The 55,571-nt window shown below is 73.3% G+C and carries 51 protein-coding genes, 1 tRNA gene, 1 pseudogene and 1 riboswitch (1 of these 54 running past the window's edge); of the genes and pseudogenes, 38 read left to right on the forward strand and 15 right to left on the reverse strand.

All coding sequences use genetic code 11. From position 1 onward, the window contains the following. Positions 1–201: 201 nt before the first annotated feature. The 3 genes from ACWGJO_RS10765 to ACWGJO_RS10775 all read left to right on the forward strand — a co-directional run bounded on the left by ACWGJO_RS10765 (position 202) and on the right by ACWGJO_RS10775 (position 5,151). A complete protein-coding gene (locus ACWGJO_RS10765; protein ID WP_452183106.1) occupies positions 202–2,505 on the forward strand; it encodes a HelD family protein in 2,304 nt (767 codons plus the stop codon). A 380-nt stretch (positions 2,506–2,885) separates the two neighbouring features. Next, positions 2,886–4,358 carry a malic enzyme-like NAD(P)-binding protein gene (locus ACWGJO_RS10770; RefSeq protein ID WP_452183107.1) on the forward strand — a complete coding sequence of 491 codons (1,473 nt, stop codon included), beginning with the start codon at positions 2,886–2,888 and terminating at the stop codon, positions 4,356–4,358. A gap of 508 nt (positions 4,359–4,866) precedes the next feature. Beyond that, complete coding sequence (locus ACWGJO_RS10775; RefSeq protein WP_030242980.1) at positions 4,867–5,151, forward strand: HU family DNA-binding protein; 285 nt, start codon at positions 4,867–4,869, stop codon at positions 5,149–5,151. A gap of 73 nt (positions 5,152–5,224) precedes the next feature. On the opposite strand, the gene murA is transcribed toward ACWGJO_RS10775, so the two are convergent. Next, entirely contained in the window at positions 5,225–6,565 is a 1,341-nt protein-coding gene (murA, locus tag ACWGJO_RS10780) for a UDP-N-acetylglucosamine 1-carboxyvinyltransferase (RefSeq protein ID WP_452183108.1), read from the reverse strand. 300 nt (positions 6,566–6,865) lie between these two features. On the opposite strand from murA, the gene ACWGJO_RS10785 reads away from it, so the two are divergent. From ACWGJO_RS10785 to ACWGJO_RS10810, 6 genes and pseudogenes are all read left to right on the forward strand, one after another. Continuing rightward, positions 6,866–7,450 carry a YqgE/AlgH family protein gene (locus ACWGJO_RS10785; protein WP_452183109.1) on the forward strand — a complete coding sequence of 195 codons (585 nt, stop codon included), beginning with the start codon at positions 6,866–6,868 and terminating at the stop codon, positions 7,448–7,450. Between the two features lie 63 nt (positions 7,451–7,513). Continuing rightward, positions 7,514–7,792 carry a DUF3039 domain-containing protein gene (locus ACWGJO_RS10790; protein WP_359904233.1) on the forward strand — a complete coding sequence of 93 codons (279 nt, stop codon included), beginning with the start codon at positions 7,514–7,516 and terminating at the stop codon, positions 7,790–7,792. 88 nt (positions 7,793–7,880) lie between these two features. Further along, the gene (locus ACWGJO_RS10795) at positions 7,881–9,491 is read left to right on the forward strand and encodes a beta-N-acetylhexosaminidase (protein ID WP_452183110.1); all 1,611 of its coding nucleotides are present in this window, start codon (positions 7,881–7,883) and stop codon (positions 9,489–9,491) included. Positions 9,492–9,848: 357 nt separating this feature from the next. Next, positions 9,849–10,715 (forward strand): FAD binding domain-containing protein, encoded by an 867-nt coding sequence (locus ACWGJO_RS10800; protein WP_355265826.1) that lies wholly within the window; start codon positions 9,849–9,851, stop codon positions 10,713–10,715. A gap of 68 nt (positions 10,716–10,783) precedes the next feature. After that, positions 10,784–11,240: pseudogene (locus ACWGJO_RS10805) on the forward strand ((2Fe-2S)-binding protein); the annotation flags it as partial. A 775-nt stretch (positions 11,241–12,015) separates the two neighbouring features. After that, a complete protein-coding gene (locus ACWGJO_RS10810; RefSeq protein ID WP_452183111.1) occupies positions 12,016–14,343 on the forward strand; it encodes a xanthine dehydrogenase family protein molybdopterin-binding subunit in 2,328 nt (775 codons plus the stop codon). A gap of 106 nt (positions 14,344–14,449) precedes the next feature. Here the strand turns inward: ACWGJO_RS10810 and ACWGJO_RS10815 are convergent. Then, a tRNA-Cys gene (locus ACWGJO_RS10815) sits at positions 14,450–14,521 on the reverse strand. A gap of 85 nt (positions 14,522–14,606) precedes the next feature. Beyond that, positions 14,607–14,672: riboswitch (guanidine-III (ykkC-III) riboswitch) on the forward strand. Between the two features lie 44 nt (positions 14,673–14,716). On the opposite strand from ACWGJO_RS10815, the gene ACWGJO_RS10820 reads away from it, so the two are divergent. Continuing rightward, positions 14,717–15,031, forward strand: coding sequence for a DMT family transporter (locus ACWGJO_RS10820; RefSeq protein WP_380545568.1), 315 nt, complete (start codon positions 14,717–14,719; stop codon positions 15,029–15,031). 136 nt (positions 15,032–15,167) lie between these two features. Next, entirely contained in the window at positions 15,168–16,607 is a 1,440-nt protein-coding gene (locus ACWGJO_RS10825; protein WP_452183112.1) for an MFS transporter, read from the forward strand. Positions 16,608–16,610: 3 nt separating this feature from the next. Here ACWGJO_RS10825 and ACWGJO_RS10830 read toward each other — a convergent pair whose 3' ends face one another. Beyond that, positions 16,611–17,921, reverse strand: coding sequence for a hypothetical protein (locus tag ACWGJO_RS10830; protein WP_452183113.1), 1,311 nt, complete (start codon positions 17,919–17,921; stop codon positions 16,611–16,613). A 404-nt stretch (positions 17,922–18,325) separates the two neighbouring features. Between ACWGJO_RS10830 and ACWGJO_RS10835 the strand changes: the two genes are divergently transcribed. From ACWGJO_RS10835 to ACWGJO_RS10845, 3 genes are read left to right on the forward strand one after another with little or no spacing between them, the layout of a single operon-like run. After that, positions 18,326–18,967: a class F sortase gene (locus ACWGJO_RS10835; protein ID WP_380351913.1), complete on the forward strand. Its 642-nt coding sequence runs from the start codon at positions 18,326–18,328 to the stop codon at positions 18,965–18,967. Beyond that, a complete protein-coding gene (locus ACWGJO_RS10840) occupies positions 18,964–20,289 on the forward strand; it encodes an alpha/beta hydrolase (protein ID WP_452183114.1) in 1,326 nt (441 codons plus the stop codon). The genes ACWGJO_RS10835 and ACWGJO_RS10840 overlap by 4 nt, the downstream gene beginning before the upstream one ends. Next, positions 20,286–22,859 carry a rhomboid family intramembrane serine protease gene (locus ACWGJO_RS10845; RefSeq protein ID WP_452183115.1) on the forward strand — a complete coding sequence of 858 codons (2,574 nt, stop codon included), beginning with the start codon at positions 20,286–20,288 and terminating at the stop codon, positions 22,857–22,859. The genes ACWGJO_RS10840 and ACWGJO_RS10845 overlap by 4 nt, the downstream gene beginning before the upstream one ends. A 115-nt stretch (positions 22,860–22,974) precedes the next feature. On the opposite strand, the gene ACWGJO_RS10850 is transcribed toward ACWGJO_RS10845, so the two are convergent. Then, positions 22,975–23,400 carry an SsgA family sporulation/cell division regulator gene (locus ACWGJO_RS10850; protein ID WP_452183116.1) on the reverse strand — a complete coding sequence of 142 codons (426 nt, stop codon included), beginning with the start codon at positions 23,398–23,400 and terminating at the stop codon, positions 22,975–22,977. 312 nt (positions 23,401–23,712) lie between these two features. Between ACWGJO_RS10850 and ACWGJO_RS10855 the strand changes: the two genes are divergently transcribed. From ACWGJO_RS10855 to ACWGJO_RS10865, 3 genes are all read left to right on the forward strand, one after another. Further along, entirely contained in the window at positions 23,713–25,545 is a 1,833-nt protein-coding gene (locus ACWGJO_RS10855) for a DEAD/DEAH box helicase (RefSeq protein ID WP_387694897.1), read from the forward strand. Between the two features lie 352 nt (positions 25,546–25,897). After that, entirely contained in the window at positions 25,898–26,548 is a 651-nt protein-coding gene (locus ACWGJO_RS10860) for an IclR family transcriptional regulator (protein WP_049654777.1), read from the forward strand. Positions 26,549–26,587: 39 nt separating this feature from the next. After that, a complete protein-coding gene (locus ACWGJO_RS10865; protein ID WP_452183117.1) occupies positions 26,588–27,394 on the forward strand; it encodes a S16 family serine protease in 807 nt (268 codons plus the stop codon). Between the two features lie 44 nt (positions 27,395–27,438). On the opposite strand, the gene ACWGJO_RS10870 is transcribed toward ACWGJO_RS10865, so the two are convergent. Beyond that, entirely contained in the window at positions 27,439–28,209 is a 771-nt protein-coding gene (locus ACWGJO_RS10870; protein WP_380632211.1) for a helix-turn-helix domain-containing protein, read from the reverse strand. Positions 28,210–28,362: 153 nt separating this feature from the next. Continuing rightward, positions 28,363–28,941, reverse strand: a complete 579-nt coding sequence (locus tag ACWGJO_RS10875) for an Lrp/AsnC family transcriptional regulator (protein WP_452183118.1) — start codon at positions 28,939–28,941, stop codon at positions 28,363–28,365. A gap of 204 nt (positions 28,942–29,145) precedes the next feature. On the opposite strand from ACWGJO_RS10875, the gene ACWGJO_RS10880 reads away from it, so the two are divergent. After that, positions 29,146–29,688: a VOC family protein gene (locus ACWGJO_RS10880; RefSeq protein WP_452183119.1), complete on the forward strand. Its 543-nt coding sequence runs from the start codon at positions 29,146–29,148 to the stop codon at positions 29,686–29,688. A 138-nt stretch (positions 29,689–29,826) separates the two neighbouring features. Here ACWGJO_RS10880 and ACWGJO_RS10885 read toward each other — a convergent pair whose 3' ends face one another. After that, on the reverse strand, positions 29,827–30,372 hold the full coding sequence (locus ACWGJO_RS10885) for a hypothetical protein (RefSeq protein ID WP_452183121.1): 546 nt from the start codon (positions 30,370–30,372) through the stop codon (positions 29,827–29,829). A gap of 134 nt (positions 30,373–30,506) precedes the next feature. Here ACWGJO_RS10885 and ACWGJO_RS10890 point away from each other — a divergent pair, with 134 nt between their 5' ends. The 3 genes from ACWGJO_RS10890 to ACWGJO_RS10900 all read left to right on the forward strand — a co-directional run bounded on the left by ACWGJO_RS10890 (position 30,507) and on the right by ACWGJO_RS10900 (position 34,390). Next, complete coding sequence (locus ACWGJO_RS10890; RefSeq protein ID WP_452183123.1) at positions 30,507–31,211, forward strand: response regulator transcription factor; 705 nt, start codon at positions 30,507–30,509, stop codon at positions 31,209–31,211. Next, the gene (locus ACWGJO_RS10895; RefSeq protein ID WP_452183124.1) at positions 31,208–32,797 is read left to right on the forward strand and encodes a sensor histidine kinase; all 1,590 of its coding nucleotides are present in this window, start codon (positions 31,208–31,210) and stop codon (positions 32,795–32,797) included. The genes ACWGJO_RS10890 and ACWGJO_RS10895 overlap by 4 nt, the downstream gene beginning before the upstream one ends. A gap of 192 nt (positions 32,798–32,989) precedes the next feature. Further along, the gene (locus ACWGJO_RS10900) at positions 32,990–34,390 is read left to right on the forward strand and encodes a glycosyltransferase 87 family protein (protein WP_452183125.1); all 1,401 of its coding nucleotides are present in this window, start codon (positions 32,990–32,992) and stop codon (positions 34,388–34,390) included. 152 nt (positions 34,391–34,542) lie between these two features. Here the strand turns inward: ACWGJO_RS10900 and ACWGJO_RS10905 are convergent, their stop codons facing one another. Beyond that, positions 34,543–34,959 (reverse strand): SsgA family sporulation/cell division regulator, encoded by a 417-nt coding sequence (locus ACWGJO_RS10905; protein ID WP_097237712.1) that lies wholly within the window; start codon positions 34,957–34,959, stop codon positions 34,543–34,545. 405 nt (positions 34,960–35,364) lie between these two features. On the opposite strand from ACWGJO_RS10905, the gene ACWGJO_RS10910 reads away from it, so the two are divergent. After that, a complete protein-coding gene (locus tag ACWGJO_RS10910; RefSeq protein WP_452183126.1) occupies positions 35,365–37,014 on the forward strand; it encodes an RDD family protein in 1,650 nt (549 codons plus the stop codon). Between the two features lie 74 nt (positions 37,015–37,088). Continuing rightward, positions 37,089–37,829 (forward strand): RDD family protein, encoded by a 741-nt coding sequence (locus ACWGJO_RS10915; protein ID WP_452183127.1) that lies wholly within the window; start codon positions 37,089–37,091, stop codon positions 37,827–37,829. Positions 37,830–37,865: 36 nt separating this feature from the next. Here the strand turns inward: ACWGJO_RS10915 and ACWGJO_RS10920 are convergent, their stop codons facing one another. Beyond that, positions 37,866–38,183 carry a hypothetical protein gene (locus ACWGJO_RS10920; RefSeq protein ID WP_452183128.1) on the reverse strand — a complete coding sequence of 106 codons (318 nt, stop codon included), beginning with the start codon at positions 38,181–38,183 and terminating at the stop codon, positions 37,866–37,868. Between the two features lie 222 nt (positions 38,184–38,405). Between ACWGJO_RS10920 and ACWGJO_RS10925 the strand changes: the two genes are divergently transcribed. The 4 genes from ACWGJO_RS10925 to mycP all read left to right on the forward strand — a co-directional run bounded on the left by ACWGJO_RS10925 (position 38,406) and on the right by mycP (position 42,461). Continuing rightward, the gene (locus ACWGJO_RS10925) at positions 38,406–39,119 is read left to right on the forward strand and encodes an endonuclease V (RefSeq protein ID WP_452183129.1); all 714 of its coding nucleotides are present in this window, start codon (positions 38,406–38,408) and stop codon (positions 39,117–39,119) included. 97 nt (positions 39,120–39,216) lie between these two features. Further along, complete coding sequence (locus tag ACWGJO_RS10930) at positions 39,217–39,666, forward strand: hypothetical protein (protein ID WP_380545597.1); 450 nt, start codon at positions 39,217–39,219, stop codon at positions 39,664–39,666. A gap of 37 nt (positions 39,667–39,703) precedes the next feature. Then, positions 39,704–41,155: a PPE domain-containing protein gene (locus tag ACWGJO_RS10935; protein ID WP_452183130.1), complete on the forward strand. Its 1,452-nt coding sequence runs from the start codon at positions 39,704–39,706 to the stop codon at positions 41,153–41,155. Between the two features lie 166 nt (positions 41,156–41,321). Continuing rightward, positions 41,322–42,461, forward strand: a complete 1,140-nt coding sequence (gene mycP, locus ACWGJO_RS10940; protein ID WP_452183131.1) for a type VII secretion-associated serine protease mycosin — start codon at positions 41,322–41,324, stop codon at positions 42,459–42,461. On the opposite strand, the gene ACWGJO_RS10945 is transcribed toward mycP, so the two are convergent. Then, the gene (locus ACWGJO_RS10945; protein WP_452183132.1) at positions 42,455–43,036 is read right to left on the reverse strand and encodes a GNAT family N-acetyltransferase; all 582 of its coding nucleotides are present in this window, start codon (positions 43,034–43,036) and stop codon (positions 42,455–42,457) included. The two genes, mycP and ACWGJO_RS10945, sit on opposite strands and share 7 nt — an antisense overlap. A 206-nt stretch (positions 43,037–43,242) precedes the next feature. On the opposite strand from ACWGJO_RS10945, the gene ACWGJO_RS10950 reads away from it, so the two are divergent. Next, on the forward strand, positions 43,243–43,839 hold the full coding sequence (locus tag ACWGJO_RS10950; RefSeq protein WP_452183134.1) for a DinB family protein: 597 nt from the start codon (positions 43,243–43,245) through the stop codon (positions 43,837–43,839). 33 nt (positions 43,840–43,872) lie between these two features. Here the strand turns inward: ACWGJO_RS10950 and ACWGJO_RS10955 are convergent, their stop codons facing one another. Continuing rightward, entirely contained in the window at positions 43,873–44,313 is a 441-nt protein-coding gene (locus ACWGJO_RS10955; protein WP_452183135.1) for a hypothetical protein, read from the reverse strand. 666 nt (positions 44,314–44,979) lie between these two features. Further along, a complete protein-coding gene (locus ACWGJO_RS10960; RefSeq protein ID WP_452183136.1) occupies positions 44,980–45,699 on the reverse strand; it encodes a hypothetical protein in 720 nt (239 codons plus the stop codon). Positions 45,700–45,955: 256 nt separating this feature from the next. On the opposite strand from ACWGJO_RS10960, the gene ACWGJO_RS10965 reads away from it, so the two are divergent. Beyond that, a complete protein-coding gene (locus tag ACWGJO_RS10965) occupies positions 45,956–46,963 on the forward strand; it encodes a hypothetical protein (RefSeq protein WP_452183137.1) in 1,008 nt (335 codons plus the stop codon). A 16-nt stretch (positions 46,964–46,979) separates the two neighbouring features. Here ACWGJO_RS10965 and ACWGJO_RS10970 read toward each other — a convergent pair whose 3' ends face one another. Both ACWGJO_RS10970 and ACWGJO_RS10975 read right to left on the reverse strand, forming a co-directional pair. Further along, entirely contained in the window at positions 46,980–47,570 is a 591-nt protein-coding gene (locus ACWGJO_RS10970) for an isochorismatase family protein (RefSeq protein ID WP_452183138.1), read from the reverse strand. A gap of 214 nt (positions 47,571–47,784) precedes the next feature. Continuing rightward, positions 47,785–49,119, reverse strand: a complete 1,335-nt coding sequence (locus tag ACWGJO_RS10975) for a nicotinate phosphoribosyltransferase (RefSeq protein ID WP_452183139.1) — start codon at positions 49,117–49,119, stop codon at positions 47,785–47,787. 140 nt (positions 49,120–49,259) lie between these two features. Between ACWGJO_RS10975 and clpS the strand changes: the two genes are divergently transcribed. The 7 genes from clpS to ACWGJO_RS11010 all read left to right on the forward strand — a co-directional run bounded on the left by clpS (position 49,260) and on the right by ACWGJO_RS11010 (position 54,229). Beyond that, the gene (gene clpS / locus ACWGJO_RS10980; protein WP_452183140.1) at positions 49,260–49,553 is read left to right on the forward strand and encodes an ATP-dependent Clp protease adapter ClpS; all 294 of its coding nucleotides are present in this window, start codon (positions 49,260–49,262) and stop codon (positions 49,551–49,553) included. Between the two features lie 160 nt (positions 49,554–49,713). Then, positions 49,714–50,286, forward strand: a complete 573-nt coding sequence (locus tag ACWGJO_RS10985) for a DUF2017 domain-containing protein (protein ID WP_452183141.1) — start codon at positions 49,714–49,716, stop codon at positions 50,284–50,286. A 304-nt stretch (positions 50,287–50,590) separates the two neighbouring features. Further along, entirely contained in the window at positions 50,591–51,979 is a 1,389-nt protein-coding gene (locus tag ACWGJO_RS10990) for an amino acid permease (protein ID WP_452183166.1), read from the forward strand. A 122-nt stretch (positions 51,980–52,101) separates the two neighbouring features. Beyond that, a complete protein-coding gene (locus ACWGJO_RS10995; RefSeq protein WP_452183142.1) occupies positions 52,102–52,533 on the forward strand; it encodes a Mov34/MPN/PAD-1 family protein in 432 nt (143 codons plus the stop codon). Between the two features lie 139 nt (positions 52,534–52,672). Beyond that, entirely contained in the window at positions 52,673–52,792 is a 120-nt protein-coding gene (locus ACWGJO_RS11000) for a putative leader peptide (protein ID WP_387694855.1), read from the forward strand. A gap of 117 nt (positions 52,793–52,909) precedes the next feature. Continuing rightward, positions 52,910–53,188: a MoaD/ThiS family protein gene (locus ACWGJO_RS11005; protein WP_030242903.1), complete on the forward strand. Its 279-nt coding sequence runs from the start codon at positions 52,910–52,912 to the stop codon at positions 53,186–53,188. A gap of 72 nt (positions 53,189–53,260) precedes the next feature. Further along, a complete protein-coding gene (locus ACWGJO_RS11010; RefSeq protein ID WP_359904138.1) occupies positions 53,261–54,229 on the forward strand; it encodes a PLP-dependent cysteine synthase family protein in 969 nt (322 codons plus the stop codon). A gap of 110 nt (positions 54,230–54,339) precedes the next feature. On the opposite strand, the gene ACWGJO_RS11015 is transcribed toward ACWGJO_RS11010, so the two are convergent. Next, on the reverse strand, positions 54,340–54,798 hold the full coding sequence (locus ACWGJO_RS11015; RefSeq protein WP_452183143.1) for a type II toxin-antitoxin system PemK/MazF family toxin: 459 nt from the start codon (positions 54,796–54,798) through the stop codon (positions 54,340–54,342). Positions 54,799–54,996: 198 nt separating this feature from the next. On the opposite strand from ACWGJO_RS11015, the gene ACWGJO_RS11020 reads away from it, so the two are divergent. Beyond that, complete coding sequence (locus ACWGJO_RS11020; protein ID WP_387694854.1) at positions 54,997–55,188, forward strand: MarR family transcriptional regulator; 192 nt, start codon at positions 54,997–54,999, stop codon at positions 55,186–55,188. A 244-nt stretch (positions 55,189–55,432) separates the two neighbouring features. After that, positions 55,433–55,571, forward strand: the beginning of a protein-coding gene (locus ACWGJO_RS11025) for an MBL fold metallo-hydrolase (RefSeq protein WP_452183144.1). Its footprint extends 608 nt past the window's final position; only the first 139 of its 747 coding nucleotides appear in the window; its start codon is at positions 55,433–55,435; its stop codon lies beyond the right edge, outside the window.

Consider the following 55,571-nt stretch of genomic DNA (forward strand, 5'->3'; position numbering starts at 1 on the left):
CTTTAAAAAACACCCGGGCCCCGGGTTTCCATCCCCGCAAACACCCCCCCCCATTTTGCACCCCAGGCCCCGCCCTCCGCTCCGCGGAGGACGGCCCTTCGATTTTTGTACGTTCCGGAGCAGCGCGGCCCGGGGGTGGCGGCGTAGGATCATCCGTCCGCTCGTTTTCCGGAGCGGGATTCCGCCGCAACCACCGAGGCCATGCAGAGCAACACGCCCACCACCCCCGCCACCGACCACGAGACCGTCCGCGCGCGCGAGATCGCCGGTGAGCAGCAGCACCTCGACACCGTCTACCACCGGTTGGAGGAGAAGCTCGCCGAGGCCGAGTACATCCTGGAGGACGCCGCCAAGCGGGTCCAGGTCGGAACCCCCGGCGCGCTCGCCGAACGCGACGCCCAGGTCTACCGTGCCGGCGCCCACCTCCACCGACTGAACAGCGAGTTCGAGGACTTCCTGTTCGGCCGGATCGACCTCCAGCGGGCGGACGCCCCGGAGGAGCACGGGATCCCGTCGGACACCCCGCTCGACCCGGCCGACCCGGCCGTCGCCGAGACCCTCCACATCGGCCGACTGGGCGTGCTGGACGCCGAGTACGGCCCGCTGGTGATCGACTGGCGCGCGCCCGCCGCCGCCCCCTTCTACCGCGCCACCCCGGTCGAACCGGGCCGGGTGATCCGTCGCCGGGTGATCCGATCCAAGGGCCGCAAGGTGATCGGCGTCGAGGACGACCTGCTGCGTCCGGACCTCGCCCCGACCCTGGACGGCGAGGAGCTGGCCGTGGTCGGCGACGGTGCGCTGATGGCCTCGCTGGGCCGCGCCCGCAGCCACTCGATGCGCGACATCGTCTCCTCCATCCAGAAGGAGCAGGACGAGGTGATCCGTGCCGCCGCCGCGGGCGCCACCCTGGTCACCGGCGGCCCCGGCACCGGCAAGACCGCCGTCGCCCTGCACCGCGCCGCCTACCTGCTCTACCAGGACCGCCGCCGCTACGCCGGGGGCATCCTGGTGGTCTCGCCGACCCCGCTGCTGGTGTCCTACACCGAGGGCGTGCTGCCCGCGCTGGGCGAGGAGGGCCAGGTCGCCATCCGGGCGGTCGGCTCGCTGGTGGACGGCGTCGAGGCCGGCACCTACGACACTCCCGAGGCGGCCCGGGTCAAGGGCTCGGGCCGAATGGTGCAACTGCTGCGCCGGGCCGCCCGCGCGGCGCTGGAGCTGGGCGCGCCGCAGGAGCTGAAGGTCGTCGCCCGCGGCGAGGTGCTGAAGCTGGACGCCTCCCGGCTGAAGGCCGTGCGCGGCAACGTGGTGGGCTCCGGCGGCACCCCGCTGAACCTGCTGCGTCCGCGGGCCCGCCGGCTGCTGCTGGACGCCCTGTGGCAGCAGGCCACCAGGGACCTGCCGAAGCCCGCCGACCACTACGCCCGCGAGCAGCGCCAGGAGGAGAAGGAGTCCTTCGACGAGTACGTTTCGGACGAGGCGTCGTTCCTGGACTTCCTGGACGCCTGGTGGCCGGCGCTGAGCCCGCGCCGGGTGCTCGGCACGCTGCGGCAGCACCGGCACACCAACCGGATCGCCCGCCGCGCCGTCACCCCGGACGAGGCCAGGCTGCTGGCCGCCTCCTGGCGCCACCTGTCCGCGGAGGGTGCGGGCGCGCTGTCCGCGCACGACGTCGCGCTGATCGACGAGCTCCAGGTGCTGCTGGGCGAGCCGGCCCGCCCGAAGGTCCGCGAGGTGGACGCGGTGGACCTGCTGAGCGGCCTGGAGGAGGTCACCACCTTCGCCGACCGCTCCACCCGCCAGCGCGACCGCCAGCCGGTCGAGCGCAGGGAGTACGCGCACATCATCGTGGACGAGGCGCAGGACCTCACCCCGATGCAGTGGCGGATGATCGGCCGCCGGGCCCGGATGGCCACCTGGACGATCGTCGGCGACCCGGCGCAGTCCTCCTGGCCGTTCCCGCAGGAGGCCCAGGCCGCACTGGACGACGTGCTCTCCGGCAAGCCGCGCCGCCGCTTCACGCTGACCGTGAACTACCGCAACCCGGCCGAGATCGCCGAGGTCGCGGCGAAGGTGCTGGCGCTGGCCGCGCCGGGCACCCCGTCGCCGAGCGCGGTGCGCCGGGTCGGCGTGGAGCCGCGCTTCGCGGCCACCACCGACCCCTCGCCGGAGGCCTTCGGCAAGGCCGCCCGGGCCGAGCTGGAGCGGCTGCTGGCCGAGGTGGACGGCACCGTGGCGATCGTGGTGCCGATGGACCGCCGGGACGAGGCGGCCGGCTGGGCCGAGGGCCTGGGCGGGCGCGTGGTGGCGCTGGGCAGTCTGGAGGCCAAGGGCCTGGAGTACGACGCGACCGTGGTGGCCGACCCGACCGGCATCGCCGGCGAGTCGGAGGCCGGGCTGCGGGTGCTGTACGTGGCGCTGACCCGCGCGACCCAGCGGCTGACCGTGCTCTCCGGCCCGGACGACCTGCCGGACGCGGACGGCGTGCCCGCGCTGCTGCACGGCTGACGTCCCGTCGGGTCCCGGCGGTACTCGTCGGGACCCGACAGAAGAAGGCCCCTCACCGGACGGTGAGGGGCCTTCAGACGTTTACGACACCGACCCGCCATGCTCGCCTCGCGGCAAGTGGTCCCTCGAAGGGACGAAGGTTGGGCCCGGGGGCTTGGATCGAGCCGGTGTCCCGTCCAATGTAACGCATCGGCCGGGAGAGGCAAGGAGTGAGCGGCGGGGGACCGGCGGCCATTGGGTGGGATTGTCGGGTCCGCACACTCAATGAACGTTATTTCTGGCTACCCCTTGGAAGGTGCGACGATCGAGGTCTAGCATGCGCGGGCGATGCCTTCAACAAAATGTTGAGCCTGCGGGACAGACGGAAGAAGGAAGCGTCGATGTCGACGGTGCCCAGTGTCTCCAACTCGATCACGGTACGGCTGGAGGTCCCGGCCCGGGGCAACGCCGTCAGTGCGATCACCACCGCCGTGGAGTCCTCCGGCGGGTCGGTGACCGGTCTCGACGTCACCGCCTCCGGCCTGGAGGCGCTGCGGATCGACGTCACGGTGGCGGCCTCCTCGGTCGCGCACGGCGAGGAGATCGTCGAGAAGCTGCGCGCGATCGACGGCGTGTCGATCGGCAAGGTCTCGGACCGCACCTTCCTGATGCACCTCGGCGGCAAGATCGAGATGTCCTCGAAGCTGCCGATCCGCAACCGTGACGACCTCAGCATGATCTACACCCCCGGCGTCGCCCGGGTCTGCATGGCGATCGCGGAGAACCCCGAGGACGCGCGCCGCCTGACCATCAAGCGCAACAGCGTCGCCGTGGTCACCGACGGCTCGGCGGTGCTGGGCCTGGGCAACATCGGCCCCGAGGCCGCGCTGCCGGTCATGGAGGGCAAGGCGGCCCTGTTCAAGCGCTTCGCCGGCATCGACGCCTGGCCGATCTGCCTGGACACCCAGGACACCGACGAGATCGTCGCCATCGTCAGGGCGATCGCCCCGGGCTTCGCCGGGATCAACCTGGAGGACATCTCCGCGCCGCGCTGCTTCGAGATCGAGGCCCGGCTGCGCGAGGCCCTGGACATCCCGGTCTTCCACGACGACCAGCACGGCACCGCGATCGTGGTGCTGGCCGCCCTCACCAACGCGCTGAAGGTGGTCGGCAAGCGGATCTCCGACATCCGCGTGGTGATGTCGGGCGCCGGCGCCGCCGGCACCGCGATCCTCAAGCTGCTGATGGCGGCCGGCGTCGAGCACGCCACCGTGGCGGACGTGCAGGGCGTGGTCCACCTGGGCCGCGGGGACCTCAACGAGAACCTGCGCTGGATCGCCGAGCACACCAACCGCTCGGGCCGCACCGGCAGCCTCAAGGAGGCCGTGGCGGGCGCCGACGTCTTCATCGGCGTCTCGGCCCCGAACGTCCTGGACGGCGACGACCTGGCCACCATGGCGGAGGACTCGATCGTCTTCGCGCTGGCCAACCCGGACCCGGAGGTCGACCCGGCCATCGCCCGGCAGACCGCCGCCGTGGTCGCCACCGGCCGAAGCGACTTCCCGAACCAGATCAACAACGTGCTGGTCTTCCCGGGCGTCTTCCGCGGCCTGCTGGACGCCCAGAGCCGCACCGTCAACACCGAGATGATGATCGCCGCCGCCCGGGCGCTGGCCACCACCGTGGCCGACGACGAGCTGAACGCCAACTACATCATCCCGAGCGTGTTCCACAAGGACGTCGCCAAGACCGTCGCCTCCGCGGTGCGCGAGGCGGCCCTGGCGGGGGCCCAGGAGGACCCCGCGCCGGCCCGTCCGACCCCCGGCATCGTCGGCACCCTGGACACCGCCGCGTTCCCCGTCGTCAAGCTCTGACGACCGGGTCGGGCGACGTGTCACAGATCGCTCAAATGTACGAATAAGGACCATGTCCGCCCAGCCCGCCCCGAACCCTTGCGACACAAGGGCGAGGGGCGTGTTTGGGCTTGTCAGTCCTAGGGCGTACCGTAGCCCTGCACGGGGCAGGCGTGTCCGACAAGTACGGAACGTCCCCCTGGTCTTCCGGCGTGTCGTCCCGACCGCCGCCCGCGCCCGGTCCGCCGGAGCCGACGGAGCGTCACACCTCCAGCGAGCGGGCGACGTTCGAGTGGCCCACCCGGAGCCCGATTGGCTTTCTCGGGGCCGGTCGGGGCAGGATTCGTATCCAGGCGGGCGGGTGGGCCTTCGACGGCTCAGGCGCGCGGCATCGGGTACGGACCCGGCCTGCGACCACGCATTGCCTGCATGAGCACAGTGTGCGGACCTGCGGCCCATCCGGGTGCCCCCCGGTGGGAGTACCGATGGGCCCCCGTGCACCGCAAGCGAACAGACCACAGGAGTACACATGAACCGCAGTGAGCTGGTGGCCGCGCTGTCCGAGCGCGCCGAGGTGACCCGCAAGGACGCCGACGCCGTTCTGGCCGCCTTCGCCGAGATCGTCGGCGAGGTCGTCGCCAAGGGCGACGAGAAGGTCACCATCCCCGGTTTCCTGACCTTCGAGCGCACCCACCGCGCTGCCCGCACCGCCCGCAACCCGCAGACCGGCGAGCCGATCCAGATCGCCGCGGGCTACAGCGCCAAGGTGAGCGCCGGCTCCAAGCTGAAGGAAGCCGCCAAGGGCGCTGCCTGAGCCACCCCTTGAACGCCCGAGAGGCCGGGCTCCCCGCTGGGGAGCCCGGCCTCTCGCCGTTGGGACCGGACCGTCAGGCGTCGACCAGCTGCTCGCTGGGCAGCTCGACGTGGGCGCCCAGGTCGCGCAGCTTGTCCATGAAGTTCTCGTAGCCGCGGTTGATCAGGTCGATGCCGTGCACGGTCGAGGTGCCCTCGGCCGCCAGCGCCGCGATCAGGTACGAGAAACCGCCGCGCAGGTCCGGGATGACCAGCTCGGAGCCGATCAGCTTGGACGGGCCGGAGACGACCGCGGAGTGCAGGAAGTTGCGGGCGCCGAAGCGGCACGGGGTGCCGCCCAGGCACTCGCGGTAGAGCTGGATGTGCGCGCCCATCTGGTTCAGCGCGCCGGTGAAGCCGAGCCGCGACTCGTACACCGTCTCGTGGACGATGGACAGGCCGGTGGCCTGGGTCAGCGCGACCACCAGCGGCTGCTGCCAGTCGGTCTGGAAGCCCGGGTGCACGTCGGTCTCCAGGGCGATCGCCTTGAGCTCGCCGCCCGGGTGCCAGAAGCGGATGCCCTCGTCGTCCACCTCGAAGGCGCCGCCGACCTTCCGGAAGGTGTTCAGGAAGGTCATCATCTCCAGCTGGCGGGCGCCGCGGACGTAGATGTCGCCCTTGGTGGCCAGCGCCGCGCAGGCCCAGGACGCCGCCTCCAGGCGGTCCGGCAGCGCGCGGTGGTTGTAGCCGTTCAGCTCGTCCACGCCGGTGATCAGGATCGTCCGGTCGGTGCCCAGCGTGATGATCGCGCCCATCTTCTGCAGCACGCAGATCAGGTCGACGATCTCCGGCTCGATGGCCGCGTTGCGCAGCTCGGTGACGCCCTCGGCGAGGACGGCCGTGAGCAGCACCTGCTCGGTCGCGCCGACCGAGGGGTAGGGCAGCTCGATCTTGGTGCCGCGCAGCCGCTGCGCGGCGACCAGGTAGGTGCCCTGCGGGTGCTTCTCGATGCTGGCGCCGAACTGGCGCAGCACCTCGAAGTGGAAGTCGACGGGGCGGCCGCCGATGTCGCAGCCGCCGAGGCCGGGGATGAAGGCGTGGCCGAGGCGGTGCAGCAGCGGACCGCAGAACAGGATCGGGATCCGCGAGGAGCCGGCGTGCGCGTCGATGTCGGCGACGTTGGCGCTCTCGACGTGCGAGGGGTCGAGGATCAGCTCGCCGTCCTCGTCACCGGTGCGCACGGTCACGCCGTGCAGCTGCAGCAGGCCGCGGACCACCTTGACGTCGCGGATGTCCGGGACGTTGCGCAGTCTGCTGGGGCCCTGCCCGAGGAGGGCGGCGACCATGGCCTTGGGCACCAGGTTCTTCGCACCGCGGACGCGGATCTCGCCTTCGAGCGGATTTCCGCCATGGACCAGCAGGACGTCGTCGGTCATCGTTCTCGCAATCCGGGGTGCCAGAGGAGTCGGAAAGGGCGGCTCCGGGAGAGAGCCGGTGGTGGACCGTTCGTACGGGCGCGTTCGGGCCCCCGGCGAAACCGAGTCGGCACCGTATGGGCGTCCACCAGACGTAGATGGTAGTAGGCGCTCCGTTGGTTCCCGTGAGCCTCTCCCGTGATGGTGCTCTCTCCGGGCCCGCGCCCGCCCCCCGGTGCGGCCGTACGGGTGTTCGTCCGGCGAGGGCGTTTCCGGGTGTTGCGGTGTCCGAGCGGTGCCGTTCTGCGGGATCATGTGGGCATGACGGCGGCCCATTCGCACGGAGGCCGGTCCCACACCGGCTGTCTGCTCGTCGCGACGCCCCTGCTCACCGACCCGAACTTCGCGCGGGCGGTGGTGCTGCTCCTCGACCACGATGTCGAGGGGGCGCTCGGCGTGGTCCTGAACCGGCCGACGCCGGTCGAGGTGGGAAGCGTGCTGGACGGCTGGAACAGACTCGTCGGACAGCCGTCCGTGGTGTTCCAGGGCGGCCCGGTGGCGCTGGACTCGGCGCTCGGCCTCGCGGTGGCACCGGGAGAGCCGGGCACCGGCGAGCCGCTCGGCTGGCGCCGGGTGCACGGCGCGATCGGCCTGGTGGACCTGGAGGCGCCGCCCGAGGTGCTGGCCGGGGAGCTGGGCAGCCTGCGGATCTTCGCCGGGTACGCGGGCTGGTCGCCGGGACAGCTGGAGGCGGAGCTGGAGAGCGGCGCCTGGTACCTGGTGGACTGCGAGCCGGGGGACGTCTCCAGCCCCGAGCCGGAACGGCTGTGGCGCGCGGTCCTGCGCCGCCAGCGCGGCCCGCTCGCCCTGCTGGCGACCTACCCGGACGACCCCACGATGAACTGAGCCGACCGGCCCCGCGCCGCGATACTGGCCGGGTTTCCGGAGGCCCCCATAGACTTGGCACCCATGAGCACTCTTGAGCCCGAGCGCGGCCTCGGCACCGGCACCCTGGTCGAGCCCGTCCCGCAGGTGTCCCACGGGGACGGCGACCACGAGCGCTTCGCGCACTACGTCCAGAAGGACAAGATCATGGAGAGCGCCCTCTCCGGGTCTCCCGTGGTGGCGCTCTGCGGCAAGGTGTGGGTGCCCGGGCGCGACCCGAAGAAGTACCCGGTCTGCCCCATGTGCAAGGAGATCTACGACGGCATCGGCAAGCCGCAGGGCGGCGACGGCGACAACAAGTAGTCCGCGGCGCGCACAACGCCGTTTTGCATAGCACCAGGGTTTCCCCGGTGGTCTATGCCAATCGTCGGGGCGTGGGCAGGATGTCGGAATGGACCTCATTCCCGCACCGTCGAGTGCCGTTCGCCGCCCGGACGAGGACTACCCGCTCGACGCCGCCACCACGCTGACCGCACCCCCCGCGCTGGCCGACGCCGAGCGCTGGCTGCGGACCACACTGTCCGCCGCCACCGGGCTGCCGCTCGGCCCGGGCCGGCCGGGTTCGGGCATCGAGCTGGTCGAGGACCGGGCGCTCGCCGCCGAGGCGTACCGGATCACGGTGCGCCCCGGCCACGCCCTGCTCGCCGCGGGCGGCCCGGCCGGAGCGCTGTGGGGCGCGCAGACCCTGCGGCAGCTGCTCGGGCCGGACGCCTACCGCCGCTCGCCGCTGCGCCGCGAGGGCTGGGTCCTGCCCGGCGCCGACATCGCGGACGCCCCCCGGTTCGGCTGGCGCGGCGCGCTGCTCGACGTCGCCCGGCACTTCCTGCCCAAGTCGGACGTGCTGCGCTTCGTCGACCTGCTGGCCGCGCACAAGCTCAACGTGCTGCACCTGCACCTGACCGACGACCAGGGCTGGCGGGTGGAGATCAAGCGCTACCCGAGGCTGACCGCTCGCGGCGCCTGGCGGGAGCGCTCGATGGTCGGCTACCGGGCCGGGCAGCGCCGTGACGACCGCCCGCACGGCGGCTACTACACCCAGGACGACCTGCGCGAGATCGTCGCCTACGCGGCCGCCCGCGGGGTCACCGTCGTCCCGGAGATCGACCTGCCCGGCCACACCCAGGCCGCCGTGTCCGCCTACCCCGAGCTGGGCAACACCGACGTGGTGGACACCGCCGCGCTCGGGGTCTGGACCGACTGGGGGGTGAGCCACAACGTGCTCAACGCCTCCGAGGAGACCCTGCGCTTCTTCGAGGGCGTGCTGGAGGAGGTCCTGGAGCTCTTCCCGTCCGAGTTCATCCACCTGGGCGGCGACGAGTGCCCCAAGGAGCAGTGGAAGGACAGCGCCGCCGCGCAGGCCCGGATACGCGAACTGGGCCTGGCCAACGAGGACGAACTGCAGAGCCACCTCATCCGGCACTTCGACGGCTGGCTGGCCGACCGCAGCCGCCGGCTGATCGGCTGGGACGAGATCCTGGAGGGCGGGCTCGCGCCGGGCGCCGCCGTCTCCTCCTGGCGCGGCTTCGGCGGCGGGGTCGCCGCCGCGAAGGCCGGGCACGACGTGGTGATGTGCCCCGAGCAGCACGTCTACTTCGACCACCGGCAGGCGGACGGACCGGACGAGCCGATCCCGGTCGGATTCGTGCGCACGCTGGAGGACGTCTACCGGTTCGAGCCGGTCCCCGAGCAGCTGGACGAGGCCGCCGCCCGGCACGTGATCGGCACCCAGGCCAACCTGTGGAGCGAGTTCATGGACAGCGCCCGGGACATCGACTACCGGGCCTTCCCCCGGCTGGTCGCCTTCGCCGAGGTCGCCTGGTCGGAGCTGCCCGCCGAGCCGGCCGAGCGGGACTTCGCCGGTTTCGAGCAGCGGCTGGCGACGCACCTGAGGGCGCTGGACGCGCTCGGCGTCGAGTACCGCCCGGCCGACGGTCCGCACCCGTGGCAGCGCCGCCCCGGGGTGCTCGGCCGGCCGATCGAGGGCCCGCCGCCGGTGCGGTAGGGCGTGTCCCGCGGGTCCTGCCGGACCCGGCGAAGACCCGCGGGAAACGCCCCGGTCCTACCCGTCGGGAACTTCTGAGCGGTCGTCCGACGTCAAGAACTGATGAACATCTGCCCTGGCCCGGAGCGGGTCGGGGCAGATACCGCCCGGTATCAGTCCCAATCGGGCAGTCCCGTTCACCGGTCCCGAAATGATCATCGAGCATTGTGTGCCAGAGTTGCCCAACCCGGCCCGATCGCCCGTACCCTACGGGCCAGGCCGGGCTGCTGACGCAGGACAGTACGGCCGAAGGCCGGCGGGCGGCAGGCGATCGATGAGCAAGTGGAGCACGGTGGGACCCAGGTGAACCGGACGATCATGCTGCCGGCCTCCCTCGACGAGGCCGTCGACGCGCTGGCCGCCGCCCCGGCCGCGGTACCGGTGGCCGGAGCCACCGACCTGATGGAGGCCGTCAACGCCGGCCGACTGCGCCCCGCCGCCCTGGTCGGCCTCGGCCGGATCACCGAACTGCGCGGCTGGCGCTACGAGGACGGCGGCACCGCCGTGCTCGGCGCCGGACTCACCCACGCCCGGATGGACCGCCCCGACTTCGCGGCGCTCATCCCCGCGCTCGCCGACGCCGCCCGCACCGCCGGCCCGCCGCAGGTCCGCAACGTCGGCACCCTCGGCGGGAACATCGTCACCGCCGCCCCGGCCGGCGACACCCTCCCGGTGCTCACCGCGCTGGAGGCCAGCGTCACCCTGGCCCGGGCCGGGGGCACCCGCGAGGTGCCGGTCAGTCACCTGCTCACCGGGCTCGACCCGGTGCGCCCCGGCGAACTGCTCACCTGGGTGCGCGTCCCGCTGCTGCACGCCCCGCAGGTCTTCCTCAAGGCCACCGGCCGCAGCGGACCGGCCCGCGCCACCGCCTCCGTCGCCCTGGTCCTCGACCCGGCCCGGCGCTCGGTGCGCTGCGCCGTCGGGGCCGTCGCGCCGGTGCCGCTGCGCCCGCTGGAGGCCGAGGCCTGGGTGGCCGGCTGCATCGACTGGGACGGCAGCAGGGAGATCGACCCGGCCGCGACCGCCGCCTTCGGCGAGTACGTGGCCGCCGCCTGCGTCCCCGACAACTACGGCGCCGAGGGCGCCTGGGAGGCCGTGACCGAGGGGCCGACCGCGGCCGCGGTTCGGTTGCGGCGTACCGTATCGGTGCTGGCCCGACGGGCACTGGGAAGGGCGCTGAAGTGACCACAGACCCCATCGAGACCCTGGACGCCGACCCGCTCGGTCTCTCCCCGCAGGTCAGCCGCGAGCTGCGCCCATGCGCCTCGTACACGCTGCGGGTCAACGGTTTCGAACGGCCCGTCACCGATGCGTGGATCGGCGAGAGCCTGCTCTACGTGCTGCGCGAGCGGCTCGGCCTGGCCGGCGCCAAGGACGGCTGCGAGCAGGGCGAGTGCGGGGCCTGCTCGGTGCAGGTGGACGGCCAGCTGGTGGCCGGCTGCCTGGTGCCCGCGGCCCTGGCCGCCGACAGCGAGATCAGCACCGTCGAGGGCCTGTCCGCCGCCGGCGGCGCGAGCGCCGTCCAGCAGGCGCTGGCCGCCTCCGGCGCCGTCCAGTGCGGCTACTGCACCCCCGGCATGGCGATGGCGGTGCACGACCTGCTCCAGCGCAACCACCGGCCCACCGAGGTGGAGGCCCGTCAGGCGCTGTGCGGCAACCTCTGCCGCTGCACCGGCTACCGGGGCGTGCTGGCCGCCGTCCAGACCGTCGCGGACGCCCGCGCGGCGGAGGCCGAGGAGGCGGAGGAGGCCGCCGGGCAGGCAGCCGGGCCCGCCCCCGGGGGGCCGGCCGAGCAGGTCGCCGAACCGCCCGCCGACGTGCGGGTGGACGCGCCGGTCGAGCCCGGGCAGGCCGTCGAGCCGCCGGTCTACGCCGACGCCGACGCCTGGATCGAGCACGTCCCGCAGCAGCCCGTCGAGGCCCACCCGGTCGCCCACCCCGCGGAGCAGTACCACCCGGAGCAGCACGCCGCCGAGCAGCACCACCCGGCGCAGCCCGCCGTGGAACAGCCCGCCGTGGAACAGCACGCCGTCGAGCAGGCCCCGGCCGGGCTGCCGTACGGCGACCCCCAGGGCGGCTACGACACCGGCGTGTACGACACCACCGTGCTGGCCCCGATCCGGGACGACATCCCTGCCCGGATCCCCGCCCAGGCCGCCGACGACCAGGTGTACTACCCGCCGCAGGGCTACCCCGAGCAGCCGTACCAGGCCACCCCCGCGCACGGCACCTACGTGCCCTACCCGGACGGCCACCAGCAGCAGAACGGCTACGACACCGGGTACGACGCCCCGGTCTACGAGCCCACCCCCGCGCACGGGACCCCGCTGCCCGGCTCCGTCTACGACGGCACGCCGCCGCACGGCACCCCGTACGCCGCCCCGCACCCGCACGGTGCCCCGGCCGAGGGCGGCGCCCCGGCCGGTGTCCCGTACGGTGCCACCCCCGCCCACGGCATCCGGCTCCCCGAGGACGACCACGCATCATGACGTCGCCTACCGACATCGGCGCAGCACTCCAGCAGGACGGCGGCGAGGGCGGCGCACCGGAGCCGATCGGCCTGGGCAGCTCCCCGCTGCGCAGCGACGCGCTGCCCAAGGCGCTCGGCATCTACCCGTACGCGGCCGACCTGTGGGCCGAGGGGCTGCTGTGGGGCGCGGTGCTGCGCTCGCCGCACCCGCACGCCCGGATCCGGGGCATCGACACCTCGGCCGCGCTGGCGCTGCCCGGCGTGCACGCCGTGGTCACCGCCGCCGACCTGCCGCCCGGACCGGACGGCACCCCCGACGGCGCCCCGGCCGGGCCGATCGTCGCCGACCGGCCGGTGCTGGCCGCCGGCGTGGTGCGCCACCACGGCGAGCCGATCGCCGCGGTGGCCGCCGACCACCCGGACACCGCCCGGCTGGCGGTCGGCCTGATCGCGGTCGACTACGAGCCGCTGGAGGCCGTCACCGACCCGGAGCAGGCCTTCACCGCGCCGCCGCTGCACCCGGACGGCAACCTGTTCCGCCACCTGCCGCTGCGCACCGGGGACCCGGACGCGGCCGGCGAGATCGTCGTCGAGGGCCTCTACCAGGTCGGCCGGCAGGACCCGGCCCCGCTCGGCGCCGAGGCCGGGCTGGCCGTACCGCGCCCGGACGGCGGCGTCGAGCTGCACCTGTCCTCCACCGACCCGCACGGCGACCGCGACCGCACCGCCGCCTGCCTGGGCCTGGAGCCGGACCGGGTCCGGCTGGTGGTCACCGGCGTGCCCGGCGCCACCACCGACCGCGAGGACCTCTCGTTCCAGGTCACCCTGGCCCTGCTGGCGCTGCGCACCGGCCGCCCGGTGAAGATGACGCTCACCCGCGAGGAGTCCTTCCACACCCACACCTCGCGCCACCCCGCGCTCCTGCGCTACCGCCACCACGCCGACGCCGAGGGCACGCTGGTGAAGGTCGAGGCGCAGATCCTGCTGGACGGCGGCGCCTACGCGGACGTCTCCGCCGAGGCACTGGCCGCCGCGACGGCCTTCTCGGCCGGTCCGTACGTCTGCCCGAACGTCTTCGTGGACGCCTGGGCGGTGCGCACCAACAACCCGCCGGCCGGCCGGATGCGCGGCGAGGGTGCCCTGCAGGCCTGCTTCGCGTACGAGTCGCAGCTGGACCAGCTGGCCTCCCGGATCGGCGTGGACCCGGTGGAGATCCGCCGCCGCAACGCGATGTCCACCGGCGACCCGCTGCCCACCGGTCAGGCCGTCACCTGCCCGGCGCCGGTGCGCGCCCTGCTGGACGCGGTCGCCGCCGAGCCGCTGCCGGCCCTGCCGGTGGACGACCCGGACGCCGAGTGGCTGCTGCCCGGCGGGCCCGGCGGCGCGGGCGACCCGGCGGCGGTGCGGCGCGGAATCGGCTACGCCGTCGGCATGGTGCACATGCTGGGCGCCGAGGGCGAGGACGAGGTCTCCACGGCGACCGTGCGGGTCAGCGGGGACCACGCCACGGTGATCTGCGCGGCGGTCGACGCCGGGCAGGGCTTCGCCACGTTGGCCCGGCAGATCGTGCAGACCGTGCTGGGTGTCAGCGAGGTCTACATCGCCCCGGCCGACAGCGACCAGTCGATCGCCGGGCCGTCCGCCCGCGGCCGGCACACCTGGGTCTCCGGCGGTGCCGTCGAGCGGGCCGCGCTGATGGTCCGCCACCAGCTGCTGCAGCCGATCGCGGCGAACTTCGGGATGTCGGCGGAGCTGCTCCAGATCGCCGACGGCAAGATCACCTCGTACGACGGGGTGCTCGGCATGCCCGTCGCCGAGGCGTTGGAGGGCAAGGAGCTCTGGGCCACCGCGCAGTGCCGCCCGCACCCCACCGAGCCGCTGGACGAGGCCGGGCAGGGCGACGCCTTCGTCTCCATCTCGTTCTGCGCGATGCGTGCGGTGGTGGACGTGGACATCGAGCTGGGCGCCGTGCGGGTGGTCGAGATGACGGTCGCCCAGGACGTCGGCCGGGCGCTGAACCCGCGCCAGATCGAGGACCGGATCGAGGCGGGGGTGGCCCAGGGCGTGGGCCTGGCACTGCTGGAGGACCTGCGGACGGAGGGCGGGGTGCTGCTGAACCCCTCGCTCACCGGCTACCGGCTGCCCACCGCGCTGGACACCCCGGAGGTGCGGATCGCCGCGCTGCTGGAGGAGCGCGACGTGGTGGCCCCGTTCGGCGCGAAGGCGGTCGGAGCCGTGCCCGCGGTGGTCGCCCCGGCGGCCGTCGCCGCGGCCGTGCGCGCCGCCACCGGTCTGCCGGTCGGCCGGCTGCCGATCCGGGCGGAGGACGCCGTCACGGCCTGACCGGGTGCTCCCGGGAAAGACCGGGGGCTCCCGGGAAAGGCGTAACGCAGGGAAAGGAAATTGCCGGCCGACTTTCGGAGTCGACCGGCAATTTCCTTTTCCGGTGAGGCCATGGCGGGAATCGAACCCGCGTGCACCGCTTTGCAGACGGTTCCCTAAGCCACTCGGGCACACGGCCAGTGAATTCATAGTGGCCGATCCGGGGGAGAAGGGTCAATGCCCTTTTGTAAATTCTGTATGGCAAGGTGTGCTACCGTCGGGGACAGGTGGCGGTATTTCCGCCACCCCGGACGAGCGCGTCGTACCCGGTGACGACAAGACGGCGCAGTTCAGCGGCAATCCGGCCGCTGTGGACTGCGGAGGTAGCACCGTCATGGCCTGGCTCGTTCTGATCGTCTCGGGTGTCCTGGAGACCATTTGGGCGGTCGCCCTGGAATCGTCCAAGGGCTTCACCCGCCTCGTTCCCAGCCTCGTCTTCGGCATCGCACTGCTGTTCAGCATGGGCGGCCTGGCGTACGCGATGCGCACCATTCCGATCGGAACCGGCTACGCCGTCTGGGTGGGCATCGGAGCGGTCGGCACCGCGGTCTACGGCATGGCCGTCCTGGGGGATCCGGTGACCATGGCCCGGATCGCCTGCCTGCTGCTGATCGTCTCCGGTGTGGTGGGCCTCAAGGTGCTGCACTGACGTCCGCACTGACCTCCGCCGCGGTCCCGGCCGGGGCCCGTCCTGGGTCCCGGGGCCCGTCCTAGGCCCTGCGGCCGAGGAGATCACCGACCGGGGTCAGGGGTCATCGGGGCAGACGGCTCTTACGATGTTACGTATGACCACTGCCTCCCCCACCTCGGTCGACCCCGTACCGATACCCCTCGACGACGACCCCGGTGGTGGGGTCCTCGGCGGCCGCTACCGTGCGCTGACGCTGGGGATCGTCTCGGTGGTCCTGGTGATCGCCTTCGAGGCGACGGCCGTCAACACCGCGATGCCGACCGCCGCCCGCCAGCTGAACGGGCTCGGGCTGTACGCGTTCGCCTTCTCCGGCTACTTCACCACCACCCTGTTCGCCCTGGTCGTCTCCGGCCAGTGGTGCGACCGGAGCGGCCCGTTGCGGCCGCTGTTCAGCGGCATCGCCGTGTTCGGCGTGGGGCTGGTGGTGTCCGGGACGGCACCCGGGATGTGGGTGTTCGTGGCCGGGCGGGCCGTCCAGGGCCTCGGCGGCGGGCTGGTGATCGTCGCCCTGTACGTGGTGGTCGGCCGGGCCTACCCGGAGCGACTGCGGCCCGCGGTGTTCGCGGCCTTCTCCTCGGCCTGGGTGCTGCCCTCGATCATCGGTCCGCTGGTCTCCGGGGCCGTCACCCAGCACCTGGGGTGGCGCTGGGTGTTCCTGGCCGTGCCGGTGCTGATCCTGCTGCCGCTGGCCGTGATGGGCCCGGCACTGGCCCGCTCCGAGCGCGAGCACCCGGTGGCCAGGGACGCGGCCTTCGACCGCCGCCGCACCCTGCTGGCCGCGATGGCGGCGGTCGGCGCCGGCCTGCTGCAGTACGCGGGCCAGCGGCGCGACCTGATCGGGCTGGTCCCCGGGATCGCCGGGGCGGCGCTGCTGGTGCCGGCGGTCCTCGGCCTGCTTCCGGCGCGGACCCTGCGGGCCGGCCGGGGACTGCCGGCCGTGATCCTGCTGCGCGGGGTGGCCGCGGGGGCGTTCTTCGCGGCCGAGGCCTTCATCCCGCTGATGATGACCACCCAGCGTGAGCTCTCGCCGACGCTGGCCGGCCTGACCCTGACCAGCGGCGGTCTCACCTGGGCGCTCGGCTCCTGGCTCCAGGGCCGGCCCGGGGCGGAGCGCTACCGCACGGTGATGATCCGGGGCGGCTTCGTGCTGACCGCGGTGGCGATCTCGGGCGCTGCGCTGGTGCTGTTCCCGGCGGTGCCGGCCTGGGCCGCGTCGGTGGCCTGGGGCGTCGGCGGCGTCGGGATGGGGATGGCGATCGCGAGCGTCAGCGTGCTGATGATGAAGCTCTCCACGCCGGAGGACGCCGGGGCCAACTCGGCCGCGCTCCAGATGAGCGACGCGCTGGGCAATGTGCTGCTGACCGGCCTGGCCGGGGTGCTGTTCGCGGCGCTGGGCGGCGGCTCGCTCGCCGCCGCCCACGGGGGCGGCGGGGAGGCCGGCTCGCCCGGCGCCTTCGCGGTGATCCTGCTGTCGATGGCCGGGGTGGCGCTGCTCGGCGCGGTGCTCTCCGGCCGGGTGCGGACGAAGGCCTGACGGTCAGCCGGCGGTGGCGCCGGCGGGGGCCGTGGCGGGGGGCGCGGCCCCCGCCGGGGCGCCGAGGAAGGCCTCCCAGCCGCCGGCCGGGGACTGCCCCGGAGCGAGGGTCTGGAGCTTGCGCAGCACCGCCGGGTCCTGGGCGTCCAGCCAGTCGACCAGCTGCCGGAAGGAGACCAGCCGGACCTCCGGCTTGTCCGCGATGGTCCTGAGGACGTCCTCGACGGCGTTCATGTAGATGCCGCCGTTCCACTCCTCGAAGTGGTTGCCGATGACGTACGGCGCCCGGTTGCCGTTGTAGGTGCGGTCGAACCCCATCAGGTAGGCGTCGCGGGCCTGGGTCTGGAAGCCGGGGTGGAGCGCCGGGTCGGCCTTGGTGTTGGGGCCGCACTGGTTGTACATGATGTTGTAGTCCATCGAGAGCACCTGGAAGGTGTGCCCGGGGAACGGGATGGACTGCAGCGGGAGGTCCCACAGCGCGCCGCCCTGGATCTTCTGCGGCCACACCTGGGTGCCGTTGCCGCTGCTGTCGTAGCGCCAGCCGCGCCTGACCGCGGTGGGCAGCAGGTTGCGCTGGCCCTCCAGGCAGGGGGTGCGGCTGCCGATCAGCTCCTTGCGGTAGTCGAAGGGCAGTGCGGGCAGGTCGGTGAAGCCGGTGTTGGTGCGCCAGTTCGTCACGAAGTCCATCGCCTGCTGGATCTCGCTGTCCCACTCCTCCGGGGACCACGCGCCGACGCCCGTGGAGCCGCAGAAGTGGCCGTTGAAGTGGGTCCCGATCTCGTGGCCCTCCAGCCAGGCCGCGTGCACGTTCTCCAGGGTGTCGCGGATGTGCTGGTCGCTCAGGTAGCCGATGTCGGAGGCGCCGGCCTTGTGCTGCGGCGGGCGGTAGAGGTCCTTCTTGGACTCGGGCAGCAGGTAGAGGCCGCTGAGGAAGAAGGTCATCTTCGCGTCGTGGTCCCGGGCCAGCCGGCGGAAGCGGGCGAACAGGCCGTTGTCGAGCTCGCCCGCGCCGTCCCAGGAGAAGACCACGAACTGCGGCGGGCGCCGGCCGGGCTGCAGCCGGTCGGGGACGGGCTGGTGCGGCTGGGCGCCGGTGTCCGAGGTGGAGCCGTCACCGATCAGGACCGGCTGCGGCCGGGGGAGCGGGGCCGGGGCCGGAGTGGCGCCCTGCTCGTCGGCCGCTCCGGTGGCCGACGCGGCGCTGTCGGTCGTCCGCTCCTCGCCGGTGGCGTGGTTGCTGCCGCACCCGGCCGCCAGGGTGGCTGCGGTGGCGGCGCCGGCCGTCAGCAGGGTGCGGCGTGAGAGGGCTTCCATGGTCACTCCGTTCGTGGGGCGGGCGGGCGGCGTGCGGGAGTGCGGAGTCCGGTCGGACAAGTGGGTGATACAACCCGTAACCGGGTCAGCATGGCACGAGGGCGGGGCCGGTCGAAGAGGCGCAGCGCGAGCTCGTGAGTGATCGCTCGAACGACGCAACCGATCGGGTCCGTTGAACCGTCGGTAGCTCGTGTCGGGCGTGCACCCGCGGCGATCGCGCGCGAGGGGCGGTCGTCGCGCTCCGCGACCGGGCGCCCACGCGGCGCAGAAAAGAGGCCGTCCGCCCTGCCGATCGGCGGGTGCCGGTACGACCGTCGTATGGACGTGCCTTACAGTCCGTTCCGGTTGAATTGTTCCCAGGAAACTCCCAGGAAGAGGGGTTCCGTCGGCAGAGGGGAGCGCCCATGGGCGTCCAGCAGAGCAGGGGCCCGTGGCCGGGCACCCTGGCGGCCGGGGCCGCGCTGGTCCTCGGCGCCTGGCTGCTGCACGACGGAGGTTCGTCGCTGCCGCCCGCGCCGGGGGCCGGCCAGGCCCAGGCCGGGATCGCGCCGGTCTCGATCGTGCCGCCGCTCGGCCCGTCCGCGCCGACCCGGATCCGCATCCCGGCGGTGCGGCTGGACGCCCCGGTCACCGCGCTCGGGCTGGACGGCGCCGGCCGTCTCCAGACCCCGCCCGAGGCGGACCGCAACCTGGCGGGCTGGTACCGCGGCGGGGCCAGCCCCGGTCAGCGCGGCACCGCGATCCTGGCAGGACACGTCGACAACAAGGCCGGCCCCGCGGTCTTCTATCATCTGGGCGCGCTCCGTCGCGGGGATCGGATCGAGATCGCCCGGGCGGACGGCGCCACCGCCGTCTACCAGCTCTACGCCATCGAAGTGCACGACCGAAAGGACTTCCCGGACGACCGGGTCTATCGTCAGGCCGCTGACGCACAGCTGCGGGTCATCACCTGCGGCGGTTCGTACAGTGAGGAACACGGCTACGACGGCAACGTCGTCGCCTACGGTTTCCTGGCCGACACCACCCCGCCGGGCAAAGCCGCATGACCACGCTGACCCTTGCCTCCCGCTGGAACCCGATCGACTGGCCGCTCACCGAGGGCCTGATCCCGCACGCCGTGCTGGCGGCAGGCTGGGCGGCGCTGTTCGCGCTAGCCATCGGCCGCGGCCGCAGCTGGTGGCGGGTCCGCCTACCCGCCGCGCTGTTCACCGCGGCCGCGCTCAGCTGGCTGCTGGACGTGGTCGTCGACGGCTGGTGGCACCCCTTCCCCGAGGGCACTCCCCGGTACGTCACCTGGTGGATAGCCGTCGCCCTGCTCGGGCTCTGCCTGGTCGGCTACCGGCTGCGCCGGCTCACCTGGCGGCGCCGGGGGCTCGCGCTGGGCCTGAGCGGCCTGGTGCTGCTGATGTCCTCCTCCGAGGTCAACATCGGCTTCGGCCAGTTCCCGAGCGGGCGCGTGATGCTGGCGCCCTGGCTGACCAGGACCGACGGGCTGGTCGCCACCAAGGCGGGCCAGACCATGAGCGCCCCGCCCGGCAAGTCGCTGGAGGAGGTCTGGAAGCCCCCGGCGGACCTGCCGGAGAAGGGCACCGTCTCGGTGGTTCCGATCCCCGGCACCAAGTCGGGCTTCAAGGCCCGCGACGCGTACGTCTACCTCCCGCCCGCCTACCAGGCCACCCCGCGGCCGCTGCTGCCGGTGGTCGTGATGATCACCGGCCAGCCCGGTGTCCCGGGGGACTGGGTGCTCTCCGCGCAGATCAACGAGGCGCTGGACGCCTTCGCCGCGGACCACGGCGGCCTCGCGCCGATCGTGGTGATGCCCGATCAGCTCGGCTCCACCTGGGCCAACACGCTCTGCCTCGATTCCAAGATCGCCAAGACCCAGACGTACCTGGCCGTGGACGTGCCGGACTGGGTCCACCAGAACCTCCAGGCCGCGACCGGCCGCACCGCGTGGGCGATCGGGGGCGCCTCGATGGGCGGCACCTGCGCGCTCCAGCTCGGCGTCAACGCGCCCGACGTGTACGGCACCGTCCTCGACATGTCCGGGCAGGAGGAACCGACCCTGGGCAGCCGGGAACAGACCGTCAAGGCCGCCTTCGGCGGTGACGAGAAGAAGTTCGACGCGGTCGATCCGCTCCAGGTGATGACCCGCAGGAAATTCCCGGACACCAACGTCGCGTTGGTCGTCGGCGAGACCGACGAGGAGTTCAGACCGCAGATGGAGAAGGTCTACCGGGCCGCGCAGGCGGCCGGAATGAAGGCCAAGTTCGACCTGATGCCGGGCGGCCACGGCTGGGTCGTCTTCCGCCCCGGCATCGTCCAGCAGCTCCCGTGGCTCGCCCAGCAGACCGGGCTGACGCGGTGACCGGGGCGGGGACCGCGCTGGCCACCGTCGGCGAGCAGCGCAAGCCGGGGCCGGACGCGGAGCGCACGGCCGAGCGCGGCACCGACCGGGCCCCGGTCACCCGCACCGCGGAGCCGCGCCCGCAGCGGGTCCGGCGGGCGGCCAGGGCGCTCGGCTCCCGGCTGCGCTCGGCGCCGCTGACGCTGACCCTGCTGGCCGGGCTCTGGCTGCTCGGCGCGGCCACCGGGAGCCTGGGCCACGGCCCGTCCGACCGGCTGCTGGACCGGGCCGGGATCGGCCTGCCCACGCTGGCCGAGGGCCACTGGTGGACGCCGGTCACCTCGATGTTCTGGTGCTCCGGCAGCGGCTCGTACGTGTTCACCAGCCTGCTGCTGCTCCTGGTCGGCCCGGCCGCCGAGCACCGGCTCGGGCGGCCGCGCACCCTCGCGGTGCTGGTCGGCGGGCAGGTCGTCGGCACCCTGCTGGGCACCGCGCTGGTCGCCTTCGGCTCCTCGGCGGGGGAGCAGTGGACCGCCTCGGTGGCCGACCAGATCTCGGTCGGCCCCGGCGTCGGCGTGTTCGCGCTGGCGGGGGTCCTCGGGTACCGGCTCACCGTGCTCTGGCGCCGCCGGCTGCACCTGCTGGTGCTGCTCGTCCCGCTGGTGATGACGCTGTACGTGGGCCACCTGCAGAGCGTCCAGCGGTGCGCCGCCGCGCTGGCCGGGCTCGGCCTGGGCGCGCTGGTCAGCCGGGGCCGCCCGCACCTGCGCACGCACCGCTCCTCGCACTCCGAGACCCGGGTGCTGGTCGCGCTCTGCCTGGTCGCCGCCGCCTTCGGGCCGCTGCTCGCCTCGCTGTACGACAACGCCAGCGGACCGTTCAACACCTTCTCCGAGCTGTACTTCTCGCACCGGCTCAGCCCGGACGAGGTCGCCGACTTCTGCGCGCTGTCGGCGCACGACTGCGCCCGCGCGCACGCCGTCGTCCGGATCTTCGACACCCCGGGCCGGATGATGGCCGCGCTCTTCCCGGCGCTGCTGCTGGTGCTCGCCGAGGGGTTGCGCCGGGGGCTGCGGCTGGCCTGGCTGGTCACCGTGGCCACCGAGCTGCTCTGGGCGGCGCTGCTGTGCTGGCTGTACCTGGACGCCGGGCCGGTGAGCCGGGACGTGGTGCAGTACTTCGTCGAGGCGCTGCTGCTGCCGCTGCTGACCACCGCCCTGCTGGTGGCCACCCGCAAGCGCTTCCCGCTGCGGCTGTCCGGCAGCTCGGTGCGCCGGCTGGCCCTGGTGCTCGGCGGCGCGGCGCTCGCCTCCGCGGCCGCCTACGTGGGGGTCGGGCGGCTGGCGGCCGGGGAGTTCGAGCCGGGGGCGACCGCCCGCCGGCTGGTGGCCGGGCTGCCGGCCCAGTTCCTGCCGCCCGCGTACAACGACCTGCTGCCGGACTACCCGATCGCGGTCGGGCCGGTGGCGCGCTTCCTGGAGACGTACTGCGGGCTGGCGTTCTGGGCGGTCGCGCTGGCCGTGCTGCTCTCCGTCTTCCGCCGTCCGGTGCTGCACACCGACGCGGCGGCGGCCGGCCGTGCGCGGGCGCTGCTGACCGAGCACGGCGGCGGGACGCTCTCGTTCATCGCCACCTGGGACGGCAACCACTACTGGTTCGACGAGCAGGGCCGGGCGGCCGTCGCCTACCGGGTGGTGGGCACCGTCGCGCTGACCACCGGCGACCCGTTCGGCGCGCCGGAGGACCGCGCCGGGGCGGTGGCCGGCTTCGCCCGGTACTGCGACGCGCGCGGCTGGACGCCGTGCTTCTACAGCGTCTGCGGCGAGACCAGGGACGCCGCCGCGCAGCTCGGCTGGCGCTCGCTGCAGGTCGCCGAGGACACCGTGGTGCCGCTGCCCGAGCTGGCCTTCACCGGCCGCAAGTGGCAGGACATCCGCACCGCCCTCAACAAGGCCGGCAAGCAGGGCATCTCCGCGGAGTGGTGGGCGTACCACGAGGCGCCGCTCGCCCTGCGGGAGCAGATCCGGGCGATCTCCGAGGAGTGGGTCTCCGAGAAGGGCCTGCCGGAGATGGGCTTCACGCTCGGCGGGCTGGCGGAGCTGGACGACCCGGACGTGCGGGTGCTGATCGCGGTGGACGAGCAGCGGGTGGTGCACGGGCTGACCAGCTGGATGCCGGTGTACGAGGACGGTGTGCCGGTCGGCTGGACGCTGGACTTCATGCGCCGGCGCTCGGACGGCTTCCGCGGCGTCAGCGAGTTCCTGATCGCCTCGGCCGCGCTCGGCTTCAAGGAGGAGGGCGCGCGCTTCCTGTCGCTGTCGGGCGCGCCGCTGGCCCGCACCGGGCAGGACGAGGAGCCCACCGGGCTGCAGCGGATGCTGGACTGGATGGGCAAGGTGCTGGAGCCGGTGTACGGCTTCCGCTCGCTGCTGGCCTTCAAGGCGAAGTTCCAGCCGGAGTACCGGCCGATGTACATGGCGTACCCCGACCCGGCCGCGCTGCCCGGCATCACCCGGGCGATCGGCAAGGCGTACCTGCCGCACCTGACGGCGGCCCAGGGCGTCCGGCTGATGCGCAAGCTGTCGAGCTGATCCGCCCCGAGGCGGGCGGGCGACCGCACGGGCTTCCCGGGCCCCGGACCCGGGTCGCCGCCGACGGACGCGGGTGGCCGGAAGCGCGGGGCGCTTCCGGACGCCACCGCGCCCGTCAGCCGAGCAGCTGGGCGAGCGCGCGGTCGGCGTCCAGGTGCAGGTGCTCCTCGCCCTCGGGGACGAGCAGCCGGCTGCGCCACAGGAAGCGGCGCAGGTCGGCCGTGTCGAACTGGAGCAGCGCGATGCCCTCGGGGGCCCGCAGCTCGACCATGGTGCGCCGGCCGACCGCAGGCCGGACGTGGACGTCGCCGACGCCGGCCGGCAGCTCGATACCGGCCGAGAGCAGCTGGCGCGCGAAGATCCAGACGATGTCCCCGGAGCCCCGGCGTTCGGCGGGCTCGTCCAGCGAGAACTCGGCGGGGAAGGCCATCCGGACGGCCAGCGGGTCCTCCGGCAGGTAGGAGAGCACCACCCGCAGCCGGACCGAGCGGTGGGGGGAGAGGATCAGACGGGCCTGGACGGGCTCTTCGACGGTGCGCACGGGTGGGTCCCTTCGGTTCGGTGCGAGGCCGCGGTGCGGCAGGTGGGGTCGGTGCGGCCTCACCCTGGTGAGAGTCCCGGGACGGGTGTCGATTACCGGGTTTCACGAGGTATCCGATGTGATCCGGGTCACATCGATTTCCGGCCGCGCGGGCCGGGCGCGGCGCCTCGCCCGGAGGCCCGAACGGTGTCGGACCCGGTACGCTGGGCGGGTTGCCCGATCGCCGCCCGACCGCGGGGCGAGGCTGCTAAACCGCCTCTGACCTGCGATGATCCCCCCTCGGAGACCGTGAGTACTGCCGCCGCCTCCTCGATGCCGCTGTTCTCCGACGCACCGGAGTCGCAGGCGCCCGCCCGATCCGCCGGCCATGGCGCGCCCGCCGGTTCGCACCACCTCTCCCCGGCCTTCCCCGGCCGCGCCCCGTGGGGCACCGCGGGCAAGCTGCGGGCCTGGCAGCAGGGCGCGCTGGACAAGTACATCGAGACGCAGCCGCGCGACTTCCTCGCGGTCGCCACCCCGGGCGCAGGCAAGACCACCTTCGCGCTCACCCTGGCCTCGTACCTGCTGCACAACCACCTGGTGCAGCAGGTGACCGTCGTCGCGCCGACCGAGCACCTGAAGAAGCAGTGGGCCGAGGCCGCCGCGCGGATAGGCATCAAGCTGGACCCGGCGTACTCCTCCGGGCCGCTGTCCCGGGAGTACCACGGCATCGTGGTCACCTACGCGGGCGTCGGGGTCAACCCGATGCTGCACCGCAACCGGACCGAGGCCCGCAAGACCCTCGTGATCATGGACGAGATCCACCACGCCGGTGACTCCAAGTCCTGGGGCGAGGCCTGCTTCGAGGCCTTCGAGCCGGCCACCCGCCGACTGGCGCTGACCGGTACGCCGTTCCGCTCCGACACCAACCCGATCCCGTTCGTGGCGTACGAGGCGGGCGGCGACGGCATCCGCAAGTCCGTCGCCGACTACACCTACGGCTACGGGCACGCGCTGGCCGACCACGTCGTCCGCCCGGTCATCTTCCTCAGCTACAGCGGCAACATGCGCTGGCGCACCAAGTCCGGCGACGAGCTGGAGGCCCGGCTCGGCGAGCCGATGACCAAGGACCTGATCGCCCAGGCCTGGCGCACCGCGCTGTCCCCGCAGGGCGAGTGGATCCCGGCCGTGCTCCAGGCCGCCGACCGGCGCCTCACCGAGGTCCGCAAGGCGATCCCGGACGCCGGCGGGCTGGTCATCGCCACCGACCAGAACGTGGCCCGGGCCTACGCCAAGATGCTGCGCGAGATCAGCGGCGAGAAGGTCACCCTGGTGCTCTCGGACGAGGCCGAGGCGTCCAAGCGGATCTCCGACTTCGCGGAGGGGACCTCGCGCTGGATGGTCGCCGTCCGCATGGTGTCCGAGGGCGTCGACGTGCCCCGGCTCAGCGTCGGGGTGTACGCGACCTCGATCTCCACCCCGCTGTTCTTCGCCCAGGCCGTCGGCCGCTTCGTGCGCGCCCGCAAGCGCGGCGAGACCGCCTCCGTGTTCCTGCCGACCATCCCGCTGCTGCTGGGCTTCGCCAACGAGATGGAGCTCCAGCGCGACCACGTGCTGGACCGGCCGAAGAAGGAGGGCGAGGGCCTCTTCGACGAGGAGGACCGGCTGCTCGCCGAGGCCGAACGGGCCAACGACGGCCCGGACGGCGCCGGCGGCGAGGAGTTCTCCTACGAGGCGCTGGGCTCCGACGCGGTCTTCGACCGGGTGCTGTACAACGCCATGGAGTTCGGCATGCAGGCCCACCCGGGGAGCGAGGAGGAGGAGGACTACCTCGGCATCCCGGGCCTGCTGGAGCCGGACCAGGTGCAGATGCTGCTCCAGAAGCGCCAGCACCGGCAGATCCAGCGCAGCAAGACCAAGCCCGCCGAGGAGGCCGACCTGCTGGAGCTGCCGGCCGAGCAGCGGCCGGTGGTCACCCACCAGGAACTGCGGGAGCTGCGCAAGGAGCTGAACGCGCTGGTCGCCGCCTGGCACCACCGCACCAGTCAGCCGCACGGCACCATCCACAACGAGCTGCGCCGCCAGTGCGGCGGGCCGCTCACCGCGCAGGCCACCGTCAACCAGCTCAACGCGCGGATCGCGAAGATCCGGGAGTGGGCCAAGTAGCGGAGCCGCGAGCGCGCCCGGCCGGCGGACCGGGGGCGCGTCCGGTCATCGGACCGGGGGCGCTCCCGCACCCCGACGCACCCGGCGAATCGCGGAGGTTTGTCCGGAATTCGAGCCGGTGTTGAAGTTGATCACGCCCGAATTTTGGACAACCACTTCCGTCGCGTCATTTCCTTCACTACCTTTCCCCCACGCTCTTCCGCCGGGCAACCCCCGCGGGACGGCGTCGCGGGGCCGTGCGCGTCAAGGACGACGCCGTGCGGCCCGAGCGCGGCCACCCCCACCTGCGCGCGACACCGACCTTGGAACGGCGCCGCCCGCCCTGCGAGCGCCGCGGAAAGGATTGCCCGTCGTGACTGCCGAGACCTCCCAGACCCTGGACCGCGGCGTCCGGGTCCTCAAGCTCCTCGCCGACTCCGAGCGAGGGCTCACCGTGACCGAGCTGGCCGCCCGGCTGGCCGTCAACCGGACGGTGGTCTACCGGCTGCTGGCCACCCTGGAACAGCACGGCTTGGTCCGCCGGGACATCGGCGGGCGTGCCCGGGTGGGCCTCGGCGTGCTGCGCCTCGCGCACCGGGTGCACCCGCTGCTGCGCGAGGCCGCGCTGCCGGCCCTGCGCAGCCTCGCCGAGGACCTCGGCGCCACCGCCCACCTGACCCTGGTGGACGGCAACGAGGCGCTGGCCGTCGCCGTGGTCGAGCCCAGCTGGACCGACTTCCACGTCGCCTACCGGACGGGCCTGCGCCACCCGCTCACCGAGAGCGCGGCCGGCCGGGCGATCCTGGAGGCGCGCACCTTCCCCAGCCAGCGCCGGCCCGAGCAGGGCTTCGTCATCACCCGTGCGGAGGAGCAGTCCGGGGCGAGCGGGGCGGCCGCCGCACTGGTCGGGCTGAGCGGCATCGAGGGCAGCGTCGGCGTGGTGATGCTGAACGGCATGGTGCCCGAGCGGGTCGGCCCCCGGGTGGTGGAGGCGGCGACCGAGGTGGCCGACGCCCTGAGGTAGCGCCCGCACACGGGTGTCGGGTGTGTTTGGATTCCCCTTGTGTCCGACACCAAGCTCCCCAAGGCCCTCACCACCCCGCGGACCCGCGCGCTCGCGCTGTGCGGGGTGCTGGTCGCCGCGCTGTTCGGCGTGGCCGCCTTCGTTCCGCTGCCGTACACCCTCACCTGGCCGGGCCTGACCGCGGACACGCTGGGCTCGTACCAGGGCAAGCCGGTGCTCACCATCACCGGGGCGCCGCTGCGCACCACCGAGGGCGAGCTGCGGATGGTCACCATCACGGCGACCAACCCGGGGCAGAAGAACACCTTCTGGCGCTCGCTGCAGGCGTGGTTCGACCCCGAGGAGGCGGTGCGCCCGACCGAGACGGTCTACCCGGAGAGCAACCCGGTGAAGGCCGACGAGGCGACCGCCCAGCAGATGGCCGAGTCGCAGGACGCCGCCACCGCGGCCGCGCTGGGCTACCTCCACCTGTCGCCGGACCAGGTGAAGGTCAAGGTCGACCTGGGCGAGGTCGGTGGGCCGAGCGCCGGCCAGATGCTGGCGCTGGGCATCGTCGACAAGCTGGCCGGCGACGGCAAGGGCGGCGACCTCACCGGCGGGCTCACCGTCGCCGGCACCGGCACCATCGACAAGGACGGCACCGTCGGCCCGGTCGGCGGCGTCCCGCTGAAGACGCAGGCGGCCGCCCGGGACGGCGCGACGGTGTTCCTGCTGCCCAAGGACGAGTGCGCGGACGCCAAGGTGAACACCCCGGCGTCGCTGCGCCTGGTGCCGGTCGGCACCCTCGCCGAGTCGGTCTCCGCCCTCCAGGCGCTGAGGAGCGGCGGCAGCGTCCCCTCCTGCTGACCGGGCGCCGCCCCTCCCGCACGGGGCCGGCCCGGTCGGCGGGGTCAGACCCCGAAGGCCATCTCGGCGAAGTCCTCGCCCACCCGGGTGCTCAGCCGGGCGGCGATCCCGGCCAGCCGGTGGGCCTGGGCCATCGGCAGGGAGACCGAGATCGCGCCGATGCCGGTGCCCGCGACGACCGGTACCGCCGCCCCCGCCGTACCGAGCGCGTACTCCTGGAACTGGGTGATCGGGACGGCCCGCCGCGGGCCCTGGCGCGGCAGCAGCGGCAGGCAGGCCGGGTCCCGCAGGGTGTACGGGGTGAACGGCACCATCGGGTGGCGGGCCAGGTGGGCCCGGCGCTCCTCGGCCGTCATCAGGGCCAGCAGGGTCTTGCCGGCCGCGTGGGCGTGCGCGCCGGCCCGGAAGTCGTGCCGGTCGACCAGCGGCGCGCCGGGGGCCTCGGCGGCCTCGACCAGTTCCACCTCGCCGTGCCGGTACCAGGTGAAGTAGACGGCGGCGGACAGTTCGTCGGCGAGCACGCCCAGCAGCGTCCGGAGCCGGGCCCGGCCGGTCGCCGGGCCGTCGTCCCGGATCAGCCCGGCGACCGCGGGGCCGGTCCGGTAGAGCCCGCTGCGGCGTTCCAGGTAGTGGTCGTGCACCAGGGTGCGCAGCAGGTGGTAGGCGGTGCCCAGGGCGAGATCGGTGTCCCGGGCGAGCTGCTTGGCGGTGGCGCCCTTGGGGTAGCGGGCGGCCGCCTCCAGCAGGCGCAGGGCGCGCTGGGCGGAGGCGATGAGGGTGGGGGCGGTACCGACGGCCGCGACCGCGTTCGTCATGCCGGGGCCGACCCGGCGCGGGGCGCGGCGGCCGCGGGTATCAGCGGACCGGAGGGCGGCGCGAGAGGTAGTAGAACGTTCATATAGAAATCTTGCGGCCGTCGGCGCCTCACGCATATGCCCGAATCGGCGCGTCGGACCGATCCGATCCTCCTACTCGGCGGCGGCCTGGTCGACCAGCGGCAGGATCCGGTACGGCACCGGGTTCTCCAGCACGATCGCCGTGGACGAGCGGACGATCCCGTCGAAGCCCAGCACCCGGTCGATCACCCGCTGCAGATCGGCGTTGGACCGGGCCACGATCCGCACCAGCATGTCCCCGATCCCGGTGATGGTGTGCAGCTCCAGCACCTCCGGCACGCTCGCCAGGTGCGCCCGCACGTCCGCGCCCTGGCCCTGGGAGATCTCCAGCGTGGCGAAGGCCGTCACCGGGTAGCCGATCGCCGCCGGGTCCACCTCCGGGCCGAAACCGCCGATCACGCCCTTGGCCTGGAGCCGGTCCAGCCGGGCCTGCACGGTGCCCCGGGCGACCTGCAGCCGGCGCGAGCACTCCAGCACCCCGATCCGGGGCTCCTCGGCGAGCAGCCGGATCAGCCGGCCGTCCAGGATGTCGATGGCGTCGTTGGTGCTGCCCGCCGGGGCGGCGGAAGGGCCTTGCGGGGCGGCGGAAGACCCCTGCGGAGCGGCGGAGTTGGGCGAGCCGGGGGAGCTCGGGACGTGAGCGGGGGGCATCGACGGCACCGTCCTGTGGTGGGCATTCTGTACAGCGGCGCGGCCGATTCTCCCGTTCCGGGGCACAGCTTGACCAGGAGGAAACGGAACAGTTGCGCGCAGGTCGGACCGGCGCCACCCTCCAGCCACACCCCCGTGCGCAGGGCCCCACCCCCGGTGCCCGGGACGGCCAGGATGGTCCGTACGCCTACCGGGAGGGCAGTCATGACCGACACCGCCGCCGAACCCGTCCTGTTCGGGGCCGGCCTCGCACCGGACCCCGCGGAGGAGGGGCCGCTGCCGATGGGCCGCGCCGACGCGGTGGTCTTCGCGGTCGCCGACGCCGAGCGGGCGGCCCGCCGCTACTGCGCCGCGCTCGGGCTGCGCTGTACCGCGTACGCCGGGCCGATGACCGGGGACCCGGAGACCCTCTCGTACGTGCTCGCCGCGCCGGGAACGCGGATCGTGCTCACCTCCCCGGTGCGGACCACCGGCCCGCGCGGCCGGGAGCTGACCGCGTACCTCGACCGGTACGGGGACGGGGTGCTGGACCTCACGGTGAGCGTGCCGGACGTCTACTACGCCTACGACTACGCGGTGGACCGGGGCGCGCTGTCGCTGGCCGAGCCCTACGAGGTGCGGGACGACTACGGCGCGGTGGTGCTGGCCACCATCGGCGTGCCGGGCGGGACCAGGCACACGCTGGTGGACCGGGCGGGGTATGTGGGGCCGTACCTGCCGGGGTACGTGCCGTGCGACGGCTTCTGACGGCGCCCGCCGTGCGACCGTCCGCCGGCCGACCGCTCGCGCCGCGACGGCCGGCGGTGCCGCCGCCCGTCGCCTGACGGGGCGTCGGGGCGTCGGGGTGTCGGGGCGTCGGGGTGTCGGGGCGTCGGGGTCCGCGCGTCAGCGGACCACCGTCTCCACGATCGGCGCGTGGCCGTTCCAGGAGGCGAAGACCGAGTTGGCCTCGTTGCCGCGGGTGAAGTCGACCCGCAGCCACTGGCCGTCGGTCCACACCTGCATCTGCCAGCCCGGGTCCGGGGCGGCGGACACCAGGGTGGCCCGGTCCGGCTTCAGGTCCAGCGCGACCTTGCCGCCGGGGATCGGGTAGCTCTTCACCGTGGACGTCGCGGCGGCGGTGGGGGCGGGCCGGCGGCCGGGCGACGCGGCGGTGGTGGCGGGAGCCGGGCCGTGCGGGGCGGTGGCGGCGGTGGTGGTCGGGGAGGCCGCCGGGGAAGGGGGCGTGGACGGTGCGGTGGAGCGCGGCTGGTCCGGCGTGGCCGGCGCGGAGTGCGGCGTGCCCTCGGCCTTCGGGGAGGGCAGCGCGATCGCCGTGGGCTGCTCGAACGCGGCGCCGGTCAGCACCGCGTGCACGCCGAGCCAGGACAGCGCCACCGCCGCCCCGGTGGCCGCCGCCCAGGCGCCGAGCTGTACCAGTCCGTTCCGCATCGTCCGCACATCCTGCCGTATTTCCAAACGGATGGAGACCGGCACCCCCGGTATTCGGCAGGGCAGTTGCACAATGTCCGGACCCACCCCCGTGGTACAGACCACTGACCGGCGATGGCGTACCGTGCAGGCCCATGGCAACAGTGCTCGTGGTCGAGGACGACCCCTTCGTACGCTCCGCCCTCATCCGCCACCTGACCGACACCGGTCACGCGGTCCGCAGCGTGGGCACGGCTCTGGAGGCGCTGCGGGAGGTCGCCCAGGTCGGCTGCGACCTGGTGATCCTCGACCTCGGACTGCCCGACCTGGACGGCAGCGAGGCGCTCAAGATGATCCGGGGCCTGACCAATGTGCCGGTGATCATCTCCACCGCCCGGGACGACGAGGCCGAGATCATCCGGCTGCTCAACGACGGCGCCGACGACTACTTGGTGAAACCTTTCTCCGGGGAGCACCTCAGCGCCCGGATGGCCGCCGTGCTGCGCCGCTTCGGCAGCGGCGCGGCGCCCGTCGCCCAGGTGCTGCGGGTCGGCGGACTGGCCATCGACCTCCAGCGGCGGGAGGCCGCGCTCGACGGGAGCCCGCTCGACCTGACCCGCCGTGAGTTCGACCTGCTGGCCTTCCTGGCGGCCCGGCCCGGCGTGGTGGTGCCCCGCAAGGAGATCCTCGCCGAGGTATGGCAGCAGACCTACGGCGGCGACCAGACCATCGACGTCCACCTCTCCTGGCTGCGCCGCAAGCTCGGCGAGACCGCCTCCAACCCCCGCTACCTGCACACCGTCCGGGGCGTCGGGGTCCGGCTGGAAGCCGTCGGGGGCGCGGCGGAGCACCGGACATGAGGCGGTTCGGGCGCTCGCTGCGCTGGGCCCTGATCAAGGCCGCCGTCGCCGGGACCACCATGGTCGCGCTGGCCTTCCTGATCCCGCTCGGACTGATGGTCCAGCAGACCGCACGGGACCGGGCCTTCACCGCCGCCGAGCGGCAGGCCGCGGCGCTCGGGCCGGCCCTGGCGATCACCACCGACGAGGACGCGATCACCCGGGCGCTGGCCAGTACGGACGCCGGCGGGCAGGGGCGGATGGCGGTGCACCTTCCGGCGGCCGGGCAGCCCGCCGGGGCGGGCGGCGGCGCGCTCCACGGCGGCGCGGCAGCCGGTGGTGGGAGTGGAACCGCCGGCGGGAGCGGCGGGAGCGGAGGCGGCGGCGACGCGGCCCACGCCGTCGAGGGCGACGGAGCCGGGCCGGGCGGAGGCGGCCCCGGGACGGCGGCCGCCGGGACCGGCGAGCCCGGGGGCCCGATGCTGGGGGAGGGGCGCGCCACCACGGCCGACGTGGCCACGGCCGGCGGGCAGGGCCGCTCCTTCACCGTGAAGGTGCCCGGTGGGTACGCCCTGCTCCAGCCCGTCGCGGTGGACACCGGGCGGACCGCGGTGGTCGAGGTGTTCGTGGCCGAGAGCGACCTCACCCGCGGCGTCGCCACGGCCTGGCAGGTGCTCTCCGCCGTGGCACTCGGCCTGGTCGCCATCTCGGTGCTGGTCGCCGACCGGATGGGCAGCCGCATCGTCGCCTCCGCGCGCAAGCTCGCCGCCGCCGCCCGCTCGCTCGGCGCCGGGAACCTCTCCGTGCGGGTCCCGGTGGAGGGCAAGCAGGTCGAGGGCAGCCCCGAGGAACTGCGCGAGGCCGGCCACGCCTTCAACACCATGGCCGACCGGGTGGTCCAACTCCTCGCCGCGGAACGGGAACTGGCCGCCGACCTGTCGCACCGGCTGCGCACCCCGCTGACCGTGCTGCGGCTCAACGCCGCCTCGCTCGGCGAGGGCGACGCGGCCGACGCCACCCGGCACGCGGTCGCCCAGCTGGAGCGCGAGGTCGACCAGATCATCCGCTCGGCCCGCCGCGCCCCCGAGGACGCGCCCGCCGTCGCCGTCGGCTGCGACGCCGCCGAGGTGATCAGGGAACGGGTCGCCTTCTGGTCGGCGCTCGCCGAGGACGAGGGGCGCCGCTGGCAGCTGGCCGGCGCCGAGCGGGCGGCGCCGGTGCCCGTCCAGCGCGGGGACCTCGCGGCCGCCGTCGACGCGCTGCTCGGCAACGTCTTCCGGCACACCTCCGTCGGCACCGCCTTCTCGGTGGACGTGCTCGCCACCGACTGCTCGGTGATCGTGCTGGTCGGCGACGCCGGGCCGGGGTACAGCGATCCGGCCGCCGCCCTCAAGCGCGGCGAGGGGCACGGCGGCGAGGGCTCCACCGGCCTCGGCCTGGACATCGTCCGCAAGCTCGCCGAGTCCACCGGCGGGGACGTCGCGCTCGGCCGCTCCGCGGTGCTCGGCGGCGCCGAGACCCGGCTGCGGCTGCGCACCGGGCCCCAGGAGGCGGAGCCCGCGCGGGGCGGACGGCGGCGGAGCCGGGGTGCCCTGTTCCAGAGGTGAGGGAGCGACCGCCGTCCGGGTTCCCGCCGTCCGGGTTCCGCCCGTCCTGGTTCCGGCCGTTCGCGCTCCGCCCGCGACGGAGGGCGGCCGGTCAGAGCCGCTTTGTCACGCTGAGTAGTTGATCGTGTCCGGTTTCGTTCGGACGGCATCCGGTATCGTCGCTGGTTGGCCGAGCCGTGGACGGAGTGGACAGTGACAGCGGTGCAAGACGAGCGCAGCCCGGTGCGGACCGCACCCGACCCCTCGCCCGCCCCCCTGTCGGACCGGCTGCGCCGGGCCCTCGGCGCCCCCGCCCGGGCGTTGCGCGAGGCTCCCCGGCGTCCGCTGCTGGCGGCCTCCGCCGTGGCGCTGCTGTCCCTGCTGGTGTACGCGGTGGTCCGCCACTTCGTCCACACCTCGATGGTGGACATGATTGTCTACCGGGCCGAGGGCGCCGCCGTGGCCAACGGCACCGACCTGTACGCGCTGCGCGTCACCGAGTGGAACCTGCCCGCGACGTACCCGCCGTTCGCGGCGATGCTGTTCGTCCCGACCACCTGGTTCCCGCTGCCCTTCCTCCGGGTGGCGATCACTCTCGGCAACGTCGGGCTGCTCGCCCTGCTGACCCACCTGTCCTTCAAGCTGGTCGGCTGGCCGCGCCGCGAGCTGCGGCCGATCGGCGTGATCCTGGCGACCGGCCTCGGGGTCTGGCTCGAACCGGTCTTCACCACGCTCCGCTACGGCCAGATCAACCTCGCGCTGGCCTGCCTGATCCTCTGGGACCTCACCCGTGCGGACGGGCGGCGGAGCAAGGGCGTGGCGATCGGCATCGCCGCCGGCATCAAGCTCACCCCCGGCCTGTTCGCGGTCTACCTGCTGATCACCGGTCGGATCCGGGCCGCCTTCGTGGCGGGCCTCACCTTCCTCGGCACCTTCCTGCTCGGCGCGCTGGTCCTGCCGGACGCCACCTGGGGCTTCTGGACCAAGTACCTCTACGACTCCTCCCGGGTCGGCAAGACCTGGATCGTCGACAACCAGTCGATGCGCGGCGCCTTCGCCCGCCTGCTGCACAGCGCCGACCCCGGCACCGTCGCCACCCTCGGGGCCGGCCTGATCGCGCTGGCGGGCCTCGCGGTCTCCGCCTGGGCCGCGCGCAGCGGCCGCTGGCTGCCCCGGGCCGAGGCCTGGGGCGTCTGCTGCGCGGCCGTCACCGCCGTCCTGATCTCGCCGATCAGCTGGACCCACCACTGGGTCTGGTGCGTGCCGATGCTCGTCCTGCTCGCCGCCGAGGCCTCGGTCGAGCACGCCCGCCCGGCCGGTGTCCGCCGGCTGCGCTGGCGGGTCGTTTTCTGGGCCACGCTGGTCGCGTTCCTGTCCTTCGCGATGTGGGCCGCGAAGCCGGTCGGCCTGGCCGTCCTCGACATGTCACCGTGGCGCCAGCTGCCGACCTCGGTCTATCCGTGGGTCGGACTCTGCTTCCTGCTCGCCGCCGCCGTCCGGATAAGGGCCCGACGGCGTTCGGCCGGCGCGCCGCTGGTCCGGCTGCCCGGACAGCGGGACGCCGGAGGGCCGGACACCGCCCGCGGTCGTCAGCAGGCCCCCGCGGCCCGCTGAGCCGGCGGGGGCGCCGCTCCTGCTTCCCTGCTCCCGTTGCCGCCGTTCGTCCCTGCGGGCGTGGTCGCGTTCCTGGGGGTGTTCGTCCGGGTGCTGGTGCTGGTTCGGGTGCTGATGCTGGTGTACGAGCCGGTGCACGCTGCGGCGCATGCCTAGGCGAGCAGTTCGGCGAGCGAGCCGTCCATGTCCAGTGCGGCCAGCTCGCTGCCCGGCGGAACCAGCCGGTGCGCCCGCTCCAGCCAGGCCGCGACGGCCGGCAGCGGGGCCTCCAGCAGGGCGTCCCCGGCGGGCGAGCTCAATGCCAGACAGAGCACGCTGCGCCGGCCCGAACGGGTCGGCCAGATCCGCACGTCACCCTGGCCGCACGGGCGGAAGGTGCCCTCGACCAGCAGCTCGCGGGCGAACACCCAGGTCACCGGCGAACCGGTGTCCAGGTGGAAGGTGATGTACACCGCGTACGGGTCGTGGCTGCCGTAGGACAGCCGGGCCGGGACGGGGACGCTGTGCTCCGGCGAGAGCACCAGGTTGAGCTCCAGCTCGTGCTCGACGACGCTGACGGGACGCTCCATGATCGTCTTCCTCTCTGCCTTCGGGTGGTGCCCGGTTCCGGGCCCCTGTGACCTTTGAGAGGGCGGTCCGCACCGGCTCTTACACACGTTTCCGGGATTTCTTCGGGAAGTTTGGTGAGGGTGGTGAACGGCGGGTGGCACGGCGCGCGAGCAAACGTCGTGCGCTGGGTTCCCTACCTTGAGCTACCCCCTGCTGTCCGGGGAATCGCGAACTTTCCGTCACGGCTTCGGTGAGGTACTACCCTTTGTGACTGTCCGGCGACTGTCCGCCCATCGGCGGCGCCCCCACGCGCGCCGAGCGCAGGGCGCGCGCCGGGTCGTGCGCGCGCGTGGACGCGTCTGCGGTGGTCGGGCCCGGCCGGCCCGCGCCGTCCTCGTCAGGACCTGCCAGGAAAGAAGACCCCCATGACGGACCGCCCCTTCGCCGCCGACGGCGACCCGGCCGTCGCACCCGAGCCCGGCTACTATCCCGACCCCTCCATCCCCGGCTTCGTCCGGTACTGGGGCGGCTCGGCCTGGGTGCCCGGCACCAGCCGGCCCGCGCCCGACGGGGGCGAGGTGCTGCAGCCGCCCCGGTACGCGACGCGGAGGTCCGCCCCGGGCGGCGCGGCGGTGCGGCCGGTTCGGCCGCCGGTGGTGCCGGTGGTGCCGGTGGTGCCGGTGGTGCCGGAGCCGGCCGGGGTCCCGGAGGTGGCAGCGGCTCCGGAGCCGGTGGCCCCGGAGTGGATGGCCCCGGAGCCGGTGGTGTCGGGGGCGGTGGCGGAGGTCCGGGTCGGGCCGCCCGCGGGTGGGGGTGACACCGGGCCGGTGTACTTCGACCAGACCTCGGGCGGGGCGTCCTTCGTGCTCGGGCCGCGGGTGGCGGAGGTGATCGGCGGGCCGGTGTTCCGGACGGTCGACGGGCCGGGCGTTTCGTCGGGCGTTTCGCCGGTGGCGCCGTCGGGCTTCGTTGGCTCCGGGCTGCCCGGGGCCCTGGAGGAGCCGGTGGCCGTCGGTGCGGTGCCCGAGGCGGTCAAGGGGATGGGCGCGGCCCTGGGCTGGGATTCGGGTTCGGCGCCGGCGCCCGTGGTCGGGGAGTCCGGGTGGCAGGCCGATCCCCGGGCGCAGCCGGGCCTGATGGAGACGGGCGACGCCCCGCGCTGGGTCTCCTGGGGGGTGCTTCCGGAGGCGCTCGATGCGGAGGAGGGGTGTGCGGAGCCCGAGCGCGCTCCGGCTGCCGTCGAACTGGCCGCGGCCGGCGCCACCGCCGCGGCGGTGACCGTGCGGGAGACGCCGGTGCCGGCCGTCCTGGCCTCGGGCCAGGTGCCGGTGGTCGGCGAGAAGGCGGTTCCGGCCCCGGTCCAGACCCCGGCCGCGGCCCCGGCTGCGGACGCCTCGAAGCCGGTGGTTGCGACCGCCGGGACCGCCGGGACCACGGCGGCCTCCGCCGCCCCGCTGCCCGCCGTACGGACGGCGCGGGAGACCGCCGTCCAGCCCCGCCCGTCCGCCGCCGCCACCGCTGCCACCGCGTCCTCCCGGGCGGCCGCCCGTACGGCCCGGACCGCCCGGACCGCCCGGGTCGCCGTGCCGGCCGGCCTCGGCCGTCGCCTGGCGGCGCGGACGGTGGACACCGCCGTGCTGCTGGTGGTCGCGGTCGCCGCCGGGATTCCGCTCGGCCGCTCGGTGACCGACCACCTCCAGCAGAAGGTCGACCAGGCCCGGATGGCCAGCGCCCTCAGCCGGCGTCAGATCCAGGTCTGGCTGGTGGACGACGTGGTGCTGGGCAAGATCGCCGTCCTGATCGGCATCCTGCTGTTCGTCAGCCTGCTCTACGAGGTGCTGCCGGTCGCCCGCACCGGCCAGACCTTCGGCAAGCGGCTGGCCCGGATCCGCGTGGTGGACACCGCCGCCCCGGCCGGCCGGACCAGACTGAGCCTCGGCCGCTCGCTCCTCCGGTGGGCGGTGCGGCAACTCGGCACGGTGCTGCTGCTCGGCCTGGTCTGGCCGGTGTTCGACCGGACGGCGCGGCGGGGGTGGCAGGACCGCGCGGCCCGCACCCGGGTGGTGCGCGGCTGAGGGCCGGTAGGGGTCAGTGCAAAACGGACAAAATGTCCCAAGCATCGAGAATGTGTGATGTTCTACTCGGGGTCATGAGCACCCACGACCCCTCAGGCCCCCAGCCGGAGGGGGGCGGCAAGCCCTCCTTCGACAAGCAGCCCCCGCAGTCGGGCGGCGGCACGCCGGAAGGCGAGCCGTCGGGCCCGACCCCGTCCCCCGAGCCGCCCCACGAGCCGTCCGGCGGCCCCGGCGCCTACCAGGGCACCTACGGCGGAAGCCCGTACGGCGAGCCGACCCCCGGTCAGAGCCCGTACGGCCAACCCCCGTACGACCGGACGCCGCCCGGGTACGGCCACGGCTACGGCCCCGGCGCGTACGGCACCCCCGGTGCCGGCCCCGTCCCCGGCATGCCGCCGCTCGGCACCTGGCCCAAACGGATCCTCGCCCGGCTGATTGACTACCTCCTGGTACAGGCCGTCGCCGTGATCATCGTGGGGCCCTTCGTCGACCTCGGCACGCGCAACGGCTCCACCGAGGCGTTCTGGCTCGGCTGCGCCATCTACCTCGTCTACGAGGCCCTGATGCTCAGCCGGGACGGCCAGACCCTCGGCAAGAAGGCGACGAAGGTCCGCGTCGCCATGCTCGTCGACGGGAACAAACCGACCCCGGCCGCCGCCTGGACCCGCGCAGCCGTCTTCATCCTCCCGGCCGTGCTCTGCTGTGCCGCGCTCTGGTGGATCATCGACGGGTTCTTCGGCGTCTTCGACAAGCCCTACCGGCAATGCCTGCACGACAAGGCCGCGAAGACCGTGGTGGTCACCACGGAGGTCTGAGCGGCGGCGCAGGACACACCGGCGCCCGGCGGCGGATCAGCGCTGCCGGGCGTACGCGTGCCCGGTGGCGCCCGCAGCGGGGCGGGACGCCCGCGCCGGGTCCGCGGCGCCCGCCTCCGCGGTCGCGGCCCCCGCGGTCGCGTCCTCCACGGTCGCGGCCCTCGCGGTGGCGGCCCTCGCGGTGGCGGCGGACATCGAAAGCACCGTCACCACGGTGCCGAGCACCAGCGCGAACCCCACCAGCACCGCGACCGCCAGGACGCCCGAAGCACCCGAAACGGCCAGCAGCACCACCGTGGTGGCGACGACGGTGAACGAGCCGAGGCAGACCTGGGCGACGGAGGGGCGCGGCATGGCGGAGGTCCTTCGCACGTCGGGGGAAACGGGCGGGAATGGAGCCGGGTTCCAGCGGTCCTACCCCGCGGGGAGACGGGTACGTCCAGGCTAGCCCCCGAACGCGGGGGCACAGGGGGCGCACGGGCTCACCCCGGGGTCGTCCGGCCCTGTCGGTACGGTGAGGCGAAACCCGTCGACACCACGTACCGCCGCACACCACCGCACCCGGGGGAACCGACCATGCCCATCCCCGCCGACTGGCCCACCACCGAGGCCGAGGCACTCGCCGAACAGGAGCGGCTGCGCCCGCTCGTCCAGGCCCACGACGACAAGGGCCCCGGCAACCCGGGCCCCGACGCGCTCGTCGCCGGCGTGGACGTCGCCTACGACGACGACCACGACCTCGTCGCCGCCGCGGCCGTCCTGCTCGACCGCGACACCCTCGCCGTCGTCGAACAGGCCACCGCCGTCGGCCGGATCGCCTTCCCGTACGTCCCCGGACTCCTCGCCTTCCGCGAACTCCCCGCCGTCCTCGACGCACTGGCCGCACTCACCCGCACCCCCGACCTCGTCGTCTGCGACGGCTACGGCCTCGCCCACCCCCGCCGCCTCGGCCTCGCCAGCCACCTCGGCGTCCTCACCGGACTGCGCACCCTCGGCGTCGCCAAGACCCCCTTCACCTTCGACCACCACGAACCCGACGCGCCCCGCGGCTCCTGGACCCCGCTCACCGACCCCGCCACCGGCGAGGAGGTCGGCCGCGCCGTCCGCACCAGGGAAGGCGTGAAACCCGTCTTCGTCTCCGTCGGCCACCGCACCGGCCTCGACACCGCCGTCCGCACCACCCTCCACCTCGCCCGCCACTACCGCCTCCCCGAAACCACCCGGCACGCCGACTCGCTCTGCCGACGCGCCCTCGCCAACGCCCAACAGACCGGGACGACCGCGAACTGACCAAGCCCCGGGCGGGATTCGGGCCCGGTGTGTTAGACATGGGACACCGGGGCCCGGCCCCGACCGCCAGGGACGGACGCACGGGGGAGGCGCCGAAATGGGATCAGGGACCACCGGTACCGGATCGACCGGCGGAGCCGGACAGGGCTACCGCATCGAAGTCGAACAACTCCGCGCCTTCGCCGGCCAAGTACGGCTGCTGCTCGCCGACTTCCAGAAACACGCCGACGGCAGCGACACCCACGGCCGCAGCGGCATCGGCAAGAACGCCTTCGGCACCTTCGCCGAAGCCACCGAGATCCACGGCCGCTACGGCACCATGCGGGACGCGCTGCGCGACGTCCTCAACCAGCTCCAGGAAGCCGTGAACGAGGCCCAGCAGAAGGCCGACCTCACCGCCACCAACTACGAGGAGCAGGACCAGCACGCCGCCGCGAAACTCAAACTCGGCGACGACGGCTGGTCCGTCGCCCACCCCTCCGCCGGCAGCCAGGCCGCGGCCCAGCAGAACCTCACCCCGTCCACCCGCGGCAACGCCACCGTCTGACCGCCGCCCGCCCGGACCGAACGGAGGCCGACCGCCCGTGGTCTACACCGACTTCACCAAGTACAGCCACGCCCAGCTCCGCACGATGGCACAGGCCCTCGACCCCGGCGCGGTGATGGCCGCCGGAGACCCCTGGCGCAAGGCCGCCGACACCCTCAAACAGATCCGCCAGACCCTCACCAAAGCCAGCACCGAAGCCGCCACCTCCTGGGAAGGCACCACCAGCGACGCCTTCCACACCCGCATGCTCACCCTCGCCGCCAGCATCAACAACGCCGCCGCCTACGCCAACGACGCCGCCAACATCCTCCACACCGCCTCCGAAGCCATGGCCAAGGCCAAGCGCGACATGCCCGAGGAACCCGGCAACTGGGACAAGGTCAAGGACACCGTCGGCGACGCCCTCTTCGGCGACGACGACGAACACCTCCCCCTCGCCGACCGCAAAAAGGCCGAAGCGGCCGCCATCATGCAAACCCTCGCCATGCACTACCGCATCGCCACCCCGGCCCTGAAGCCCCCGCCGCCACTGGATGCGAAGAGGCCGCCGACGGACCCGGTTCGAGGCCAGGACCGCGATGTCACGAACCCCGATGATCCGAGTGGTTCGGCTGCGGCCACAGGGGCCGTGATGGCCGGGATGATGGCCACGGGAGACCGAGTGGGGCCTGTGGTAAAGGGCGGTTCCGGGATCACGGCTGGGAGGGCGTCAGGTCGATCGGCTACCCCGAGGTCCAACGCGGTGAGTGCAACCGCGCCGACCGACGCGGGGATTAAGGGAGGCACCGCACAAGCGACGCCCAAGCCACTTCCGTCGGCGGTGCCGATCGGCTCCGCAGCCTCGAACAAGCCGGCGTCCGGTCCGGGGATCAGCACCGGGCCTGGCACAGGGATCAACGGCACGTCTGTCATGACGACCCCGAACACGTCGGTGACCACGCCTTCCACCACTGGGCTTCCCAGTGCGGCCAGCGGTGGTCCCGGTTCACCGAACGGGGCCCCGGGGCCGGTCGTCGGCATGCCGGTCCGAGCAATCGGTGAGATCGTCGGGGGCTCCGGACCCAAGAGCATGGCCGGTAAGGACGGGGAGGTGGTCGGCCCGGCTCCGCGCTCCGGGCGGCCTTTCGGTTCGAGTGATGTGGTGGGCGGCCGTATCGAGCAGGGGGGCCGGGCTGCGTCGGACGCGCGTTCCGGGGGAAGTGGCTCGGGGAAGACCGGCGGTGTCGCCGAAGGCGGTGGTCGTACGGTCGGTCGCGAGGGCGGCCGACAGGCGTTCACCGAGGGGGGGTCGGGACTCGGAGCCCGCAACCGGGTCAGGACGGAGCCATTGCCCGGCACGACGGGTGGAATGGGCCCTGTGATGGGTGCAGGGGATGCTCGACGCGGAGGGGTCGGCAAGAGGAAGGACGGCAAGCGCCCCGACTACCTCGTGGAGGATGCCGAGACATGGGAGCCGGACAGGAAAGCCAATCCGAACGTGGTGGAATGATTGATCTCCGCCGACGTGCGGACTGGCGGATCTGTTGTCCCGCAGGACGGAGAGCCTAGGGGCGCCTTGCTGACTGGGGTTGAACATGTCGAGTGGCCGACTGGTACGCGTTGCTGGTGTGCTGACTGCTGGGACCCTGCTCTGGGGAATGGCTGTTACTCCGGGAGTGGCTGATCAAGTACGGGACTCGCAATGGGTTCTCCGCTCCTTTGACGTCGAGAACAAGGTCTGGTCGCAGAGTCAGGGGGAGGGCGTCGTCGTTGCGGTGGTGGACAGCGGGGTGATGCAGGACCACCAGGACCTGACGGGGCAGGTCCTGCCAGGAGCCGACTTCTCCGGTGCGAAGACCGACGGCCGGGTGGACGACCTCGGCCATGGCACCGGGATCGCCAGCATCATTGCCGGGCACGGTCACGGAGATCGGGCCGGGGTGATGGGCCTTGCGCCGAAGGCCAGGATTCTTCCGGTGCGTATCAGGACCAATGGGGAGTCTCCGAACCTGGACCAGTCGGACATCGCGCTCGCTGTTCGGTATGCAACCGACAAGGGAGCCAAGGTCATCAACATGTCGCTCGGCGGGTACTCGCGGTTTGATTCACAGGCACGCGATGCGATCAAGTACGCAGTATCCCAGGACGTCGTGCTCGTAGCGGCGGCCGGGAACGGCGACGGCAAGACAGTGGAGTACCCAGCTGCCTTCCCTGGTGTCGTCGCTGCGACTGCAGTTGACGAGCAAGGGAGGCTGTGGGAGAAGGCGACTCCAGGGCCCGAGACCACCCTGGCGGCTCCCGGCGTTGAGATCTACCACTCGTCGGCGAAGTCCACGTCGAGCTACGGAATCAGCCAGGGGACGTCCGATGGTGTCGCCTACGTGTCCGCCACTGCGGCGTTGATCAGGGCGAAGTACCCGAACCTGTCGGCGGGGCAGGTGGTCAATCGGATGATCAAGACGGCCACTCCTCCGGCGGACGGTTCGGCGGTGCCGAGTGACCGGTACGGGTTCGGGGTTCTGGCGCCGGCGAAGGCGTTGGAGGCGAATCCTGCCGTGGACAACGGGCCTCGGGAGAATCCGCTGGTGGGGCGGAAGGAGTCGCAGGGGGCACCGCCGGTGGACGATCCGACGGATGGGGTTTCGGAGGAGGCTGTCGCCCCGGGGGCTGATGGTGGCGGGAGCAGCGGGAGCGGGTTGGGGGTCGTGGTGGGGGTGGCGGCCGGGGGTTTGGTGTTGGTGGTCGGTGGCGTCGTGGCGTTCGTGGTGCGGGCGCGGCGGCGGCGGGGGGCGGCTGGTGGGGGGTTGTATCAGTGAATGGCGAGCCATTCGTCGCGTAGGGCGGCCATCTGGAGGATGTCCCAGTAGCGGTTGTCCCAGTGGTGGGCCTGGCGGGAGCGGCCTTCGAGGGTGAAGCCGGATTTGCGGTAGGCGTGGGCGGCGCGTTCGTTGTACTCGAAGACTTCGAGGTGGACGCGGTTGAGGCGGATGGTTTCGAAGGCGTGGCGCAGGACCAGGAGGGTGCTCTCGGTGCCGATGCCGCGGCCGGTGCTGTCCGGGGTGAGGGCGATCCGGAAGCCGGCGGAGGAGTTGTCGGGGTCGACGTCGGTGAGGGCGGTTTCGCCGAGGAAGCGGCCGGTGGTGGGGTCCTCGACGGCGAGGTCGAGGCGGTCGGGCTGGTCGGGGCGGGTGGCGCACCACTGGTGGATCCGGTCGCGGGTGAAGGCGGTGCGGGTGCCGGTGAGCCGGTTGGTCGTCTTGTCGGTGCAGAGTTCCCACATCGGGTCGGTGTGCCGTTCGTCGAGGGGGACGAGCCGGATGGTGGGGCCGTGCAGGGTGGGTTTCACGGCGAGGGCGGCGAGGTCGGTGAGGTTGGTGGTGTCGGCGGTCATGGTGTCCAGGATGGCGGGCCGGTTTCTGGTTCGTCCACGTGTTTGATCCGGGTCGTGCGGGTGCGCACCGGGCTGGAGCGCGCGGGGGGATGGGGGCGCGTGATGAGGGAATGCGCCGGTGGGTGCGCCGGGGGTGGCAGCATTTCGGCGATCGCTGGCGTCATTGCCACTGGTGGGGCCTGTCGGGTGGTGGAGATGCTGGGCCCATGAGCACTTCTGAGAGCACGCCGGTCGAGAGCACGTCGATCGCCGCCACCGACGGCACCGACACCGGGATCGTCCCGGACACCAAGGACTGGACCTGGGTGTTGGAACGCCCCTGTCCCGACTGCGGGTTGGACACTCCGCGGGTGGTCCGGGAGGACGTTGCCGGGATGGTCCGGGCCAATGCGGAGGGCTGGCTGACGGTGCTGGCGGGGGAGGTGGACGGACTGCGCCGCAGGCCCGCCGCGGGGGTGTGGTCGGACCTGGAGTACGCGTGCCACGTCCGGGACGTCTTCCGGCTGTTCGAGGTCCGGCTGGGCCTGATGCTGGACCGGGAGGACCCGCTGTTCCCGAACTGGGACCAGGACGACACGGCCGTCGCAGAGCGCTACGGGGAGCAGGACCCGAAGGTGGTGGCCGGGGAGCTGGCGGAGGCCGCGGAGAGGCTTGCCGGGGCCTTCGAGCGGGTGGCCGGCGAGCAGTGGGGGCGGACCGGGAACCGCAGTGACGGGGCGCGGTTCACGGTCGAGTCGTTCGCCCGGTACCTGATCCACGACCCGGTGCACCATCTGTTCGACGTGACGGGCGAACGGGTCTGAGGCCGGGCCGGGGGCGGCGGCGGGGGCGCGGGGTCACCAGCCGGAGGCCTCGCGCAGCATGGTGCGGCGCAGCCGTCCGGCCACGCTGGCGGCGTCGGTGCCGATGACGTCGGCGATCTCGGGGGCGGCGAGGCCGACGACGTAGTGCAGGATCGCCAGGTCGTCCTCGGCCGGGTGCCGGTCCGGGTCGGCGGTCACCCGGCGGGTGTGTTCGGCGACGGTGCCCCGCAGGATCTCCCAGGCGTGCGCGGTCGGGTTGGAGCTGCCCATCAACTCCCGCCAGTGCACCGCGATTTCCGCGAAGGCCTGCTGGACGGCGATGGCCGCGGCGGCGTGCTCGGTCAGCCATACGCGCGCATAGCTGAGGTGCCGGGGGCGGTGGAGTTCGCAGAACGCGGTGAACTCCAGTGGTACGTCCGCCGGCTCGCCGGGCCCCGGGGGCGGCTCGGCGGAACTCTCGTGACGGTTGGTCATCTCGGCTTCTCGGAAAGGGAGATGGGTTTCTGAGGGTCGATCATCTGTGCTCACTCTACGGTAGGCCCTCGGTGCGCTGGGTGACCAATCCGATGGAATGCCCGGAACCCGCCGCCGCCAGGCCGGTTCCGGTGGAGACCGGGTGCGGCGCGGCGGCGGGACGGCCGGGAAGGTGGCCGGCGAGGGCCGGCGGGGCAGTACTGCGCAGTGGCGGGGGACTCGTAGGTGCGAGCGTGTCGCAGCTGGTCAGAGCGTGTAGGACGGCTTTGGCTGCAAGGCAGTTGATGTGACACCGTAGGGCCTGAGGAGGCTGGCGTCCACGCTCAGGGCGCGAACCTGCGCCCGCACAACCACCCGCACAACCGCACTCACGATCGTCGCGGAGATCACCACGGACGGGGAGACGGTCGTCATCACGGTGACGGTCGTGCGCGTGGCGTTGACGGCGTGCGCGGAGTGGGCGCGCTGCGGACGCGGTGGACGGCCGATGTGGCGGGCCGGGCACTCGGCCGCGCGTCGGGGCGGTTCCGTGGCGGCCGGGCGCCGCCGGGTACATCGACCGCGCCCCGGCGGCCTGAACGGGACCGGCCTGAACGGAACCGGTCCGAACGGAACCGGTCCGAACGGGGCCGGCCGGGGCGGGAGGGTGGGCGGAGCGACCGCCGGTCAGGAGGTCGTACGGGCCTCCGCGGGGGTGATCCGGTCGACGGCGGTGTCCCGCTCGACCTGGGTCGGGAAGGCTTCGACGGCCCGTCGCCGGGCCGCCTGTGCCACGGCTGCGGCCGCGGCCGCAGTCGCCGCGGCTGCTCCGGCGGCGGCCTCCTCGCGCTCGCGCCGGTGCGCGGCGCCTGCGGCGTGCGTCCCGGAGCCGTGCGTTGCGGAGCCGTGCGGACCGACGGAGAGCGACCCGGAGGCATGTGGACCGGAGCCGTGCGGACCGGCGGAGAGCGCCCCGGAGCGGTGCGTCCCCGGAGTGTGCGGCCCCGGGGTGTGTCCGCCGCCCGTGACGGCTCCGGGGGCGTGCTCCCCGGCGGGCTGCTCCGGGGTCCGTCGCCGGCGGCCGAGCGCGGCCCGGGCGGCGTGTTCCTCGGCAGCCTGTCTAGCGGCCAGGTAGGCCTGTACGGCGGCCATGCCGTAGACGGGCTGGATGAGCTGATGGCCCTTGAAGAAGGGCCTGGCCGGGGCGAACCCGGCGGCGACCACGAGGTCGCGGATCTCTGCTATCTCGGCTTCACTGCGGGCGGTGAAGCGGACCTCCCAGCCCTTCTTGTACGTATGGCCCTTTTCGCCGCTGCGGCGGGCGGGGTCCGGGCGGCGGACGTATCCGGGCAGGCGGCCGAGGCGGAGCTGGGCCGCGCGGAGGCCGGCGGTCTCGTCACGTGACATGACGTAAGCCTAGGCAATCCCCGGGGCGGGATTGACGCCTTGGGCATCCCTCGCCGTATGCCTTTGATCACTCTGGGTCAGGCGACCAGGTCGACGATCGTTTTCGATCACATATGACAACCTGATGAGCGTCAATTACTCCAAATGAGTGAGGGTATGAGGACTTTAGTGCGGGCTGATCCCGGTTTCGCGACGGTTGGGTAACAGTGCGTCAGGGGCCCGGTCGCGGGTCCCGGGGGTTGGGGATGGTGTCGGCATGAGCTACCGGATTCCGATGCCGCCGCCGTCCCTGGAAGAGCTGGCGAAGCGTCAGCAGAACGTCGTCACCGCGAGCCAGTTGCGCGCCCGGGGCGTGCCGGCCCGGATCATCACCGAGCACTGCCGCCGGGGCGGACCCTGGCAGCGGATGCTGCCCAGGGTCTACCTGCTGCAGGCCGCCGAGCCCACCCCCGAGCAGCGGATGTGGGCCGCGCTGCTGTACGCCGCGCAGAACGGTCGCGAGGAGGGTCGCCGGGAGGGTGCGGTGATCACCGGCACGGCCGCGCTGGCGCTGTACGGCTTCACCGTCGTGCCCCGGCTGCCCGCGGTGACGGGAGTGGACGTCCTGGTGCCCCGGCAGCGCCGGCTGAAGGACGTCGGTGAGGTCCGGATCCGGCGCACCGAACGGGAGTTGGTGGCCCGCTCGGTGCACGGGCTGGCCTGTGCGCCGGTGGCCCGGGCGGTGGCCGACGCGCTGGTCGAGTGGACGGCGGAGCCGTCGGGCGGCCCGGCTCCGGTGCGCGAGGTGCTGAGGGAGGCCCTCGCTCTGCCCGGGAACCACTGCACGGTGCGGGAGTTGGTGGCCGAGCTGACCGACTCCGGGTTGACCTGCGAGCCGCGGGTGCGTGCCGCGCTGGACGAACTGCTGGCCACCGAGCGGGATTTGGTGCTGGAGCGGCTGGGGGTCCTGGTGGACGAGTGGCTGCTGCCGGCGCCGCTGAGCGCCCCCGAGCTGCGGATGCGCGGCGGTACGTACATCGCCGTCCCGGACCTCTACTGGCCGGAGCGGGGCGTCGCGGTGGAGGTGGACTCGGAGCTGCGCTGCGTGAGCGAGGGCGAGGCCGCCTGGGTGCGCGGCGGCCAGCACCGGATGGAGTACCTGGGCGTCCGCGTGGTGTACGTCTGCGGGGCCCGGCTGGCCGCCGACCCGGACGCGGTCGGCGGCGAACTGCGCGAGGCGTACCGGGCCGGCGGGACGGACGTGGTGGAGCTGCTGGTGGTGTGAGCGGCCCCGGGAGCCGCTACGGACGGACCAGCGGTGTGCCGACCAGCTCGACCCCGGCCGCCCGCAGCTCCGCCAGCGCGGCGGCGGTGGTCTCCGCGGCGACCCCGGCGGTGAGGTCCAGCAGCACCCGGGTGGTGAAGCCCGCCCGGGCCGCGTCCAGCGCGGTCGCCCGGACGCAGTGGTCGGTGGCGATGCCGACCACGTCGACCTGGTCGACCTGCCGCTCGAGCAGCCACTCCACCGGACCGCGGTTGTTCTCGTCCAGCCCCTCGAAGCCGCTGTACGCCGCCGAGTGGGCGCCCTTGTCGAAGACCGCCTCGACCGCGCCGGAGATGACGGCGGGTGCGAAGTTGGGGTGGAAGCCCACGCCCTCGGTGCCGGCCACGCAGTGCGGCGGCCAGCTGTCGACGTAGTCCGGCTCGGCGGAGAAGTGGTCGCCCGGGTCGATGTGGTGGTCGCGGGTGGCGAGGATGTGGTGGTAGCCGGGGGAGGACTCGGCGATCAGGTCGGTGATGGCGGCGGCCACCTCGGCGCCGCCGGCGACGGCCAGGCTGCCGCCCTCGCAGAAGTCGTTCTGCACGTCGACGACGATCAGTGCCCGGTGCATGGCTCGCATCCTCGGATCTCGGGGGCCCGCGGGAGGCGGCGCCCCGGTGGGGGGAGCCCTCGGGAGTACGCGGCCCGGCCGCTGCGGGCGCGGGGGGTACTCGGGGAGCTCCGGGGGAACTCGGGGAACTCTACGGTCGACTGTAGGGAGTGGCGCGCGGGGGCGGAAGCCCCCGGGGCCGGTCCGGTGGGCCGGTCCCGGCCCCGGGCTCCGGTCAGTGGGCCGGCCCGGCGGGCAGGACCAGTTCGGTCGGCAGCACCGGGTCGCCCTTGGACAGTTGGGTGGCCGACAGCGGCAGGGCGGCGCGGGCGCGCACGTGCCGTTCGCGGGCGGCGCTCAGCGGTTCCCGGCCGACGGTCTCGCCGTCGAGCACCAGCGGCACCTGCATCAGGTGCGGGCGCAGCCCGTCCGGGACGGGTCCGGTGCCGACCACCTCGGCCTCGGCGACGCCGTCGGCGTCGGGCCGGCGGGCCGCCCACTTGCGGCCGCCGATGCTGGTCTTGCCGCCGGCCGCTCGCTTGGCGACCGGCACCATCGGTCCGCCCTCGGTCTCGGCGCGGGCGACCAGCTTGTAGACCATCGCGCAGGTCGGGTGGCCGCTGCCGGTGACCAGGCTGGTGCCGACGCCGTAGCCGTCCACCGGTGCGGCGGCCAGGGCGGCGATCGCGTACTCGTCGAGGTCCGAGGTGACGATGATCCTGGTCCGGTCGGCGCCGAGTTCGTCCAGCTGGCGGCGGACCCGGTGGGCCAGCAGGGTGAGGTCGCCGGAGTCGATCCGGACGGCGCCCAGTTCGGGGCCGGCCACCTCGACGGCGGTGCGCACGGCCTCGCGCAGGTCGAAGGTGTCGACCAGCAGCGTGGTGCCCTTGCCCATGGAGGCGATCTGCGCCGTGAAGGCGTCCCGTTCGCTGTCGTGCACCAGGGTGAAGGCGTGGGCGGCGGTGCCGGTGGTCGGGATGCCGTGGGTGAAGCCGGCCTCCAGGTCGGAGGTGGCGGCGAAGCCGGCCACGTAGGCCGCTCGGGCGGCGGCGACGGCGGCGTGCTCGTGGGCGCGGCGGGCGCCCATCTCGATCACCGGGCGGCCGCCGGCGGCGGCGGTCATCCGGGAGGAGGCGGCGGCGATGGCCGAGTCGTGGTTGAGGATCGAGAGGATCACCGTCTCCAGGATCACGGCCTCGGCGAAGCTGCCCTCGACGGTGAGCAGCGGCGAGCCGGGGAAGTAGACCTCGCCCTCGGGGTAGCCGTGGATGTCGCCGCGGAAGCGGTAGTCGGCGAGGAAGCGCAGGGTGGTCTCGTCGACCACGTCCTGGTCGGCCAGCCAGTCCAGCTGCGGGGTGGTGAAGCGGAAGTTCTCGACGGCGTCCAGGACCCGACCGGTGCCGGCCATGACGCCGTATCGGCGGCCGCTCGGCAGGCGGCGGGTGAAGACCTCGAAGACGGAGCGGCGGTGCGCGGCCCCGCTGCGCAGGGCGGCCTGCAGCATGGTGAGCTCATAGCGGTCGGTGAGCAGCGCGGTCGAGCCGGCCGCGCGCACGGAAGTGGCGTCCATACGGATGATGCTACTACCACTTAGCGTCAGAGTGACGATTTCTCGGCGAGCGTGCCGGGCCGGAATCGCCGGGGTGTCCCCCGGATGGCAGCATGGGGCATGAGGGGTTACGGACGACTGTGCAGCGAGGAGGACCCGGCTTGAGCGTCGCGCCCGTGGAGATCGAGCGCCCGGAGGTCGAGGGGGTGCCGGTGACCGAGCCGGACACGCCCTGGGTGACCATCGTGCACAACGACCCGGTCAATCTGATGAGCTACGTCCAGTACGTCTTCCAGGCCTACTTCGGCTATCCGAAGGACAAGGCCCGGAAGCTGATGATGGACGTCCACACCAAGGGCCGGGCGGTGGTCTCCAGCGGTTCCCGCGAGGAGATGGAGCGCGACGTCCAGGCGCTGCACGGCTACGGCCTCTGGGCGACACTGCAGCACGACTGACGCCGGACCGACCGGCGCCGGACCGACCGGCGCCGGACCGACCGGCGCCGGCGGGACGGGCGCCGGCGCGACCGGCGCACAGGCGGCCGGGGCCGGCCCGACGGGTGCCGGACCGCCGGCCGTACGACCGAAGACGACGAAGACGGGCTGACCGATACAGATGGCTGGGTTGTTCGAGAGTGCCGGCGGTGGCGGCGCGGCGATCGCGCTGGACGAGTGGGAGGCCTCCATCCTGCGCTCGCTGGAAGTGCAGTTGCTGGAGCTGATCGGCCCCGGCCCGGGCGGGGAGGGTGACGACCCCTTGGCCGCGCTGTTCGCCGAGGGTCCGACCGAGGCTCCCGCCGACCCGGCGCTGGCCCGGCTCTTCCCGGACGCCTACGGCGACCCGGGGAAGCCGGAGGACGAGGAGGCCAGGGTCGCGTCCGGCGAGTTCCGCCGCTTCACCGAGCTGGACCTGCGGGCCCGCAAGCGGGACGACGCGCTGTTCGTGGTCCGGGCGCTGGACGGCCTCGGCGACGGCGGGGTGCTCAAGCTGGCGGCGCCCGACTGTCGGCGCTGGCTGGGCGCGCTGAACGACCTGCGGCTGGCCGTCGGCGTTCGGCTGGAGGTCACCGAGGACGACGAGGACGGTCTCTACGAGCTGCCGGACGGCGACGAGCGCAAGCCGCTGGTGATGGCGTACCTGTGGCTGGGGGCCCTGCAGGAGTCGCTGCTGGAGGCCATGGCGGACTGAGTCCGAGCGGACCCGTCCCTTGGGTGAGTGATCCTGCCCGATTCCGGGCAAGCCCCGGCCGTTTCGTCCAAAATGCGGACGATTGGTCGGGGCATTTCTTATGAAAATCGGGCAAACCATACCAGGTCATGCTCAAATAACGCTCAGATGGACACCGCTGTCCGAACTTCGCGTGGTACGACTTCTCCACCCCCGAGACCGACCAGGACGGTGCACAGTGGCCGAGAAGTTGTACGACGAAAGGGTCGACAGCGCGGCGGACGGCGAAGGCTACGAGCGCGGGCTCGGCAGCCGCCAGATCCAGATGATCGCGATCGGCGGAGCGATCGGCACCGGCCTGTTCCTCGGCGCCGGCACCGCGATCTCCCGCTCCGGCCCGAGCCTGATCCTCTCCTACGCCGTCGCCGGCCTGGTGATCTTCGTGATCATGCGGGCGCTCGGCGAACTGCTCACCTACCGACCGGTCTCCGGCAGCTTCGCCGAGTACGCCCGGGAGTTCCTCGGCCCCTTCGCCGGCTATGTGACCGGCTGGACGTACTGGCTGTTCTGGGTCGTCACCGGCATGGCGGAGACCACCGCCGCCGCCGTCTACGTGCGGTTCTGGGCGCCCGACATACCGCAGTGGGTCAGTGCGCTGACCTTCCTGGTCCTGCTCTACGCGGCCAACCTGATCTCGGTGAAGCTGTTCGGCGAGATCGAATTCTGGTTCTCCATGGTCAAGGTCACCGCCATCATCGGCATGATCCTGATCGGCGTCGGGGTGCTGACCCTCGGCTTCAGCAAGGCCGGTGACACCGCGTCGCTCGGTCACCTCTGGCAGGACGGCGGCTTCTTCCCCCAGGGCATCGGCTCCACCGTGATGACCCTTCAGATCGTCATGTTCGCCTACCTGGGCGTCGAACTCGTCGGCGTCACCGCGGGCGAGAGCGAGAACCCCGAGAAGACCCTGCCGCGGGCCATCAACACCCTGCCCTGGCGGATCATGCTGTTCTACATCGGCGCGCTGGTGGTCATCCTCTCGCTCGTGCCGTGGACCGAATTCCGGCCCGGCGTCAGCCCGTTCGTCGCCGCCTTCGGCAAGATCGGCATCCCGGCGGCGGCCGGCATCATCAACTTCGTGGTGCTCACCGCCGCGCTCTCCTCCTGCAACTCCGGGATGTACTCCACCGGCCGCATGCTGCGCGACCTCGCACTGCGCGGCCAGGCCCCGGGACGGCTCACCAGGCTCAACTCCCGCCGCACCCCGGCCTTCGCGATCACCGTCTCCTGTCTGCTGATGGGGATCGGCGTGGTGCTCAACGGCGTCGTCCCGGCGCGGGCGTTCGAGTACATCACCTCGGTCGCCACGGTCTGCGGCCTGTGGACCTGGGCGATGATCCTGATCTCCCAGATCCGCTACCGCCGGGCCTGGCGGGCCGGTCACCTGCCGGCGCCCACCTTCAAGGCGCCCGGCGGCACCTGGGTCAGCTGGGCCGCGCTCGCCTTCCTCGCCCTGGTCGTGGTGCTGATCGGCCTGGACCGGGACAACCGGATCTCGCTGTTCGTCTTCCCGTGCTGGGCCGTGCTGCTGGTGGTCGGCTACCAGGTGCTCAAGCGCCGCGACCCGCTGGCCCTCCACGGCGTCGCCGCGGACCGGCAGCCCGCCGGTGACGGCAAGCTGCCCGCCGGTGACGGGAGTCTGGACGCCCGCTGACCGGGCCCGGCCCCGGCGCCACGGTCCGGACGCGGACACCCGTCGGCCGGACGTGGACACCCACCGACCGCGCCTCGGACGCCCAGGCGGACAGCCGCCGGGGCGTGGCTATCCTGGCCCGCATGCTGACCATCACCCGAGAACTCCGCGACCGGATCGTGGCCCACGCCCGCGCCGACCACCCGGACGAGGCCTGCGGCGTGGTCGCCGGACCGGCCGGCAGCGGCCGGCCCGAGCGGTTCGTCCCGATGCTCAACGCCGCCCGCTCGCCCACCTTCTACGAGTTCGACTCGGGCGACCTGCTCAAGCTCTACCGCGAGATGGACGACCGGGACGAGGAGCCGGTGATCGTCTACCACTCGCACACCGCCACCGAGGCCTACCCCTCGCGCACCGACGTGAGCTACGCCTCCGAGCCGTTCGCCCACTACGTCCTGGTGTCCACCGCCGAGGGCGAGGGCGAGGGCGGCCCGTACCAGTTCCGCTCGTTCCGCATCGTGGACGGCGAGATCACAGAGGAAGACGTGCAGGTCGTCGAGGCCTACCCGGTCTGACCGGCACCCCCGCGGACGCGGCCCGCCGACCCCTCCCGAAGGGGCGGCGGGCCGCTGCCGTCTCAGCCCTGGGAACAGGAACATCCGGATCCCGAGACAGCCATGTCGGAGCGGGCCCGGGAATCTATACGATGAGTCCATGCGTTCCGTCGATGTGAGCACTCAGGCCCCGGGCATCCGCCTCGTGGCGCGCCTGCACATCGACCTGTGCCGGCACGCCGGTGCGATCTGTCCCGGCACGCCCGCGCGCTCGCGCTGAGAGCCGCTTCACCACCTCACCCGGGCCCGCCGCCCCCGGCGACGCCGAGCCCGGGGCGACCGCCCCGCCGCCTCCGCCGCGGCCCACTCACTCCACGACTCGCCCAGGAGCGCACTCATGGCCATCGAGGTCCGCATCCCGACCATCCTCCGCACCTACACCGACGGCGCCAAGGCCGTCGAGGGCAACGGCAGCAACCTCGGGGAACTCTTCACCGACCTCGACGCCCGCCACCCGGGCATCGCCGCCCGCCTGGTCGAGGGCGGCGAGCTGCGCCGCTTCGTCAACGTCTACCTGAACGACGAGGACGTCCGCTTCCTGGAGGGCATCTCCACCGCCCTCGCCGACGGCGACAGCGTCACCATCCTGCCCGCCGTGGCCGGCGGCGCCCGCTGACCTCCCGGTTCCCCCGCCCGCACGGCGGGGGAACCGCCCTCTCCACCCCACCGCCTTGGCCGGAGGCCCGCCTTGCGTTACGACAGTCCGCTCGAAGCCGTCGGCAACACCCCGCTGGTCCGTCTGCCGAGGCTGTCCGCCGCCGTCCCCGGCAACGCCGACGGCCTGGTGAGCCTCTGGGCCAAGCTGGAGGACCGCAACCCGACCGGCTCGATCAAGGACCGCCCGGCCCTGCACATGATCGAGCGCGCCGAGGCCGACGGCCGACTCACCCCCGGCTGCACCGTCCTGGAGCCCACCAGCGGCAACACCGGCATCTCGCTGGCCATGGCCGCCAAGCTCAAGGGCTACCGGATGGTCTGCGTGATGCCGGAGAACACCAGCGAGGAGCGGCGCGAACTGCTCCGCATGTGGGGTGCCGAGATCATCCCCTCCCCGGCGGCCGGCGGCTCCAACACCGCCGTACGGATGGCCAAGGAGATCGCCGCCGAGCACCCCGACTGGGTGATGCTCTACCAGTACGGCAACCCCGACAACGCGGGCGCCCACTACACCGGCACCGGCCCCGAGATCCTCGCCGACCTGCCCACCGTCACCCACTTCGTGGCGGGCCTCGGCACCACCGGCACCCTGATGGGCGTCGGCCGCTACCTGCGCGAGAAGGTCCCCGGCGTGAGGATCGTCGCCGCCGAACCGCGCTACGACGACGTGGTGTACGGGCTGCGCAACCTCGACGAGGGCTTCGTCCCCGAGCTGTACGACGCCGAGGTGCTCACCACCCGCTTCTCGGTCGGCTCCGCGGACGCCGTCCGCCGCACCCGCGAACTCCTCCAGCAGGAGGGCATCTTCGCGGGCGTCTCGACCGGCGCCATCCTGCACGCGGCGATCGGCGTCGGGCGCAAGGCGGCGGCCGCCGGGGAGCGCGCGGACATCGTCTTCGTGGTCGCCGACGGCGGCTGGAAGTACCTGTCCACCGGCATCTACACCGCCGAGTCCACCGAGGCCGCGGTCGAGGCGCTGCAGGGCCAGCTCTGGGCGTAGGGCGTGTCCGACAATTCCCGCCGGGTGCGCCTCGAACTGTCGGACACGCCTGGGGCGCAGGGCCCGTTCCGTGGATCCTCGCCGGGCCCGCGGCATCCGGGAGCAGGCCGCTAACCGCGCGGCAGCGCCCGCTGCGCCCGGGCCCAGACCTGCCGGTCCACCGCGCCGGCCCGGCGGCGGAAGGCCGACAGCGGCACCTCGCGCAGCTCGTCGGTCTCCAGCCAGCTGGCCCGGCCCTCCCGGTCGCCGACCGTCCCGGGCGGCAGCGGCAGTACGCCCGGGCGTTCCGCGTGGTGCTTGCTGGTGATCTTGGCGACGGTGGCGGTCCGGCCGTGCACCCGCAGTACCAGGCACGGGCGGTCCTTGGACCCGGGCCCGTCCTCGAACGGCACCTGCGCCCACCAGATCTCCTGCGGCTCGGGGCCGGCCCCCGGCCGCGGCTTCGGGCCGGTGGGCCCGGCCGGGCGCGGGGCCGGGCGGGTGCGCCGCACCAGCGCCGCCGCGGCGGCGGCCAGCAGCGCGACGCCCAGCAGCGACAGGACGAGCCAGGTAGCGGTCATGCCGTTCATGCGGCGAACCGTACCGGGCCGGGGTGAACGCCACTACCGTGCCGGCCGTGACGGCCGGGCATTTGTCCGCGCATTTGTCCGCGCATTGCTCCCGGTTCGTCACGGAACTGCCACAATGCCCGTTCTGCGCCCGGAGTCCCGGCCGGTCAGGCAAGGCTGCGTCACGAACGTCCGCCCCCGTCCCCCGGAGGTGCCCCCGTGACCCGTGGCCCCGAGCTGTGGTCCTGCGCCGAGATCGCCCGCCACATCAACGTCCGGCCCGCGACCGTCCGCAGTTACCGCCGGCACCGGCTGCTGCCCGATCCGGACGTCATCGACGGCAGCGGCCGCCCGCGGTGGTACCCGTTCACCATCCGTACCTGGGCCCGCAACCGGCCCCGGCACCGCTGATCCCCGGCCCGTCAACCACCCCCGCTCCCGCTCCCGGCGTTCTGGTGATTCCGCCCACAGCCCGGCACGGGGACGGGGGCAAAGTGCCGCTCCGCCCTTACCCTCGACACACCAACGCAGTGCTATCGGCCGGTTCGCCGCGCCCGGCCTGCCGTTTTCCATGCCGTTTTCCATGCTGTCCGGTGGAGGACGGCGATGCCGTTTTCCAGCAGCAGCCAGGATGTGTCGGGGCGGAGGGGCTCGGATGAAACTGACCGTGGTGGGGTGTTCGGGGAGCTTCCCGGCCGCCGACTCGCCCTGCTCCAGCTACCTGGTCGAGGCCGAGGGCTACCGCGTCGTGCTCGACCTCGGCAACGGAGCCCTCGGCGCCCTCCAGAAGTACA

Source organism: Kitasatospora sp. NPDC054795, from assembly GCF_053611565.1.

Excerpts from the sequence above, each read along its gene's own strand:
- ACWGJO_RS10970 (WP_452183138.1), bottom strand. The coding sequence starts at position 47,570 with ATGCACCGGGCACTGATCGTCGTCGACGTGCAGAACGACTTCTGCGAG.
- ACWGJO_RS10820 (WP_380545568.1), top strand. The coding sequence starts at position 14,717 with ATGGCCTGGCTCGTTCTGATCGTCTCGGGTGTCCTGGAGACCATTTGG.
- ACWGJO_RS10795 (WP_452183110.1), top strand. The coding sequence starts at position 7,881 with ATGGACCTCATTCCCGCACCGTCGAGTGCCGTTCGCCGCCCGGACGAG.
- ACWGJO_RS10885 (WP_452183121.1), bottom strand. The coding sequence starts at position 30,372 with ATGCGGAACGGACTGGTACAGCTCGGCGCCTGGGCGGCGGCCACCGGG.
- ACWGJO_RS10925 (WP_452183129.1), top strand. The coding sequence starts at position 38,406 with ATGCCCATCCCCGCCGACTGGCCCACCACCGAGGCCGAGGCACTCGCC.
- ACWGJO_RS10910 (WP_452183126.1), top strand. The coding sequence starts at position 35,365 with ATGACGGACCGCCCCTTCGCCGCCGACGGCGACCCGGCCGTCGCACCC.
- ACWGJO_RS10870 (WP_380632211.1), bottom strand. The coding sequence starts at position 28,209 with ATGACGAACGCGGTCGCGGCCGTCGGTACCGCCCCCACCCTCATCGCC.
- ACWGJO_RS10945 (WP_452183132.1), bottom strand. The coding sequence starts at position 43,036 with ATGACCGCCGACACCACCAACCTCACCGACCTCGCCGCCCTCGCCGTG.
- ACWGJO_RS10905 (WP_097237712.1), bottom strand. The coding sequence starts at position 34,959 with ATGGAGCGTCCCGTCAGCGTCGTCGAGCACGAGCTGGAGCTCAACCTG.
- ACWGJO_RS11000 (WP_387694855.1), top strand. The coding sequence starts at position 52,673 with ATGCGTTCCGTCGATGTGAGCACTCAGGCCCCGGGCATCCGCCTCGTG.
- ACWGJO_RS10835 (WP_380351913.1), top strand. The coding sequence starts at position 18,326 with ATGGGCGTCCAGCAGAGCAGGGGCCCGTGGCCGGGCACCCTGGCGGCC.
- ACWGJO_RS10775 (WP_030242980.1), top strand. The coding sequence starts at position 4,867 with ATGAACCGCAGTGAGCTGGTGGCCGCGCTGTCCGAGCGCGCCGAGGTG.
- ACWGJO_RS10840 (WP_452183114.1), top strand. The coding sequence starts at position 18,964 with ATGACCACGCTGACCCTTGCCTCCCGCTGGAACCCGATCGACTGGCCG.
- ACWGJO_RS10915 (WP_452183127.1), top strand. The coding sequence starts at position 37,089 with ATGAGCACCCACGACCCCTCAGGCCCCCAGCCGGAGGGGGGCGGCAAG.
- ACWGJO_RS10830 (WP_452183113.1), bottom strand. The coding sequence starts at position 17,921 with ATGGAAGCCCTCTCACGCCGCACCCTGCTGACGGCCGGCGCCGCCACC.
- ACWGJO_RS10875 (WP_452183118.1), bottom strand. The coding sequence starts at position 28,941 with ATGCCCCCCGCTCACGTCCCGAGCTCCCCCGGCTCGCCCAACTCCGCC.
- ACWGJO_RS10880 (WP_452183119.1), top strand. The coding sequence starts at position 29,146 with ATGACCGACACCGCCGCCGAACCCGTCCTGTTCGGGGCCGGCCTCGCA.
- ACWGJO_RS10825 (WP_452183112.1), top strand. The coding sequence starts at position 15,168 with ATGACCACTGCCTCCCCCACCTCGGTCGACCCCGTACCGATACCCCTC.
- ACWGJO_RS10790 (WP_359904233.1), top strand. The coding sequence starts at position 7,514 with ATGAGCACTCTTGAGCCCGAGCGCGGCCTCGGCACCGGCACCCTGGTC.
- ACWGJO_RS10960 (WP_452183136.1), bottom strand. The coding sequence starts at position 45,699 with ATGTCACGTGACGAGACCGCCGGCCTCCGCGCGGCCCAGCTCCGCCTC.
- ACWGJO_RS11005 (WP_030242903.1), top strand. The coding sequence starts at position 52,910 with ATGGCCATCGAGGTCCGCATCCCGACCATCCTCCGCACCTACACCGAC.
- ACWGJO_RS10995 (WP_452183142.1), top strand. The coding sequence starts at position 52,102 with ATGCTGACCATCACCCGAGAACTCCGCGACCGGATCGTGGCCCACGCC.
- ACWGJO_RS10765 (WP_452183106.1), top strand. The coding sequence starts at position 202 with ATGCAGAGCAACACGCCCACCACCCCCGCCACCGACCACGAGACCGTC.
- ACWGJO_RS10975 (WP_452183139.1), bottom strand. The coding sequence starts at position 49,119 with ATGGACGCCACTTCCGTGCGCGCGGCCGGCTCGACCGCGCTGCTCACC.
- ACWGJO_RS10890 (WP_452183123.1), top strand. The coding sequence starts at position 30,507 with ATGGCAACAGTGCTCGTGGTCGAGGACGACCCCTTCGTACGCTCCGCC.
- ACWGJO_RS10785 (WP_452183109.1), top strand. The coding sequence starts at position 6,866 with ATGACGGCGGCCCATTCGCACGGAGGCCGGTCCCACACCGGCTGTCTG.
- ACWGJO_RS10800 (WP_355265826.1), top strand. The coding sequence starts at position 9,849 with ATGCTGCCGGCCTCCCTCGACGAGGCCGTCGACGCGCTGGCCGCCGCC.
- ACWGJO_RS10950 (WP_452183134.1), top strand. The coding sequence starts at position 43,243 with ATGAGCACTTCTGAGAGCACGCCGGTCGAGAGCACGTCGATCGCCGCC.
- ACWGJO_RS10895 (WP_452183124.1), top strand. The coding sequence starts at position 31,208 with ATGAGGCGGTTCGGGCGCTCGCTGCGCTGGGCCCTGATCAAGGCCGCC.
- ACWGJO_RS10930 (WP_380545597.1), top strand. The coding sequence starts at position 39,217 with ATGGGATCAGGGACCACCGGTACCGGATCGACCGGCGGAGCCGGACAG.
- murA (WP_452183108.1), bottom strand. The coding sequence starts at position 6,565 with ATGACCGACGACGTCCTGCTGGTCCATGGCGGAAATCCGCTCGAAGGC.
- ACWGJO_RS10955 (WP_452183135.1), bottom strand. The coding sequence starts at position 44,313 with ATGACCAACCGTCACGAGAGTTCCGCCGAGCCGCCCCCGGGGCCCGGC.
- ACWGJO_RS10855 (WP_387694897.1), top strand. The coding sequence starts at position 23,713 with ATGCCGCTGTTCTCCGACGCACCGGAGTCGCAGGCGCCCGCCCGATCC.
- ACWGJO_RS10770 (WP_452183107.1), top strand. The coding sequence starts at position 2,886 with ATGTCGACGGTGCCCAGTGTCTCCAACTCGATCACGGTACGGCTGGAG.
- ACWGJO_RS11015 (WP_452183143.1), bottom strand. The coding sequence starts at position 54,798 with ATGAACGGCATGACCGCTACCTGGCTCGTCCTGTCGCTGCTGGGCGTC.
- ACWGJO_RS10810 (WP_452183111.1), top strand. The coding sequence starts at position 12,016 with ATGACGTCGCCTACCGACATCGGCGCAGCACTCCAGCAGGACGGCGGC.
- ACWGJO_RS10990 (WP_452183166.1), top strand. The coding sequence starts at position 50,591 with ATGATCGCGATCGGCGGAGCGATCGGCACCGGCCTGTTCCTCGGCGCC.
- ACWGJO_RS10920 (WP_452183128.1), bottom strand. The coding sequence starts at position 38,183 with ATGCCGCGCCCCTCCGTCGCCCAGGTCTGCCTCGGCTCGTTCACCGTC.
- ACWGJO_RS10985 (WP_452183141.1), top strand. The coding sequence starts at position 49,714 with ATGGCTGGGTTGTTCGAGAGTGCCGGCGGTGGCGGCGCGGCGATCGCG.
- ACWGJO_RS10965 (WP_452183137.1), top strand. The coding sequence starts at position 45,956 with ATGAGCTACCGGATTCCGATGCCGCCGCCGTCCCTGGAAGAGCTGGCG.